General features: G+C 40.1%; 54 protein-coding genes and 1 pseudogene (1 of these 55 cut by a window edge). 35 read left to right on the forward strand and 20 right to left on the reverse strand.

Annotated elements, in window-relative coordinates; translation table 11 throughout:
* Positions 1-296 precede the first annotated feature (296 nt).
* Positions 297-560 (reverse strand): metal/formaldehyde-sensitive transcriptional repressor, encoded by a 264-nt coding sequence (locus JR005_RS08100; RefSeq protein ID WP_218664862.1) that lies wholly within the window; start codon positions 558-560, stop codon positions 297-299.
* Between the two features lie 57 nt (positions 561-617).
* Between JR005_RS08100 and dmeF the strand changes: the two genes are divergently transcribed.
* Positions 618-1,559 carry a CDF family Co(II)/Ni(II) efflux transporter DmeF gene (gene dmeF, locus JR005_RS08105; protein ID WP_218664863.1) on the forward strand — a complete coding sequence of 314 codons (942 nt, stop codon included), beginning with the start codon at positions 618-620 and terminating at the stop codon, positions 1,557-1,559.
* Between the two features lie 303 nt (positions 1,560-1,862).
* Positions 1,863-2,513, forward strand: coding sequence for a hypothetical protein (locus JR005_RS08110; RefSeq protein ID WP_004994738.1), 651 nt, complete (start codon positions 1,863-1,865; stop codon positions 2,511-2,513).
* A gap of 2 nt (positions 2,514-2,515) precedes the next feature.
* Here JR005_RS08110 and JR005_RS08115 read toward each other — a convergent pair whose 3' ends face one another.
* On the reverse strand, positions 2,516-3,709 hold the full coding sequence (locus JR005_RS08115; protein ID WP_218664864.1) for an MFS transporter: 1,194 nt from the start codon (positions 3,707-3,709) through the stop codon (positions 2,516-2,518).
* A gap of 14 nt (positions 3,710-3,723) precedes the next feature.
* Positions 3,724-4,140: a RidA family protein gene (locus tag JR005_RS08120; protein ID WP_218664865.1), complete on the reverse strand. Its 417-nt coding sequence runs from the start codon at positions 4,138-4,140 to the stop codon at positions 3,724-3,726.
* 74 nt (positions 4,141-4,214) lie between these two features.
* On the opposite strand from JR005_RS08120, the gene soxR reads away from it, so the two are divergent.
* Positions 4,215-4,700 carry a redox-sensitive transcriptional activator SoxR gene (gene soxR / locus JR005_RS08125; protein ID WP_218664866.1) on the forward strand — a complete coding sequence of 162 codons (486 nt, stop codon included), beginning with the start codon at positions 4,215-4,217 and terminating at the stop codon, positions 4,698-4,700.
* On the opposite strand, the gene JR005_RS08130 is transcribed toward soxR, so the two are convergent.
* On the reverse strand, positions 4,697-5,623 hold the full coding sequence (locus JR005_RS08130; protein WP_218664867.1) for a DMT family transporter: 927 nt from the start codon (positions 5,621-5,623) through the stop codon (positions 4,697-4,699). The genes soxR and JR005_RS08130 overlap by 4 nt on opposite strands.
* 239 nt (positions 5,624-5,862) lie before the next feature.
* Between JR005_RS08130 and JR005_RS08135 the strand changes: the two genes are divergently transcribed.
* The 5 genes from JR005_RS08135 to JR005_RS08155 all read left to right on the forward strand — a co-directional run bounded on the left by JR005_RS08135 (position 5,863) and on the right by JR005_RS08155 (position 10,829).
* On the forward strand, positions 5,863-6,990 hold the full coding sequence (locus JR005_RS08135) for a Re/Si-specific NAD(P)(+) transhydrogenase subunit alpha (protein ID WP_218664868.1): 1,128 nt from the start codon (positions 5,863-5,865) through the stop codon (positions 6,988-6,990).
* Positions 6,991-7,001: 11 nt separating this feature from the next.
* Positions 7,002-7,316 carry a proton-translocating transhydrogenase family protein gene (locus JR005_RS08140; protein ID WP_004992891.1) on the forward strand — a complete coding sequence of 105 codons (315 nt, stop codon included), beginning with the start codon at positions 7,002-7,004 and terminating at the stop codon, positions 7,314-7,316.
* Between the two features lie 12 nt (positions 7,317-7,328).
* Positions 7,329-8,783, forward strand: coding sequence for an NAD(P)(+) transhydrogenase (Re/Si-specific) subunit beta (locus tag JR005_RS08145; RefSeq protein WP_044434884.1), 1,455 nt, complete (start codon positions 7,329-7,331; stop codon positions 8,781-8,783).
* A gap of 352 nt (positions 8,784-9,135) precedes the next feature.
* On the forward strand, positions 9,136-9,867 hold the full coding sequence (locus JR005_RS08150; protein WP_218664869.1) for a Bax inhibitor-1/YccA family membrane protein: 732 nt from the start codon (positions 9,136-9,138) through the stop codon (positions 9,865-9,867).
* Positions 9,868-10,025: 158 nt separating this feature from the next.
* Complete coding sequence (locus tag JR005_RS08155; protein ID WP_005002413.1) at positions 10,026-10,829, forward strand: enoyl-ACP reductase FabI; 804 nt, start codon at positions 10,026-10,028, stop codon at positions 10,827-10,829.
* Positions 10,830-11,288: 459 nt separating this feature from the next.
* Here JR005_RS08155 and JR005_RS08160 read toward each other — a convergent pair whose 3' ends face one another.
* Positions 11,289-12,860 (reverse strand): sensor domain-containing diguanylate cyclase, encoded by a 1,572-nt coding sequence (locus JR005_RS08160; RefSeq protein WP_228731669.1) that lies wholly within the window; start codon positions 12,858-12,860, stop codon positions 11,289-11,291.
* A 278-nt stretch (positions 12,861-13,138) separates the two neighbouring features.
* Between JR005_RS08160 and JR005_RS08165 the strand changes: the two genes are divergently transcribed.
* From JR005_RS08165 to JR005_RS08205, 9 genes are all read left to right on the forward strand, one after another.
* Positions 13,139-14,407 carry a sensor histidine kinase gene (locus tag JR005_RS08165; protein ID WP_034699438.1) on the forward strand — a complete coding sequence of 423 codons (1,269 nt, stop codon included), beginning with the start codon at positions 13,139-13,141 and terminating at the stop codon, positions 14,405-14,407.
* A gap of 64 nt (positions 14,408-14,471) precedes the next feature.
* Complete coding sequence (gene glnE / locus JR005_RS08170; RefSeq protein ID WP_218664871.1) at positions 14,472-17,219, forward strand: bifunctional [glutamate--ammonia ligase]-adenylyl-L-tyrosine phosphorylase/[glutamate--ammonia-ligase] adenylyltransferase; 2,748 nt, start codon at positions 14,472-14,474, stop codon at positions 17,217-17,219.
* Positions 17,220-17,245: 26 nt separating this feature from the next.
* Positions 17,246-18,172 carry a branched-chain amino acid transaminase gene (locus JR005_RS08175; RefSeq protein WP_004992903.1) on the forward strand — a complete coding sequence of 309 codons (927 nt, stop codon included), beginning with the start codon at positions 17,246-17,248 and terminating at the stop codon, positions 18,170-18,172.
* 71 nt (positions 18,173-18,243) lie between these two features.
* Positions 18,244-19,143, forward strand: a complete 900-nt coding sequence (locus JR005_RS08180; protein WP_104794969.1) for an ELM1/GtrOC1 family putative glycosyltransferase — start codon at positions 18,244-18,246, stop codon at positions 19,141-19,143.
* 34 nt (positions 19,144-19,177) lie between these two features.
* Complete coding sequence (locus tag JR005_RS08185; protein WP_371863738.1) at positions 19,178-19,954, forward strand: polysaccharide deacetylase family protein; 777 nt, start codon at positions 19,178-19,180, stop codon at positions 19,952-19,954.
* Positions 19,955-19,962: 8 nt separating this feature from the next.
* Complete coding sequence (locus JR005_RS08190) at positions 19,963-20,967, forward strand: glycosyltransferase (RefSeq protein ID WP_004992910.1); 1,005 nt, start codon at positions 19,963-19,965, stop codon at positions 20,965-20,967.
* A complete protein-coding gene (locus JR005_RS08195) occupies positions 20,951-21,982 on the forward strand; it encodes an ELM1/GtrOC1 family putative glycosyltransferase (protein ID WP_004992912.1) in 1,032 nt (343 codons plus the stop codon). The genes JR005_RS08190 and JR005_RS08195 overlap by 17 nt, the downstream gene beginning before the upstream one ends.
* On the forward strand, positions 21,979-23,043 hold the full coding sequence (locus JR005_RS08200) for a glycosyltransferase family 4 protein (RefSeq protein ID WP_005002431.1): 1,065 nt from the start codon (positions 21,979-21,981) through the stop codon (positions 23,041-23,043). Before JR005_RS08195 ends, JR005_RS08200 begins: the two co-directional genes overlap by 4 nt.
* A 38-nt stretch (positions 23,044-23,081) precedes the next feature.
* Positions 23,082-24,017: a glycosyltransferase family 2 protein gene (locus JR005_RS08205; protein WP_005002432.1), complete on the forward strand. Its 936-nt coding sequence runs from the start codon at positions 23,082-23,084 to the stop codon at positions 24,015-24,017.
* A 33-nt stretch (positions 24,018-24,050) separates the two neighbouring features.
* Here the strand turns inward: JR005_RS08205 and JR005_RS08210 are convergent, their stop codons facing one another.
* The 5 genes from JR005_RS08210 to JR005_RS08230 form a co-directional block, all read right to left on the reverse strand.
* A complete protein-coding gene (locus JR005_RS08210) occupies positions 24,051-24,980 on the reverse strand; it encodes a glycosyltransferase family 8 protein (RefSeq protein ID WP_005002436.1) in 930 nt (309 codons plus the stop codon).
* A 63-nt stretch (positions 24,981-25,043) separates the two neighbouring features.
* The gene (locus JR005_RS08215) at positions 25,044-26,093 is read right to left on the reverse strand and encodes a glycosyltransferase (RefSeq protein ID WP_005002439.1); all 1,050 of its coding nucleotides are present in this window, start codon (positions 26,091-26,093) and stop codon (positions 25,044-25,046) included.
* Positions 26,094-26,140: 47 nt separating this feature from the next.
* A complete protein-coding gene (locus JR005_RS08220) occupies positions 26,141-26,356 on the reverse strand; it encodes a hypothetical protein (RefSeq protein WP_005002441.1) in 216 nt (71 codons plus the stop codon).
* A gap of 149 nt (positions 26,357-26,505) precedes the next feature.
* Positions 26,506-28,284 (reverse strand): aspartate--tRNA ligase, encoded by a 1,779-nt coding sequence (aspS, locus tag JR005_RS08225; RefSeq protein WP_005002444.1) that lies wholly within the window; start codon positions 28,282-28,284, stop codon positions 26,506-26,508.
* A gap of 142 nt (positions 28,285-28,426) precedes the next feature.
* Positions 28,427-29,200, reverse strand: coding sequence for a DUF4184 family protein (locus JR005_RS08230; RefSeq protein ID WP_004994714.1), 774 nt, complete (start codon positions 29,198-29,200; stop codon positions 28,427-28,429).
* A gap of 146 nt (positions 29,201-29,346) precedes the next feature.
* On the opposite strand from JR005_RS08230, the gene znuD (JR005_RS08235) reads away from it, so the two are divergent.
* The 3 genes from znuD (JR005_RS08235) (at position 29,347) to JR005_RS08245 (ending at position 35,277) form a co-directional block, all read left to right on the forward strand.
* Positions 29,347-31,419: a zinc piracy TonB-dependent receptor ZnuD gene (znuD, locus tag JR005_RS08235; RefSeq protein ID WP_218664872.1), complete on the forward strand. Its 2,073-nt coding sequence runs from the start codon at positions 29,347-29,349 to the stop codon at positions 31,417-31,419.
* A gap of 220 nt (positions 31,420-31,639) precedes the next feature.
* Positions 31,640-33,670 carry a zinc piracy TonB-dependent receptor ZnuD gene (gene znuD, locus JR005_RS08240; protein WP_034699456.1) on the forward strand — a complete coding sequence of 677 codons (2,031 nt, stop codon included), beginning with the start codon at positions 31,640-31,642 and terminating at the stop codon, positions 33,668-33,670.
* A gap of 143 nt (positions 33,671-33,813) precedes the next feature.
* Entirely contained in the window at positions 33,814-35,277 is a 1,464-nt protein-coding gene (locus JR005_RS08245) for a phospholipase D family protein (protein ID WP_104794973.1), read from the forward strand.
* A 78-nt stretch (positions 35,278-35,355) separates the two neighbouring features.
* Here the strand turns inward: JR005_RS08245 and JR005_RS08250 are convergent, their stop codons facing one another.
* The gene (locus tag JR005_RS08250; RefSeq protein WP_004992938.1) at positions 35,356-35,802 is read right to left on the reverse strand and encodes a hypothetical protein; all 447 of its coding nucleotides are present in this window, start codon (positions 35,800-35,802) and stop codon (positions 35,356-35,358) included.
* A gap of 172 nt (positions 35,803-35,974) precedes the next feature.
* Here JR005_RS08250 and JR005_RS08255 point away from each other — a divergent pair, with 172 nt between their 5' ends.
* The 3 genes from JR005_RS08255 (at position 35,975) to JR005_RS08265 (ending at position 37,706) form a co-directional block, all read left to right on the forward strand.
* Entirely contained in the window at positions 35,975-36,427 is a 453-nt protein-coding gene (locus JR005_RS08255; protein ID WP_104794974.1) for an RcnB family protein, read from the forward strand.
* A 147-nt stretch (positions 36,428-36,574) separates the two neighbouring features.
* Positions 36,575-36,925 (forward strand): RcnB family protein, encoded by a 351-nt coding sequence (locus tag JR005_RS08260; RefSeq protein WP_004994696.1) that lies wholly within the window; start codon positions 36,575-36,577, stop codon positions 36,923-36,925.
* Positions 36,926-37,283: 358 nt separating this feature from the next.
* Positions 37,284-37,706, forward strand: a complete 423-nt coding sequence (locus JR005_RS08265; RefSeq protein ID WP_218664873.1) for an RcnB family protein — start codon at positions 37,284-37,286, stop codon at positions 37,704-37,706.
* Between the two features lie 45 nt (positions 37,707-37,751).
* Here the strand turns inward: JR005_RS08265 and JR005_RS08270 are convergent, their stop codons facing one another.
* The 4 genes from JR005_RS08270 to JR005_RS08285 form a co-directional block, all read right to left on the reverse strand.
* The gene (locus tag JR005_RS08270) at positions 37,752-38,246 is read right to left on the reverse strand and encodes a phosphate-starvation-inducible protein PsiE (RefSeq protein ID WP_004992946.1); all 495 of its coding nucleotides are present in this window, start codon (positions 38,244-38,246) and stop codon (positions 37,752-37,754) included.
* A 144-nt stretch (positions 38,247-38,390) separates the two neighbouring features.
* On the reverse strand, positions 38,391-40,172 hold the full coding sequence (locus JR005_RS08275; protein WP_218664874.1) for an acyl-CoA dehydrogenase C-terminal domain-containing protein: 1,782 nt from the start codon (positions 40,170-40,172) through the stop codon (positions 38,391-38,393).
* A 189-nt stretch (positions 40,173-40,361) separates the two neighbouring features.
* The gene (locus JR005_RS08280) at positions 40,362-42,164 is read right to left on the reverse strand and encodes an acyl-CoA dehydrogenase C-terminal domain-containing protein (RefSeq protein ID WP_004992950.1); all 1,803 of its coding nucleotides are present in this window, start codon (positions 42,162-42,164) and stop codon (positions 40,362-40,364) included.
* A gap of 289 nt (positions 42,165-42,453) precedes the next feature.
* Complete coding sequence (locus JR005_RS08285) at positions 42,454-42,834, reverse strand: hypothetical protein (protein ID WP_218664875.1); 381 nt, start codon at positions 42,832-42,834, stop codon at positions 42,454-42,456.
* Positions 42,835-42,963: 129 nt separating this feature from the next.
* Here JR005_RS08285 and baeS point away from each other — a divergent pair, with 129 nt between their 5' ends.
* Both baeS and JR005_RS08295 read left to right on the forward strand, forming a co-directional pair.
* Positions 42,964-44,661, forward strand: a complete 1,698-nt coding sequence (gene baeS / locus JR005_RS08290; protein ID WP_218664876.1) for a sensor histidine kinase efflux regulator BaeS — start codon at positions 42,964-42,966, stop codon at positions 44,659-44,661.
* Between the two features lie 6 nt (positions 44,662-44,667).
* Positions 44,668-45,354 carry a response regulator gene (locus JR005_RS08295; protein WP_004992959.1) on the forward strand — a complete coding sequence of 229 codons (687 nt, stop codon included), beginning with the start codon at positions 44,668-44,670 and terminating at the stop codon, positions 45,352-45,354.
* A 47-nt stretch (positions 45,355-45,401) separates the two neighbouring features.
* Here JR005_RS08295 and JR005_RS08300 read toward each other — a convergent pair whose 3' ends face one another.
* The 4 genes and pseudogenes from JR005_RS08300 to JR005_RS08310 form a co-directional block, all read right to left on the reverse strand.
* Positions 45,402-45,779 (reverse strand): MmcQ/YjbR family DNA-binding protein, encoded by a 378-nt coding sequence (locus tag JR005_RS08300; RefSeq protein WP_151835027.1) that lies wholly within the window; start codon positions 45,777-45,779, stop codon positions 45,402-45,404.
* Positions 45,780-45,828: 49 nt separating this feature from the next.
* Positions 45,829-45,900, reverse strand: a pseudogene (locus tag JR005_RS14760) (L,D-transpeptidase catalytic domain protein); the annotation flags it as partial.
* Positions 45,901-46,037: 137 nt separating this feature from the next.
* The gene (locus tag JR005_RS08305) at positions 46,038-47,480 is read right to left on the reverse strand and encodes a protein adenylyltransferase SelO (RefSeq protein WP_218664877.1); all 1,443 of its coding nucleotides are present in this window, start codon (positions 47,478-47,480) and stop codon (positions 46,038-46,040) included.
* 124 nt (positions 47,481-47,604) lie between these two features.
* Positions 47,605-48,393 (reverse strand): SDR family oxidoreductase, encoded by a 789-nt coding sequence (locus tag JR005_RS08310; protein WP_218664878.1) that lies wholly within the window; start codon positions 48,391-48,393, stop codon positions 47,605-47,607.
* Between the two features lie 141 nt (positions 48,394-48,534).
* On the opposite strand from JR005_RS08310, the gene mazG reads away from it, so the two are divergent.
* From mazG to yjgA, 9 genes are all read left to right on the forward strand, one after another.
* Positions 48,535-49,308: a nucleoside triphosphate pyrophosphohydrolase gene (gene mazG / locus JR005_RS08315; RefSeq protein ID WP_218664879.1), complete on the forward strand. Its 774-nt coding sequence runs from the start codon at positions 48,535-48,537 to the stop codon at positions 49,306-49,308.
* A 15-nt stretch (positions 49,309-49,323) separates the two neighbouring features.
* Positions 49,324-49,785 (forward strand): ComEA family DNA-binding protein, encoded by a 462-nt coding sequence (locus tag JR005_RS08320; protein ID WP_218664880.1) that lies wholly within the window; start codon positions 49,324-49,326, stop codon positions 49,783-49,785.
* A 130-nt stretch (positions 49,786-49,915) separates the two neighbouring features.
* On the forward strand, positions 49,916-51,370 hold the full coding sequence (gene pcnB / locus JR005_RS08325) for a polynucleotide adenylyltransferase PcnB (RefSeq protein WP_218664881.1): 1,455 nt from the start codon (positions 49,916-49,918) through the stop codon (positions 51,368-51,370).
* Complete coding sequence (gene folK, locus JR005_RS08330) at positions 51,367-51,855, forward strand: 2-amino-4-hydroxy-6-hydroxymethyldihydropteridine diphosphokinase (protein ID WP_218664882.1); 489 nt, start codon at positions 51,367-51,369, stop codon at positions 51,853-51,855. Before pcnB ends, folK begins: the two co-directional genes overlap by 4 nt.
* A 36-nt stretch (positions 51,856-51,891) precedes the next feature.
* Positions 51,892-52,701, forward strand: a complete 810-nt coding sequence (panB, locus tag JR005_RS08335) for a 3-methyl-2-oxobutanoate hydroxymethyltransferase (RefSeq protein ID WP_010588722.1) — start codon at positions 51,892-51,894, stop codon at positions 52,699-52,701.
* Between the two features lie 3 nt (positions 52,702-52,704).
* Positions 52,705-53,550, forward strand: coding sequence for a pantoate--beta-alanine ligase (gene panC, locus JR005_RS08340; RefSeq protein ID WP_218664883.1), 846 nt, complete (start codon positions 52,705-52,707; stop codon positions 53,548-53,550).
* 24 nt (positions 53,551-53,574) lie between these two features.
* Positions 53,575-54,426 (forward strand): RNase adapter RapZ, encoded by an 852-nt coding sequence (rapZ, locus tag JR005_RS08345; RefSeq protein WP_004992999.1) that lies wholly within the window; start codon positions 53,575-53,577, stop codon positions 54,424-54,426.
* Positions 54,423-54,692: an HPr family phosphocarrier protein gene (locus JR005_RS08350; protein ID WP_004994657.1), complete on the forward strand. Its 270-nt coding sequence runs from the start codon at positions 54,423-54,425 to the stop codon at positions 54,690-54,692. The genes rapZ and JR005_RS08350 overlap by 4 nt, the downstream gene beginning before the upstream one ends.
* Positions 54,693-54,694: 2 nt before the next feature.
* Positions 54,695-55,231 (forward strand): ribosome biogenesis factor YjgA, encoded by a 537-nt coding sequence (yjgA, locus tag JR005_RS08355; protein ID WP_004994654.1) that lies wholly within the window; start codon positions 54,695-54,697, stop codon positions 55,229-55,231.
* Positions 55,232-55,308: 77 nt separating this feature from the next.
* Here yjgA and JR005_RS08360 read toward each other — a convergent pair whose 3' ends face one another.
* Positions 55,309-56,949 carry an acyl-CoA synthetase gene (locus tag JR005_RS08360; RefSeq protein WP_218664884.1) on the reverse strand — a complete coding sequence of 547 codons (1,641 nt, stop codon included), beginning with the start codon at positions 56,947-56,949 and terminating at the stop codon, positions 55,309-55,311.
* A 437-nt stretch (positions 56,950-57,386) separates the two neighbouring features.
* On the opposite strand from JR005_RS08360, the gene thrS reads away from it, so the two are divergent.
* Positions 57,387-57,671: the 5' portion of a threonine--tRNA ligase gene (gene thrS / locus JR005_RS08365; RefSeq protein ID WP_218664885.1), read on the forward strand. It continues 1,638 nt past the right edge of the window; 285 of the gene's 1,923 nt are visible here — the first part of the coding sequence; the start codon lies at positions 57,387-57,389; its stop codon lies off the right edge, out of view.

The raw sequence follows: 57,671 nt of genomic DNA on the forward strand, positions 1-57,671 counted from the left end.
CTATTTTTAATCTTCAAATAAAAATAAAATTATGTGGAAATTATGAAGAAACACATCAGGAATAAAATATCTGTTTAATCGAATTTTGAGAAGTAGAAAACATATTTAATTTAAATTGGGTAATGGTTTAAGGTATGTGTTGAAGAAATTCAAGTAAAGATCTGATTATATATTTTATAAAGTGATTTTGATTGCAATGTCTTCTAGTCAGAAAGTCAGACAAGTACTTTGAAATTTTCCAAAAACTTAAGTTTTAATTGAAATTAGAAATCCTAACTTTTTGAAGATCAAAATTTCTAGATATACTTTTTCAATACTTCCAAAAATTTTTCGAGTTCCTGTTCATTGTATTGATTTTCCTGTAGTACGTGGTTTTTTAAATGTTGCTCTACCAATTCATTCATCAAACCATTGATCGCGCCACGGATGGCAGCCACTTGTTGTAATACATCAAGACATGAAACATCTTCATTGCTCATGGCGTTATGTACAGCATTCATTTGTCCTTGTACACGCTTAATACGATTTAAGATTTTGCGGTTGTCATGCAGATGGCTCATAGACGGACTCAAATAATTTAAATATACTCTAGGGGAGTATATTGGATTCCTAAAAAAATGACGAATAATATTTTATTAGATCAACATCATCATCAATTTGATAAAGGCAATCCATTAGCACAAAAGAAAATTCTCTGGGCGACCATCCTGACCGGTGTCATGATGATTGCTGAAATTTCTGGCGGTATGATATTTAACTCAATGGCCTTATTGGCAGATGGCTGGCATATGAGTTCCCATATGGTGGCACTTGGTCTGGCTTATCTTGCATATCGCGCGGCACGTTATTATTCAGCCGATTCCAGATTTTGTTTTGGAAGTTGGAAAATCGAAGTTTTGGCAGGTTATAGCAGTGCCATATTATTGATGGTCGTTGCGATCGTGATGGGTTTTAGTTCGATCGAAAGGTTATTCAATCCTGTAATCATTTACTATAACGACGCCATCGGAATTGCCGTGGTGGGTTTAATGGTGAATTTAGTCTGTGCTTGGTTATTACATGACGATCATTCAGAATATCACCATTCACATCATCATTCGGGACATGAACATTCTCATGGACATGATCATCAGGATTTAAACCAAAAAGCCGCTTTTATCCATGTGATGGCCGATGCTGCCACTTCAGTACTTGCCATTATTGCATTATTCGCAGGTAAATATTTTGGATGGAATTTCTTGGATGCTGTATTAGGAATTATCGGAGCAATACTTGTAGCAAAATGGTCGTGGGGTTTGATTCGACAGACTGGAAAAATTCTTCTGGATGCTGAAATGCAAGAACCCGTTGTAGAGGAAATTAAGCAAGTCATTGAACAATTTGATAGCATGATCAAGCTGATGGATTTACATGTTTGGCAAGTGGGTAAAGGGAAGTTTGCCTGTATTTTATCATTACAAACAAGCAATCGGTTTTTAACGCCTCAAGCTATCAAACAGGCTTTATCCATTCATGAAGAAATTGTACATGCCAGTATCGAGATCAATCTTATACATTAAGATGATTTAGAACCGAGTTTTAGCCCCAAAAAGTAGAAATGTTGTCAAACTATTGAATTGATCTATTATTTTATTGATTTTAAATTTAATTTTAAAAATTTAAACTTTTACCTAATTTTAATTTTGTCTAGAAGAGGGGACACAGTCCATATTGAGTGGATGAGCGCAGTAAAAAATGATCTGCAATTCTTATATGACACAAGTTCAATCTAAAATGACTCAACAGACAAAAATATTGAAACGAAACGGAGTTTCAAGTTAAGGTGAAATTACTGACATATAATGACAATAAGCGGGATTGCCATGTTTGTTTTTGAAGAGGTTTTTAAAGAAAAGAGATTATCGCTTTCTCAAGGCTTGGATTTAAGATTGCAGCGTGCATTGAGTTGGGTAAAGCAAGCAGGTCAATTACAGCATGAACTCGAAGCAAAACTACTTTATCACTCGATCGCCCTTAATGCGCTTTATCTAAACGATATCGAATTAACCTATTCACAGCGTTTACAGCAGCTCTCATCTTTCCTGAAACGATTAGTCGATTTAGATCACGAAGCTAAGATTATGCGTAATCTCACTTCAAAATTAGATGCGACTATGCAAATATTTTTGGATAGCCCTTATTTATCGTATCATTTCTGGTTATTTCAGCATCAAAAGCTGAACGAAGCACAATGGCAAGAGCATCGATTGAATGAAAGAACTCAACTGAAAAATGCCATACATGTCGCTAACTATGCAGAAATTTTAAATTTCATTTTTGCACGTATTTCGATGTTACAGATGCAAATGAGTTTAGGTGGTTTGGTCAATCAAAGTCAGGTTTTTCGTCAATTGATCGATGCTGCTTGCCAAATATTGACCACGTTATTGCCTGTTTTTATGCATATTATGTTGGAACATACGCAAGACTTTGATGCTGATAAACAGTTTTTTCCAGTTGTTCAGTTTTCCTAAGTTCAAACAAGTTGCTTTTTTTGATGGAAATACATTCGATCAATCAGTGCAAACAATGCAGCAAGTAATGTGAGTGCTAATCCAGCGCTACAGGTCATGACCCAGCCGCCATGTCGCCATGCAAAGATTCCAATCGCTGAGCCACTGGCTGCACCAGCAAAATATAAGGTCATGTAAATCGCATTTAAGCGTGATTTTGCATCGGGGCGTAGATTAAAAATAATGTTCTGATTACTGGTGTGAATTAGCGCTAATCCCCAGTTAATCAAACCAAAACCGATCACATAAAATATAAGTGAGACTTTGGCAAAGAAAAAAGATGTCCAACTGATGAGCAGTAATCCACAACCCGCCCAAGTCAGAACAAGTGTATAACCACGATCAGCCAGTTTTCCTGCATAAGAAGTAGACAATGCACCAAAAACACCAATTAGACTGACAATACCAATCATAAAGTCTTTTAAGTGAAAGGGTGGTGAGGATAATAAAAGTGCCATAGTCGAAAATAAGGTACTCATTGAAGCAAAGGCGCAAGCACCGACCAACGCACGTAAGATCAAACGCTTTTCTTCAAATAGTAAATGGCGCATAGAATTGAAAATTTGCGCATAATTTAACTGAAAACGCATCACATAAGGCAATCGACCTTTAAGTAAATAGGCGGTGAAAAACATGAATACGGCGCTGAGTAAATAAATGACCTTCCAGTGAAATAAATTGGATAATAAACCTGCCAAACTGGTGGAAAGCAAAATGCCGACCAATAAGCCACTCATTAAAAAGCCGACCACTTCCCCTATTTTTTCAGGTTTCACTGCCATAGTGGCTAACGGAATCAGTACCTGTGCAGCAACCGAAAAAAGCCCGGTCATAACTGTTCCAATCCATAACATCGGCAGGTTGATTGCAAAGCCACATAGCAATAAGCCAATGCCTGCAAGAAACATCAATAAAGGAATAAATTTGGTTTTATTGACCACATCACCTAAAGGAACAATAAACAACAAACCAAGTGCATAAGAAACCTGAGCAAAGGTTACGGTAAGTGCTGCTTGAGCTTCTGGTACGCCAAAGTCAGCCTGTATCGAGTGAATTAAAGGCTGACAATAATAATTTGCTCCTGCACACAGACCACAGGCAATTGCCATCAACCAGAGTAGAGCTTTGTTTTGGCTGATGTCAGATGTATGTTGCATTTTTGCTCTCTTATTTAATCTAAGTAGGCGGTTGCTTCAACTTCAAAAAGCATCTCAGATTTTGCAAGTTGTGAAACTGGAATGAGGGTACAGGCTGGAAATTTTTGCTCAGACCAAAATTGCTGCATAATTTCAATCAGAATATGGTGCTTTATTTCATTATGAGCAACGATCAAGACGCGTAACATGGCAATATCTTGAAGTTTTGCACCCACGCAGTCTAAAGCGATTTGTACATTACCAAAAGCTTGTCTGACTTGTTGGGAAAAATCTGCGGAAAGTTCTCCGTCTGGGTTTTCACCACCTTGACCCGCAATGTGTATGATACGTCGAAACTGCTGTATTTCAACAATATGGCTATATCCGAATGGCTGTGGATTATACAAGGTATCCGGATTGATGATACGAAAATGGTGAGGTGATATGAACATGGCTGATTTTCTCAACTAGATTCACGATGCCATGCTAGTATCAAAGCTCAAGTTAACTTGAGGTCAAGCATATCATGCAAAATAATCATCTCAAGCAATTTATAAGTATTGGCGAACTGGCAAAACGCAGCGGTGTGAGTGTCGCAATCTTACGTTTCTATGAAGAAAAGCAATTGATCTGGAGTGTCCGTACCAATGGAAATCAGCGACGTTATCTCAGAGCAATGCTCAGGCGCGTGGCAATTATTAAAATTGCACAAGTGGTTGGCATCCGTTTAGACGAAGTCAAACAAGCTTTTTCGGTATTGCCTCAGGAGCAAATTGCCTCTAAACAGGATTGGCAAAACATGTCCAAGCTTTCGAAAGAACAACTGGATAACAAGATTTTGACGTTATTACAATTACGGCAACAGCTAGACTGGTGCATCGGTTGTGGTTGCTTGTCGATGGATCAATGTCCATTACGTAATCCAGATGATTATCTTGCTCAAGAATCCTCGGGTGCTCATTTTCAACAGGTATTGCTTGCGTTGGATCGGCTGGATCAAACAGAAACTTAATGTTTAAGTCGATTCTTACTTAAACTAATCATCAGAACCCCAATAATATTAAGAATACATCCTAACCATTGCCATGTATTTAAATGTTCACCTAAAAAAGCAACTGCTAATAGAATGGTTAGAATAGGGCCAATGGATGCAATCATTGCAGATTGAGATGCGCCCAAACGTTGAATACTTTGCATCAATAATACAGTGGGTAAAACTGTGACAAAGAACCCAAGCCCCAGACCGTACCACCACACACTTGGCGGTAATTGTTGTAATAGTTGGATCGGCTGAGCTGTTTCTATAAAAAAATGCAGTAGTGTTCCTGCACAGGCGACGCTCAAAGCGAGACCCGTAAAGTTCCACGAACCAAATTTTTGAATTAAAGAAGGGGTCATAAGCAAATAAGACGCAAAAGCCACAGCACTGGCGAAAACCAGACTAACACCTAGCCAAAAACCGCCCTGAATTGGTGCAATATTGTACTCTTGCAGCATCACCAGAACCGTCCCTCCATAACTCAAAAAAATGGCAAACCAACTTTTTGCATTTATTTTTTGGCGATAGATCAGACTTGAGGCGAGCACAGTGAGCGTAGGATATAAAAATAAAATAATTCGCTCTAAAGAGGCACTGATATACATCAACCCTTTAAAATCCAGCCAACTGGCAAAGTAGTAGCCTAATAGCCCAGCTAAAACTAAAAACAGCCAATCTTTCTTGTTGAGACCCTGATTATGATGCCGATTCAACCAGCAAATGATCAGGAAAAACGGTAACGCGCTTCCCATACGTAAAGCCATCAGTACAGTTGCATCGACCAATGGTGAAATGGCATAGGTTTGTTTAATAAAGATTGCTTTGGTACTAAACAGAAATGCAGCACACAGGGCAAATAAAGAGCCGACCTGTGTTGCAGATAAAAAACGTTTCATTTAAAAGCCATGTTGGAGGGCATCGTTTGCCTCAAACTTAAGGCAAAACCGATGAATTGTATATTGGTAAAAAATAAACGTGAATCATTAGTTCAAAATATGGGTATTTATTAAATAAATAATGGGTAGCATTTTCCAAAAGTTTGCTTAAAATCCAAAAATTCAACAAGAACACACTCTGGGGGAAACATCGTTTATCACGATGTTTACACTTAAGGAAATTAGCTTGAGGAACGCTCATGCAGATCGGAATCCCAACTGAAACAGTCGCGGGTGAACATCGTGTCGCCGCGACACCTGAGACAGTAAAGAAGTTGATTGGCGCTGGCCACAACGTAGTCATTGAACGGGGGGCAGGGGTAAAAGCTGCTTATATCGACAGTGCCTATGAACAAGTGGGTGCGACGATTAAGGACGATGCCTATCAGGGCAGCCAATTGATTTTGAAAGTTCGCGCACCGCAAGGCGACGAAATTCAAAAACTTTCAGCCAATACCACTGTTGTGGCAATGTTTGACCCATATCGTAATCCTGATTTAGATCAGTTCGCGAGTCAAAACGTGTCTGCATTTGCGTTAGAGCTATTACCGCGTACCTTATCTCGTGCCCAAAATATGGACGTTTTATCTTCTCAAGCCAACTTGGCGGGATATAAATCTGTGTTATTGGCTGCGGCTGAATATCAACGTATGTTTCCGATGCTAATGACTGCTGCGGGTACAGTAAAACCTGCGCGTGTGGTGATTATGGGCGTGGGTGTAGCAGGTCTTCAGGCCATTGCAACTGCAAAACGTCTGGGTGCTGTGGTTGAAGCGACTGATTTACGTCCGACTGCCAAAGAACAAGTAGAGTCTTTGGGTGGTAAATGGTTAGACGTACCAATGTCGCCAGAAGAACAAGCCCGTGCAGATGAAGCAGCTAAAAATGGTTACGGCTGGACACCGGGTGAACAGTACATCAAAGACCAAGCAGCAATCGTGGATAAAGCGGTTTCCAATGCCGATATCGTGATTACCACTGCACTGTTGCCGGGTCGTAATGCGCCGCGTCTCATCAAAGCTGAAACCGTGGCTAAAATGAAACCGGGTTCGGTCATTTTGGATATGGCAGTTGAAACTGGTGGAAATGTAGAGGGCTCTAAAGTCGGTGAAACGGTATTTACTGAAAATGGTGTGAAAATTTTGGGTGTTCCGAATATTCCATCGACACTTTCGACCGAAGCTTCTGCACTTTATGCACGTAATGTTTTTAACTTTGTTGAGACATTATTTGATGCCGACAAGAATTTCTCGATTAATCCAGAAGAAGAAATTCAAAAAGCCCTATTGGTCACTCATGGCGGTCAAGTACTGCTGAAACGTGGTTAAGGAGATCTCTCATGGTTGAAACGATTACAATTTTCGTGCTTGCCATCTTCGTAGGTTATTACGTGGTTTGGGGCGTGACACCTGCATTGCATACGCCACTCATGGCAGTGACCAATGCCTTATCTTCGATCATTATCGTGGGTGCGATGATTCAGACAGTGGGTCTGCCAATGATTGGGGTTGAGGGAAATGTGGATTTCCAATCTATTAATGTCGTGAGTGTGCTTGGCGCAATTGCCGTGTTCTTGGCCAGTATTAACATTTTTGGTGGTTTCGCAGTGACTGCGCGCATGCTGGAAATGTTTAAGCCGAAGCAAAAGAAATAAGAGGACTGAAACATGGAATTTATTCGAGACAATGCGGGTTGGTTCTACCTGATTGGTGCAGTTCTTTTTATTTTGACGTTGCGTGGTTTGTCTAGCCCAAAAACAGCGATCTCAGGGAATCGTTACGGTATGGTCGGTATGGCCATTGCTGTATTGACCACGTTTTTTGTGGCTGATCATCCTGTAGTCTGGATGATTGTGGGTGCAATGGTACTGGGTGCAGTGGTTGGTATTAGCCGTGCACGTACCGTTCCTATGACCCAAATGCCTGAAACGGTTGCTTTAATGCACTCTTTAGTCGGTTTGGCTGCGGTTCTAATTGCGATTGCTGCAATTTTACACAACAATCAACTGACTGCATTATTTGCACAAAATGAAGCGGCGTTAACTGCTGCGGGTGTTCAACATGCCCACATGAGTAAAGTACATTTATTCGAATTGTTTGTCGGTTGTTTCGTTGGTGCGATTACCTTTACGGCTTCTGTATTTGCCTATGGTAAATTGGCAGCCAAGAAATGGGCGAAAACCATTTCAGGTGCGTGGGTGAAACCTGTTCAGGCCTTGATTTTTATTGCAATGTTGGCGTGTGGAATTTATTTCTTTACGACAGGTAACATGGCTGCATTCTGGTCAATGACCATTCTTGCACTTGCATTTGGTTGGGTGTGGATTGCCCCTGTCGGTGGCGGTGATATGCCAGTTGTGGTGTCACTGTTAAACTCATTCTCTGGCTGGGCTGCTGCGGGTATTGGTTTCACGCTTGAAAATAATATGTTGATTGTAGCGGGTTCATTGGTGGGTTCATCAGGTGCAATTCTGTCTTACATCATGTGTAAAGCGATGAACCGTAGTATCATCAATGTATTGTTTGGTGGTGCAATGGGTGGCGCTGCGGTTGCAAGTGCTGCTAAAGGCGAACAAGTTCAACGTAACTATCGCTCAGGTTCAGCAGACGATGCAGGCTTCCTGATGTCAAATGCGGATAGCGTGGTGATTGTACCGGGTTATGGTATGGCTCAGGGTCGTGCGCAAAATGCAGTGAAAGAGTTGTGTGAAATCCTGAAAGAACAAGGTGTAAAAGTTCGTTTTGCGATTCACCCTGTTGCAGGTCGTATGCCGGGTCACATGAACGTACTTTTGGCAGAAGCTGACGTTGCTTATGAAGATATTTTGGAAATGGATGAGATTAACTCGGACTTTCCAGCAACTGATGTGGTGTTAGTGATCGGTGCTAATGACGTAGTCAACCCTGCTGCAAAAGATGACCCAAGCTCTCCAATTTATGGTATGCCAATTTTGGAAGCACATAAAGCACGTACCATTATGGTGATCAAGCGTTCTATGGCAACGGGTTATGCGGGTTTAGACAATGACTTGTTCTATAACGAAAAAACCATGATGGTGTTTGGTGATGCCAAGAAAGTGGTAGAAGATATGACTAAAGCTGTGAATGGTGGTGGTCACTAATCTGACTTAATATCAAAGAACCACCTTCGGGTGGTTTTTTTATGCTTTAGGTGATTAATAACAAGGATCTAGTTACGAAGATTGCTTCAATCATTAATATTCATCTTCGGATATCGGTTGATCCGCTTTTTATTTTATTCGACTTCTTTCATCCTTGTTTTAAACTCTCTTTATATTTCTAATTTTCTGTGTTTCACAATCTTGTTTAGACAAAGCCATAAAGATACTAATACTAAATCTGATCTTTTTAGACTAAATGTTGTTACAAAAACAAATTTTTGTGACATTGGTTTTTTATAAAACACCCTTACAATGTTTATATGATTAATTTTATTAAAACAACGAGATAAGCATGCAAAGTAATAACCCTATTCTAACTCGGGTTGAAACCTACAGCGATGTGGGACATTCCATGACGGTTGCTGGTGCAGTACAAAAATCGATTGCTTTAACATTGGTTGCTGCCATTACAGGTTTGGCTGTATTTTTTTATTGTGCTTTTAGCTTGAATTTTGCATTGGCCTCTGCTGCAACGTGGGTAGGGGCAATCGGTGGTTTGATTCTTGCGCTAGTTGCAACCTTTAAACCGAATACTGCCCAGACTTTGGCGATTCCCTATGCTTTATTTGAGGGCGCATTTTTAGGTGGGATTTCGTTTATGTTTCAGGCGAAATTTCCAGGTGCACCTTTACAGGCGTTATTGGCCACTTTTGTGACGACATTGGTGATGTTTGGTTTATATAAATTCCAAATTATTCGCGCTACTGAAAAATTTAAAGCTGTGGTCATGTCTGCAACCATTGCAATTGCGATTGTATTTTTGGTGCAACTGGTGATGAGACTAGCATTTGCATCAAGTGTACCGTATATCTTTGAAAGTAATTGGTTAGGGATAGGTTTTGCGGCATTTATTGCTGTGATTGCCTCGCTTAATCTGATTCTGGATTTTGATTTAATTGAATCTGCGGCTGCGCAGCATGCACCTAAAGCGTTTGAATGGGTGTGTGGGATTGCATTATTGTCAACCTTAGTCTGGATGTATATTTCATTCTTGCGTTTGATTGGCATTTTGTCGAATGACTAAAAAGTTCATTGCTTTACCAGTTCGTAAAAAAATCGCTCCGAAATGGGCGATTTTTTTACGCAGTTTTCTTATGAAAAGATAAAAAAGATGCATTATGCAATTTCACAAATGCCAGAAGCTTGGCATTATGCATATAAATTTTTTCAAGTGAGTTACCCATGGCACAAGGATTATTAACAGGTAAACGTTTTTTGATTGCTGGTATTGCAAGCAAATTATCAATTGCTTTTGGTATTGCACAAGCATTGCATCGTGAAGGCGCTGAACTAGCATTTACCTATCCAAATGAAAAATTAAAAAAACGTGTTGATGAGTTTGCTGCGCAATTTGGTTCATCATTAGTCTTTCCTTGTGATGTCGCTGTGGATGCTGAAATTGACAATGCTTTTGTAGAGTTGGCAAAACACTGGGATGGTCTGGATGGGGTGGTGCATTCAATTGGTTTTGCCCCAGCACATACATTAGATGGTGACTTTACCGACGTAACTGATCGTGATGGTTTTCGTATAGCTCATGACATCAGTGCTTATAGCTTCGTGGCGATGGCACGTGCCGCAAAGCCTTTGTTACAAGTGCGTCAAGGCTGTCTATTGACTTTGACTTATCAAGGTTCTGAGCGTGTGATGCCAAATTATAATGTCATGGGGATGGCAAAGGCTTCACTTGAAGCGGGTGTGCGTTATTTAGCATCAAGTTTGGGTGCGGATGGTATTCGTGTCAATGCGATTTCAGCAGGACCCATTCGTACTTTAGCGGCATCAGGGATTAAATCATTCCGTAAGATGTTAGATGCCAATGAAAAAATTTCGCCACTAAAACGTAATGTGACCATTGAAGAAGTGGGCAATGCTGCATTATTCCTGTGTTCACCATGGGCTTCAGGGATCACAGGTGAAATTATGTATGTAGATGCTGGCTTTAATACGGTTGGTATGAGTGCATCGATGATGGATGATGAGTAAAAACAAAACCCTTATTCGATAAAAAAATGATGCTGCGGCATCATTTTTTATTTATCAAATAAATTTGACTTAAAACTACCCTAGCAACATGCCATCTAGAACAAYGCCATGCCAGCGAATTAATTTTAATACGCCGTAGCATCATAACCGTATTCTGATACAACCCCTTACAATACCGACCTGAAACTCATCCACAGCGAGCAAAAATGGTGGGAACACAGGATTAAGCCATTCATGTGGATACATAGGGGCGAATTAAAGTTCGCTTTTGTTTACTCTAAATTGAAACTCTTATGACATCAGGTAAAATGTACCAAAATGTCAGTACAAGTTTCATTTTTCACGCTTCAATCCTATGTTAATAATTGACTCTATTTTGAATAGACTTCTTTCATAAGTCCCYTTTATTTCTRCCTRTGRGAGAAAAATAAAGAGGGTTTAAACCATSATGAAAGCAGTCTAATATTTAACACGATTACGACCTTCAGCTTTTGCTTCATATAATTTTTCATCTGCCACTCTAAAAACACGTTTAATATCCTTGGAAGAGTTTGGCCAATAGGCAAGACCGATGGAAATAGTCACTTTCCCGACTTCTGGAATCACTGTATTTTCAATTGCCTCTCGAATACGTTCAGCAATAATAAGACCAGTAGAAGAATCTATCGCTGGTGCTAAAATAATGAACTCCTCGCCACCAATACGACAACATGCATCGATATCTCGTGAATTCTCCTTAATTTTTTCTGCGATAATTTTTAAGACGAGATCACCATTTTCATGCCCATAAACATCGTTCACTTTTTTAAAATGATCAATATCAAGTGCAATCACAAAAAAATGTGTTTCAGATTTAATAAACTCATCTAAAAATAATTCCATACCACGACGATTATAAAAACCCGTAAGTGGGTCAGTATTGACGTAAAAATTTAACTCAGAAATCTTTTGTTTGAATTGTTGAGAACTTAATAATAAGGACAATTTAAATTTGAGCACTTCATAATACCAAGGATCAATTTCCTTAATTTTGTGTTCTGTTGTGGTCGCATTTAAATGGCTTGCCATCTTGGCAAGTTGGGCCAATGGTGCTGAGATTAAATAAGAAATTCGCCATACAATAAAAAAGATAAACACATAAAAGAACAGCATACCAGCAATAATTTTTACAATAATTGAAGATGCCTGTGCTAAAAGCTCACGCGTGGGCTGTTGAGAAATAACAATCCACTGAGTAGTTGGAATAGATGCAAATCCAGCCAAATTATCTTCACCTGAACCATCTTTGATCTGAATCTTTCCATTTTTTTCTTTCAGCATGGTACTGAGTTCACTATTTTGTGTGTCTAAAGTGCCAATCCGTTTTTCATCAGGATGGAAAATGATATGCTGATTACTATCAATGACATACATATAACTCTTTTTATAACCATATTTCATGGTTAGCAGTTCATTCAAAATATTGTCTTTTTTGAGATAAATCGCAGCACCAATAAACCCTAGATATTGATGATTCTGATCAAAAATAGGTTGAGATAAAAATACAATTAAATTCTTTGTAATAGATGAATAAGGCGGTGTGACCACCGTTGACTGATTTTTGAGTGACATTTCAAAGCCAAGCGTGTGATTTACCACCTTCTTATTGAGTTTTAATTGTTCAGGGGCAAAACTTCGAATGTTTCCATTACGATCAGATACAATCACACTATTAAAATAATCAGACTGAAATTTCAACCGATCGACTTCAGCTTGCATGACTTGTTCATTGCCAAAGGATTGACCCAAGAGTTTGGCACTATAGTCCAACTCTTTGAGCATCATTTTGAAATGACTATTAGTTCCTTTGGCAATCTTGGATGCATATTCCATATTGACTGAAAGGGAGTTGTTAATGAGTTGATTTTTTTGAATATAGTAACTTACTAATAATGAAATAATAAACAGACTAATCACGCTAAAAATAGCCAGAAGTAGAATTAACTTTCTTAGATTGAGTTGTAATGAGTGAATTAATTGTTTGAAAATCATGGAATAAAAAAATATCTGACTTTGCATTGTATAGTATATTTTTTGAATGATTTAATCGAATTAAATATTAAAAAAATGGGGTATTTATTCTTGGAATAACCCTACAATTAAAAGCAGTGAGTTATCATAAGCTTAAGATTATTTTACTTTTATCATTGATTTTTTGGTAAAAACTTGCTAAATGTAAGTGGTGTAATTTTTTCATTTTTATTTTTTATTGTTTTGTTTTTATTCTCCATATTCTAACCATAATAATCACAATTTCCATGAGGCGGACCATGAGTTTACAGTTGTTAGAGCTTGATCAAGCAGATCAGCTAAGTGCTTGCCGCTTATCGCTACTCCTTGGTCTAAAAAGTGAGCATAATCTGATTCAACAGTTTTTAGAATTTGGTAAAAACTTGATCGGGGCTCAAAAGGCAATTTTATGTTTCCATGAAGAAACTTATTTTTGGCATCATGCTGATCAGAAGATTCATGCGGTACTTAAATTACAAAAACGTAATAATGCGCAATTTTTTAAAGATCGAGTTTTTATTGATCAAAAACATCCGCATTATATGGATTTTTCAGCCTATATGAATGAAGGCGGCGTAGAACATCATCGTATTATTGCCGTTAATATTTTAAAAAATAATGAATCGATAGGAATTGCATTATTTTTTGATAATGATGAACAAAGCTTTGATCCAGTTAAAATTTCATTGCTTGCTGAACATGGAATGAATTTTTCGCGTTATCTTGAGCTGAAATATAATCATGAGATTTTGAATGAATTATATGAACAGCAATGTGCTTTGAATTTTAGTAAAACTAAGTTTTTTTCTATTATTTCACATGATTTGCGTGCGCCGTTTCATGGTTTGCTGGGCTTCTCTGAAGTTTTAGCCAAAGAGCGCGATACTTTAGATGAATCAAGTGTACAAAATATTGCAGACTATCTGTATGAAACGTCACAGTCGACCTACAATCTGTTAGAAAGCCTGTTGGAATGGGCGATGGCAGAAGGTGGTCGCTTTGTCTATCATCCAATTAACTTTAACCTCAAACAAGCAACCTCGATTGTCATTAAGGTCTTAAATACATTGGCGATTAAAAAGAAAATTGCGCTGATTGACGAAATTCCAGAAGATCTCAAAGTATATGCCGACATCAATATGATTACTTCGGTGATCCAAAATCTAGTTTCAAATGCCTTAAAATTTACACGATTAGATGGTTATGGTTTTGTGGCACTTCGTGCCAGTTTTACCAATGATGGTATTGAAATTCAGATCGAAGATAATGGTTTGGGCATGACAGAGTTGCAAATGTCTACCGTTTTCCATCCTCGAATTACGGCAAGTTTAAGAGGAACCGATGGGGAAAAAGGTGCGGGTCTGGGTTTAACGTTATGTAAACGATTTATTGACCTCAATCTTGGAAAAATTTCAGTCAGTTCCAAAGAGGGAGAAGGCACGATATTCAAAGTGGTATTGCCTTGCTCGACGGATGGAACAGGAATGTTGCTTGCTCAAAAAGATAGCGGCGATGTTACTGTTGCATAAATAGATTTCCCTAAATGAACCTGCAACTGTTATAACTATGTTAAATAGAAGTTGCAGGTTTGTTATGAATATTGAGCAGTTGCAAAAAACATTAAGAGCGAGTCAATATGCCGAGCAGGTATTGGGTTTACATCAAACTGCTTTAGAACAAGATTATGCAATCGATCAATTTCATCATGCACTCACTACTAACGATATTTTTCAGCGTGTTGAACAAGAATTAAAAGACATTCAAGACGAAAGTCAGTGGATGCGCACATTGCGTATCTTACGTGCCAAACTCATGTTCCGCTGGATTTGGCAAGATGCCAATCAACTCACTAATGTGATCACACTTACCCGTGAACTTTCAGATTTTGCAGATGCCTGTATCTGTGCAGCCAAGCAGTTTGCGCTTCCTCCTTTACTTGCCAAGCATGGCGAACCGATTGGTTATGATGGTCAGATTCAAGATTTGATCGTGGTAGGCATGGGGAAATTGGGGGCTCAAGAACTCAATTTGTCGAGTGATATTGACCTGATTTTTGCCTTTGATGAGCAAGGTGAAACCAATGGTCGTAAGTCGATTGATGTTCAGCAGTTTTGTATTTTATGGGGGCAAAAACTCATCTATTTGCTCGATCATATCACCGCAGATGGTTTTGTATTTCGGGTTGATATGCGCTTGCGTCCTTGGGGAGATGGTTCAGCTTTAGCAATTAGTCATGTGGCACTAGAAAAATATCTGATTCAGCATGGGCGAGAATGGGAGCGTTATGCGTGGATCAAGGCACGTATTATTAGTGGTGGAAAACGCGGTGATCATTTACTAGAAATGACGCGACCTTTTGTGTTTCGTCGTTATGTTGACTATTCCGCCTTTGAAGCCATGCGTGAAATGAAAGCTATGATTGAGCGAGAAGTGGCTCGTCGTAATATTGCCGATGACATTAAATTAGGAGCGGGCGGGATCCGTGAAATTGAATTTATTGTGCAGGTTTTTCAGCTCATTTATGGGGGTTCCAAACGCGAATTGCAGGATCGCCAATGTCTGGTGAGCTTGCACCATTTGGGGCAAGTCGGTCTGCTAGATTCGCAGGCAGTCATTGAACTTGAAGATGCTTACTTATTCTTAAGACGTGTTGAACATGCGATACAGGCTTTAAATGATCAGCAAACGCAGATGTTGCCTGTAGAGCCTGATTTGCGACAGCGTATGATTGATACGCTTGGTTATGATTCATGGAATGCTTTTTTAGCGGTTTTAAATGAAAAACGTGCACGGGTCAGTGATCAGTTTAAAAATCTGATTCAGGAAGAAGTTGCTTCACCAGCAGAAACCGAAACTCAGCTTGAACTGCGCTTAGATGCAGTGCTAGATGATTCAACCAAAAATCTGATTCATGAATTTTGGCATGGTAATGCCCTGAAAAAACTGCCGTCTAAAGCGGTACAGCGTTTAAAAGATTTTTGGCCGCATTTTATTGAAGCCGTCTTACAGTCGGATAAACCGCAAGTTGCACTGACACGTTTGATGCCTTTAGTTGAGTCGGTGATGCGTCGTACCGTATATCTGGTCATGTTGATGGAAAGCCGTGGGGCTATGCAACGATTGGTCAAAATGGCAACGGTAAGTCCGTGGATTTGTGAAGAATTGACTCAATATCCTGTTCTATTAGATGAATTTTTATCGATGGATTTTGAATTGCCAAAGCGTCAAGATCTCGAAGATTCACTACGTCAACAATTACTACGGATTGAAATTGATCAAGTTGAAGATCAAATGCGGGTACTGCGTTTATTTAAAAAGAGCAATGTACTGACGGTTGCTGCCAGTGATGTTCTAGCTGAAAGTCCACTGATGAAAGTCTCCGATGCATTGACGGATATTGCAGAAGTGAGTGTGATTGCGACATTGAATCTGGCCTATCAGACGGTGGTGAAACGACATGGTTATCCACTGGATGCAGAAGGGCAACGCTGTTCACTGGAACATACTGGCTTTGCCGTGATCGGCTATGGCAAGGTCGGTGGAATTGAACTGGGATATGGTTCTGATCTGGATCTGGTTTTTATTCATTATTTTGATGAGCAAGCTGAAACCGATGGACCAAAAGCCATTACCGGGTTTGAGTTTGCTGTTCGCGTTGCCCAAAAGTTTTTATCACTCATGACCACCCAAACGCTGGATGGTCGCGTGTATGAAATTGATACTCGATTGCGTCCTTCTGGCGAAGCTGGGCTATTGGTCACGAGTCTGAAAGCATTTGAACAGTATCAGTTAAAAAGTGCCTGGTTATGGGAGCATCAGGCATTGGTGCGCGCACGTTCTATCGCAGGTGAAATGGATTTAAGAAATAAATTTGCCCACTTGCGTGCACAAATATTAACCCAGCCACGTGACGAAAAATACGTGCAGGAAGAAGTATTAAAAATGCGTCAGAAAATGAAAGACCATTTAGGTTCTTCCTCAGAACAAAAAAAACATGGGATTTTTCATTTAAAACAGGACGCAGGTGGTATCGTTGACATCGAATTTATGGCACAGTATATGGTGCTTGCATGGAGTGGTGCGAATCCTGATCTCGCCCATTTTTCCGACAATGTAAGAATTCTTGAAGATGCTGCTCAAGCAGGCTGCTTATCCAGTGAAGATGCCACAGCATTGATACACGCTTATCTCAGTGAACGAGCCGAGAGCCACCGCTTAGCCCTTGCAAATCAATCCATGCAAGTCAGTGCTGCGGACTGGCGCGATACCCGCGAGGTCGTTTGCAAGTTATGGCAAAGATTAATAGATCCAGTATCAACGGTGGTGCTGGAGAGTGAATGATTGTGTAAAAATTTGGAGTGTGTGCCATGAATTTGGCTGATCGTGATGGTTTTATTTGGCAAGATGGACAATTGGTTGACTGGCGTGATGCGAAAATCCACGTCTTAACTCATACGCTACACTACAGTATGGGTGTCTTTGAAGGTGTCCGTGCCTATGAAACACCTAAAGGCACAGCAATTTTCCGTCTCCAAGACCACACTAAACGTTTGCTGAACTCTGCAAAAATTTATCAAATGAAAGTTCCATTTGATCAGGCGACTCTTGAGCAAGCGCAAATTGATGTGGTGCGTGAAAACAAATTAGCTTCATGCTATTTGCGTCCACTTATTTGGATTGGTTCTGAAAAACTCGGAATTGCCGCGACTAATAACACGATTCATGCCGCAGTTGCAGCATGGGGCTGGGGTGCGTATCTGGGTGAAGAAGCGATGGCGCAAGGTATTCGTGTTAAAACATCTTCGTTTACCCACCATCATCCAAACGTGACCATGTGTAAAGCTAAGGCTTCTGGTAATTATACCTTATCTATTCTTGCTCATCAGGAAGTAGCGCATTCAGGCTATGATGAAGCGATGTTGATGGATCCACAAGGCTATGTGTGCCAAGGTTCTGGCGAAAACGTATTTTTGGTAAAAGATGGTGTGTTACATACCCCTGATATTGCGGGTGGCGCATTGGATGGTATTACTCGTCAAACGATTATTACCATTGCCAAAGATTTGGGTTATGAAGTGGTTGAGCGTCGTATTACCCGTGACGAGTTTTATATTGCAGATGAAGCGTTCTTTACTGGAACTGCGGCGGAAGTAACGCCGATTCGTGAATATGATGATCGTCAAATTGGTGAAGGTCGTCGTGGCCCTATCACGACGATTATTCAAAAAACATTCTTTGATGCCGTTCAAGGTAAAAATCCAAAATATGAACACTGGTTAACTTACGTTAAATAATTGAATCAGTTAAGATGAAAGGCGAAACTGATGTTTCGCCTTTTTTGTGCTTGTGATATTGGGAAAATAAAATGCATATCGTATATGTGAGTGATGCAAAGGCGGGACATCGATCACAAGCTTTAGGCTTATATCAAGCCATGCATCAGCAAAATCCCAATACCAGTTTTGAAGAAATTCAGCTAGAAAACTTAGCTTTATTGAGTATTTTTAAAGGATTATTTAGCCATCAAGTGAGTGGTATTGCGCAACAGCCTGATTTTATTTTTGGGGTGGGTTCGCATACTCATCTTCGAGTTTGGTTATTGGGAAAAGTTTATCCTCAAGCGAAAACTGTAATCTTGATGAAACCCAGCTTACCTATTCACTGTTTTGACTACGCCGTGATTCCTGAACATGATGGTATTGCTGCATCTGATCGAGTAATTGTCACCAAAGGTGCTTTAAATCCAATTGAAAATGAACATCGCCATCAAGCCAATCGGGTTTTAATTGCGCTTGGGGGAACTTCAAAACGACATCAATGGAACGAAAATAAAGTTTTAACGGCAATAGAACAGATCGTTCAGCACAATTCACATTGTCAGTTGATCTTGACGACCTCCCGACGAACGCCTGAGCATTTCTTGGATCGTTTAAAAAAACAAGATTATGCGTCGCAATTAGACATTTTCCCTGTAGAACACACTCCACAAGGCTGGATTTTTGAACAAATGCAACTGGCGGAAACGGTTTATGTGACAGAAGATAGTGTTTCGATGATTTTTGAAGCATTGACGGCAGGTTGCCGTGTTGGGGTGATTGCAATGGATCGATTGAAACAGGACCGTATTACACATGTGATTGATGCTCTAATCCTAGATCATATTGTTGGGACACAGACTAAAACTGCTCAACTTCCGCAACAACAGACTTTTAAAGAAGCAGAGCGTGTGGCAACATGTTTATTGAAATCCTATTCAGGTCAATGATGTGATTTATCTCGCTTTAGTTCTTGTTTTGGCAATGATTATATTCAGCTATAAATATGCGTGGTGGAAGCCTGCAATTGATTGGAAGCGACCACGTATTCTGATGTATCACATGGTACGAGAACATATTGATGGAGCGAAATTTAATAAATTACGCGTTCAACCTGCTGAATTTGAAAAACAGGTAGCATGGATGAAAGCGCAAGGTTTTCATTTTGTTACTATGCAGGAGTTACAGCAAAACTGGGGTAAACATCCTGAAAAAACCGTTGCAATTACCTTTGATGATGGTTATCTAGATAATCTGGAAAATGCTTTTCCAATCCTTGAGAAATATCAGGCTAAGGCAACTATTTACGTCGTTGTCGATCGTCATGATAGAGATTGGTCAACTTATAAAAAAGCACATCATAATAGCGGTGAGTTGGCACGAGAACCAAAACTCAGTGATGAACAAATTCTTTTTTTAGCGAAAAGGGGTTTAGTTGAAATCGGTTCACACACTTTGACGCATGCCAATCTCGCGAAACTCACAGATCAGCAATGCCTGGATGAACTAGTGGAGTCCAAACACCAACTTGAACAGATCACTGGTCAAGCAGTAAGTAGTTTTGCTTATCCTTTTGGTATTTACTCTGAACGTGATGTGGAACTGGTGAGACAGGCAAATTATACAAATGCTGTAACTACTGTTGAAGGGATTGATAATGATCAACCTGATTTTTTTCAGCTTCAACGCATTAAAATCAGCGGCAAGGATTCACTATTTGCAGTGAAACTAAGATTGAAACTTGGGAAACGTGGGCTGTAGGAGCTATTATGCATATTTGTATGGTGATGGCAGGCGATGAAGAAGGCGGACTTGAGAAACACGTGATTGAGCTTGCTAATGGATTGATAAAACTGAAACATCGTGTCAGTTTGATTGCTCATGAAAAATATCGATCACGTGTTGAAAATGTTCAGTTCTACTCCCTTGATTTATCGAAGAGCCGTAATAACCCGATTCTATTATGGAAGCTTTATCAAACGATTAAATCTATCCAAGCGGATGTCTTACACGTCCAAGCGAACAAAGCAGTCTCGATGATTGCACCAATGTTAAAATGGTTAAATGTCCCGAATGTTGCCACATTACATAATTTAAAAAAGAATATTAAAGCTTTTAATCGTTATGATCGGATTATTGCGGTGAGTCAAAGAGTTGCCAATCAATTTTCATCTCAATCCAAGATTCGCGTGGTATTGAATGGTGTGAAGCCACCTGATTTTATTATAAATAGTAAATCTGCAACTTATCCCCTACAAGCGATTGCCATTGGGCGTTTAGTGAAAGCTAAAGGGTTTGATTTACTTATTGAGGCTTGGAAAGAAGTTGATGCAGGGCTATGGATTGTTGGGGATGGACCTGACCGACAGGTCTTACAGCAACAAATTGAACAAACACAGTTATCTCAGCGTATTAAAATTTGGGGGCATCGTGATGATATTAATGATTTATTGCTGCAATCAGATTTCTTGGTCATTTCTTCTCGGAACGAAGGTGGTCCTTATACGCTTTCTGAAGCACTGTTGTTAAAACGACCAGTGATTTCATCAGATGTTGGTATGGTTTCGCAGGTGTTATTACCCTCTATGATTTGTCCTGCTAATAATACACAGGCACTTCATCAATTATTGCAGCAGCATATTCAACATTTTTCACAGCTACAAAAAGACGCTGAACCAATTTTTCATTTTGCACAGCAACATTTGACCATCAATGCCATGGTTGAACATACGGCAAGGGTATATCAGGAACTTTTAGATGACGGACACGCTTAAACAAACTAAAAAAGTCTGGGTTATCAGTGATGGTGTGCCAGGTCATTTTAATCAATCTAAAGGTGTTTTATTTGCTTTACAGCATTTATTCGAGTTAGACGTTTGTTGGATTGATTTGAAACTTAATCAGGGTTTTTTACGACGTCCATTAAGTTGGTTGCTCAATTCAACTCTTCCTGATTTGAATAAACTTCATTATTTTTATCGGGGTGATGTACTTCCGCAACAATCTCCAGATATTGTTGTTGGTGCAGGCGGAAACACGGCTTATGCAGTCATTTGGATTTCTAAAGCTTTGCATGCCAAAAGTATATTTTGTGGCTCACTTCGGCATTTAAATGCAAAGCTCTTTGATGCTATTTTGGTACTGGAACCTGATCTAGATAAACCTTTTATAAGTCTTGATGTATCGCCTATGGCGATTGATCAACAAGTATTGGCTCAGCAAGCTGAACAATGGCGCAACGAACATGCTGTATTAACGAAACCAGTGTGGACGATGCTTATTGGAGGTAATGGTGCCGGTGCTATTTATCAGGATTCAGACTGGAAAATACTGGCAGAGCAAATGAATCAACTTGCACATCAATTTGATATTCGATGGTTAATCAGCACCTCACGACGTACAGGGGGGCAGGCTGAAAACATACTAAAGCAACATTTGAATGACGATATAATCATTGATGCGGTGTGGTGGAGTGAAGCACCACGTCAGGTTCTACATGCTTTTTTGGGACTTTCTGATCGGGTATATTGTGGGGCTGATTCGATGTCGATGATGATGGAAACGATCAGTGCTATGCGAGCTTTAGTGGTCTATTATCCTTTTGAATTTAATCCTGATCAGCGGTTTGGTGGGGTATTGCAACGAATTGAACGAACTGAATTAGCTACAGTGCAACCCATTTCAGATTTATCCAATATGGATCAGGATAGCGAAAATGTACTAAAACCATTAAAATACGAACCTAGTGAAAAATTAGCACAATTATTGAAAGATAGGCTCTTCTCTTGAAAAAATTTAAAATCATCAATACGGTATATGGGGATGCTACAGGTGGTCGTTGGCAAGCTGTACTGGATATCGCTAATACACTAAAAAGTTATGGCCATGAGATAGTCTTACTACGTGGGGAGGAAAATGCGCATTTGAATAGTGGTGAATGGCCAATTCATGTGATTCCAAATACAGGTTTTTATAGTATTGCGGCCGCGTTAAAAGTACGCAAATTTATTCAGGAACAACAGCCAGATTTAATTGTAGCGCATAGTGGAAAAGCTGTTTGGTTATTTAAAAATGCGATGCTGGGCATGCAAAAGAAAATACCAGTACTTGCGGTCAACCACAGCCATAATGTTAAAAGAACCTTGCGTGCAGACGCATTTTTACATATTACGCCTTATGTGCAAGAGCTTGTTCAAGCGTTACAAAGTAACGAGGAAAAAAAGAAACCGCAACGTGTCATTTCAAATCTTACTTATTTACCAAAGGTTGAAGCAAGTCCTAAGCCACTTAAGCAGTCTGTAAATATTGTCATGCTGACACGAATGGTACCTAATAAAGGTGTTCATGTTTTAATTGATGCTTTAGCTTTATTAAAGCAAAGAGGAATACCATTTAGCGCAGTTTTAGCGGGTCAAGGCGAAATGCTTGAACAATGTAAAGCTCAGGCAAGTCAGTTAGGTTTGGATGATCTTGTGAGTTTCCCTGGCTGGATTGGTGGGGACGATAAAATTAATTTAATACAGCAAGCAGATATAATTGCTTTGCCATCAATCACTGAGATCCAAGGAATTGGAATTTTAGATGCATTTGCATGGGGAAAGACATTGATTACCACAGATGATATTGGTATTCGACAGACAGCAAAGCATCAAGTAAATGCATGGTGTGCTAAAGCTGATGATGCGATTAGTCTAGCAGATGGAATTGAATACTTAATTAGTCATCCTGATGAAGCTTTAAAATATGCTCAGCAAGGTAAAAAAGAGGCTTTAGAGAAATATTGTTTTGAGCAAATTGCGAAAGAGCATAATAGTCTGATCAATGAAGTCATCAGTTTTTATATGAAGTAAAAATTGATAATTTGCTAATTGTATGAATTTAAAGAAAAATGAATAAATTATTAACTATAATTATTCCTGTGTATGGTGTAGAGAAATATATACAGGAGTTTTTGGATAGCTTATTTCCTCAAATAGAAGCATCTATTGAGTTAATCTTTGTTAATGATGGAACTCAAGATCAGTCTATTATGATTTTAAATGATTCTATTGATAAGCATGATATTAATTGTTTGATTTTAAATCAGTCTAATGCAGGTGTAAGCAGTGCTAGAAATAATGCACTAAGAGTCTGTACTGGACAATTCGTCACTTTTCTTGATCCTGATGATGTTGTTAGCCCAAAATATATAGAAAAAATTTTAGATATTATTACTAATCATAATGATATTTCAATTATTCATTATAATGCTTATATGAAAAAGGAAAATAATGAAATTGTTGATATGTGTTTTGTTGATGAGACGTCAACTCACATTATTAATCAAGAGTTTAAAATAAAAAATTTTATTAAGGATAAATGGCAACCTTGGTTGAGAGTATTCAGAAAAGACTTATTGAAAGATTTTGAATTTGTTGAGGGTTATATTTTTGAAGATGTTTTGGCATTTCCGTTTTTATATCGGGATGAATTGAAGATTTATGAATTAGTCGATCATCTTTTGATATATAGATTGAATGAAAGTAGTTTAACAGCTAAAAAAAATCAACTATTTTTTGATAGTATTTATTATGCTATTAGTTTTTATCGATTATATAGAAATATCAAGTGTTTTGAATGTGTATATTTTAAGCTGATTGAGTGTTTATATGGGGTAATGCTAAAAAAGAATTTTTATCATTTTTTAAAATTTTACAATATGTTTAAAGAAGACATTTTTTATATAAAAGATCATAGATGCCTTAATACTTTTAAGTTAAAGTTTAAATATACAAGTCCTTTATTGTTTTACATGTATAAGACTAAATTTTTCCTAAAATTATAAAATAGCAGTAATCATTTTTTAATTTTAGGATATTTAGCTAAATTTTTTTTGTATATATAATATATACCATTGAATACTAGCTAGATATTTTCCTTTTCGCCATAATATTTTAGCAAACTTCTTTGCTTCTTTGGAATTTTTAGGTGCATCAAGTGGTTGGTCTTTCCAAGGCGATTGATAGTAATACTTTAAATACAATTCTCCGTGGGAGGCTGCGATGCTCCAAGGTTTAGGAGAGCTTACAAAATGTATAAGAGCTGGTGAAATATCGTCTCGAGTAAAATAGTTGAATTTTTGATCAATAAAAATCATTTTATTCTTCAGTAAGATATTAAGCACATCTTGATCTGGGAACTTATAATCTCTTTTTGAAATAAGCGTATTAAATTTTGTTAATACATCAAAATTGTTCCATTCTTTTGTATTAATTAAAAGAACGCCTGAATTAAAGTATTTATCATTTGGATTTAAGCCAATGCTTTCAATATAAGTTGGTTTCATGCATTTATCTTGAACTGCTGCAAGAACTTTATTTTCAATATTAATTGAACAAATCTGTTTTAGACTACTAACACATAAAATATCAGCATCTAGATATATAAATTTGTCCAACTTATCTTTAAAAATATTTGCTATCGATAATCGGTAGTAGATTGCAGTTGTGAAATGCCCATTGACTTGTAATTTATCGTAAGGTTCAGTATTTAGAATGTAGACAAAGATTTGTGTATTTTTAAACTGGCTTATAATTTCATCATAGCCAAATGAATCAAAATACGTTGTAAAAATATGGAAATTAATTTTTAAATCTTGATTGTTCTTTGCTATAGAGAATAAAGTAATTCCACAAGGTTTTAAGTAGTTTTTATCAATAGCAAAAGCAATGTCTAAGTCTGGAATAAAAGTCGGCTGTTCACTGAAAAGACGAAAAGACTCTTTGATAAAACTATTAAAATAATTCATTTGGTTTCACAGTTTAAATAATTGGATTTTATTTAATCCAGTATAAAAAGAATAGAGGGTGACTCAGGCTTCTAGTTTGCTGCCATTAGTGTAAATTTCATCTTGCCAAACCGAATCTAAAGATTGATTATAAATTAAATTTAACCATTGTTGCAAAACCGTCTTTGCCTCGAAACGGGTATGCGCAATTTCATAGCCTTTTTTTGCAATTTCAATAGCCTGTAATGGATGCTTTTGATAGTAATCAATTTTTTTGAGTAATTCATTAAAATCTTCAAAATAAATAATACTATCTTCTGGAAATAAAATATCTAACCCTGGTGTCCTAGCCGTAAATACTAAAGTGCCCATACCTGTAAGCTGTGCAATACGATCACTACTATACATATAGATATTATTATACTTGGAATAATTAATGCCCATTAAACTGTTTTGAACGGCAGCTTGATACTCATATCCAAATAAAGAAGGATGTCCTAAACAGGCGCCTAATTTAAACTTCAAATTTGGAAGTTCTTCAACTAAATTTTTAATAAACTGTTCACGTTCAGGATATTTACTATTCGAGCCACAAAATACACAATCGTAGTCGTATTTGTGCCAATCAGATCGAGAGTGTTCAATTGAAGCCAGACTTAGATTCGGTGTAAATGCAAATAGAGGATGTGGACACACTTCTGAAAGTTGTTTTAAGTGTTCACCCGCAGTAGTGATAAAAATATGATCAACTTCATCTTGCATTTCTTTGAAATGATCCAGCCGGTGTGGTTCGTTAATTGGATCTACAAACCACATTGCGATTTTAGAATCATTAATTGTTTTTAGTTGTTTTAATAGTGTTTTAGGTAAATGAATATGACCAATTAAAATAAGATCAAAATGAATATTTTTACATAAATCAATAAGTTGATTATGCACTTTTTTATGAGAAAGAGATGTCGTATTGAAAATATTACTTTTTCTCACCATAAATTTATAATCAAAAGGATATACATAATGACCAAGTTCCATGAGACCATGTTGAACTTTTGCGTCAGTGTTATAAAACATCATTCCATTATTTTCGGGTTTAAAATTGGCTATATGTAATATCTTAAGTGAACGAAGTGGCAAAATTGCTCTCCAATCAGCAGTGTGAAAATCAAAAGATTAGGCCAAAATTATTGATCCGCATTACCTTTAATGACCATATAAAGTAATGAGGCCATAATGAGGAAACCACCACCTAAGCAGCTTACGCAGAATAATAAAATACGTTGATAGGTATCTAAATTAAACAGTTGGTTATTTAAAATATATAAAACAAATCCCCATTGAATGAGTGAAAATGCAACAAGAACAAGGGTACGACGACGTACTTCAGGACGCATAGCCATATTGAATGAATCCAAGGGAGAGCAAAGACCTATTATGCCATTATAGAGAATCAATCTCAATTCATGTCATGATGATTGTTGCGACATGGCTCATGCGAGTACAAAGAAGCCAGCATATTGCTGGCTTCTTTTAAAGATTTTACAGTCAGTTAATCTTCTTTCTTAGGCTGCTCACGCAAACGAATACCCAAATCACGTAACTGATTTGGTTCCACTGGTGCAGGTGCCTGCGTCAATGGACATTCAGCTGTCTTGGTTTTCGGGAATGCAATCACATCACGAATAGACGAAGCACCTGTCATTAGCATGACTAAACGATCCAGACCAAAAGCCAAACCGCCGTGCGGAGGAGCACCATAACGCAATGCATTTAACAAGAAACTGAATTTTTCTTCGGCTTCTTCTTCACCAATACCCAAAGCTTCAAAAATCGCTTTTTGCATGTCTAAAGTATAAATACGTAGTGAACCACCACCGATTTCAGTACCATTAAGCACCATATCGTATGCAACAGAAAGTGCCTCACCAGGATTCGACTTAACTTCTTCAACGCTTGATTTTGGCAAAGTAAATGGATGGTGAACCGATGTCCATTTACCATCGTCAGTTTCTTCAAACATTGGGAAATCAACGACCCAAAGTGGCGCCCATTCGCATGTTGTAAGTTTTAGGTCATGACCGATTTTAACACGTAGCGCGCCCATCGCATCATTCACAACTTTGGCTTTATCCGCACCGAAGAATACGATGTCACCATTTTCTGCACCGACACGTTTAAGCAGATCAAGTACGATCGGTTCAATAAACTTCACGATTGGAGATTGTAAACCTTCAATGCCTTTTTCTAGCTCATTGACTTTAATATAAGCTAAACCTTTCGCACCGTAGATACCGACAAATTTAGTATATTCATCAATCGCACTACGTGGCAATGAACCTGCACCTGGTACACGTAAAGCCACAATACGACCTTTAGGATCTTTGGCTGGACCTGCAAAAACTTTAAATTCAACGTCTTGCATTAAGTCAGCAACGTCAACCAATTTTAGTGGAATACGCATGTCTGGCTTGTCAGATGCGTAATCACGCATGGCATCGTTATAAGTCATACGTTCAAATTTATCGAACTTGACCCCAAGCAAATCGTTAAATAATTTAACGGTCATGCCTTCCATCAAATCCATAATGTCATCATCATTTAAGAATGATGTTTCAATGTCGATTTGGGTAAATTCTGGTTGACGATCCGCACGTAAGTCTTCGTCACGGAAACATTTGGCAATCTGGTAATAACGATCAATACCACCCACCATCAACAATTGTTTAAATAATTGTGGTGATTGCGGTAGGGCGTAGAAGCTTCCATTTTGAACACGGCTTGGGACTAAATAGTCACGCGCACCTTCTGGTGTTGCACGAGTCAAAATTGGTGTTTCAACGTCTAGAAAACCATTGTCATCTAAATAGTTACGAATTAAAGTCGTTGCTTTAGAACGTAAACGTAAGCGCTCTAACATTTCAGGACGACGGATATCAAGGAAACGATATTTTAAACGATGTTCTTCAGAGACATTGATATTGTCATCATTCAATGGGAATGGCGGTGTTTCAGATTGTGCAAGAACTTCAATTTCTTTGCCCAAAACCTCAATTTGACCACTGACCATATTGGCATTTTCAGTGCCTGCATAGCGACGACGAACACGACCTGTAATTTTAAGAACAAATTCAGAACGCGCTTTGTCTGCGGTTGCAAAAGCTTCTGGGGTGTCAGGGTCGATCACGACTTGGACTAAACCATCACGGTCACGCATGTCTAGGAAAATAACCCCACCGTGATCACGGCGACGGTGTACCCATCCGCAAAGCGTTACGGTCTGGTCAATTTGGGCTTCTGTTAAAGAGCCACAGTAATGAGTTCGCATCATATTTTAAAATCCAAACTATATTGGCTGTAGGGGCGTATACGTAAACAGCGTACCGCCAGTGAATCAGCGATTATGCCTTTTTGAAGGAGCACTCACAAGAACTTGAGCGTAAAACAGCAAAAAAACACAGCAAATTGAAAGCTTAATTCTGTTTTTGGGCGCTAAATGCCTTAAACCATTTCACCAGAATAAAAATGAGGCAGCTCAAACTAAAACTGATGAGAAAACCACGTGAAAAATAATTAATCGCTTTGCCTGTAACGGCATAGGTATCTGTATGCCAGAGTTGAGTGTCGAGTTGTTGCCAATAGCTAAAAAGAAAATAGCTGCCTACAGCGAACGAGAGAAATATCGCAACACTTAATGATTGATATGATGCGCGTTGCTTTTGAATACGATATTCAATCATGTAGCGATAACACAACCAGCCTAAAATCGGCAAAGTGATGAGAGAGGTAGACAGTTGTAAAAAACGATGAATAGGATAAGTTCGCCCTAAAAATAAGATGTCTTGACTGAGTAAGCCTTGAAATGCAAAGGTTCTAAAATCGTCATGCGTGAGTCCATCCCAGAGAATATGTGTTGCACAGCCTATGATGACTCCCAATATACAAGCCATACAAAAACTACAGAACCGATTAAAAGTAGCTAGATTTAAATCATCTTGTAGAGAGAGCCAGTAATACAACACAGGGCGATACAGTACATACCACAGTACGCAAAAAATAAGTCCAAGCACTAAATCTGGAATAATTAAGCCTGCCCATTCATGGCTTATCGTGACATTTTCATCTGTAAATAATCGCACTAAATCTGGTGTCATACAGCCTATTGCCAACGCACCAATGGGCAATTTGTATCGAGTGATTTTGGCGATAGGGGGAGCAAGAACCGCATGGGATAAAGTAAAAGGCATAAATATAAAGAAATAAATTTTGGATCAAGATCGGGTCTGAGTGTAAAGCTTTAGAGAATGAATGTTTTTTATTGCAAAACAAATGAAATGTTATATTATAACAAAAATTAAGAAGATTTTAAGATTTTAAGAATTCGAGGCTTTATATGTTCTTTAAAAAGAATGCACTGACTGTATCGTTATTTGCAGCGATCTGTGGCGTAACACACGCAGCAGAGCAACAAACTGGGATACAAAAATTAGAAACTATCGAAGTTAGCGCACATCCTCTGGTGCAAAGTGCTGTGGATTATGCGGCTGCTGACAATATTATTAAGAATGATCAATTGCGGCAGGGTGGCGCAACAATTGGTGAAGCTTTAAGTCAACAAGTTGGGGTTTATTCCAATCAGTTTGGACCAGGTGCAAGTCGTCCCGTTATTCGTGGGCAAGATGGTGCGCGGGTCAAAGTTTTAGACAATGCCTCTGAAACGATGGATGTTTCCACTTTATCTCCCGATCACGCCGTCACAGTCGATCCAATTTTGGCGAAGCAAGTTGAAATTATTCGAGGGCCCTCAACTTTACTGTACGGTGCAGGTACAGTGGGTGGGTTGGTGAATGTTACCGATAGTAAAATTCCAACTCAAATGCCTGAAGGTGGATATGAGGGGCAGATTGGACTGCGCTATAACACAGGCAGCGATGAAAAGTTAGCAGCTGCGGGAGTTACAGTTGGTTTGGGTGATCAGGTCGCGCTACGTGTTGAAGGTTTAAAGCGTGATGCTAACAATTATATTGCACCTGATTATGTTCATGAAGGTGAAAGAGAGCGTCGAGTCGATAATACCTTTGCCAAATCAGAGAACGTCAGTGTAGGTTTGTCATGGATCTATGATCGAGGTTTTACTGGAGTTTCTTATACCAATCGTCAGGATCAATACGGTTTGCCGGGTCATAGCCATGAGTATGAAAGCTGTCATCCGCATGGTACACATCTACATTGTGGTGGGCATGATGGCCATGATGATGATCATGATCACGACGGTCATGATCATGATGAGGATGGACATGATCATGCTGGCCCGTGGGTCGACCTCAAATCTGAACGTTATGATTTTAGAACAGAGCTGGATGATCCATTTGCAGGCTTTAAAAAGTTACTGGCACAGGCCAGTTATACAGACTATAAACATGATGAAATTGAGGAAGGTGAAGCTGCAACGACATTTAAAAGTACAGGTTATGATGCTCGTTTAGAGTTGGTGCATCAGCCGATTGGCATGTGGGAAGGGGTGTTAGGTACACAATTTGGCCGTCAAAAGCTGGATATTACCGGTGAAGAATCCATCTTTGCAGGGCCGAGTACTACGGATAAATGGAGCGTATTTGCTTTAGAACATACGCAGTGGAAAGATGTACATTTTGAAGTGGCAGCACGTTTTGATCAGCAACAAATTGATATTGATTCGTCGCAAAAAGATTACAATGACCATACTTTTTCTTATTCAGGTGCAGCCAATTGGTTATTTGCGCCGAATTATAAATTGTCATTAGTCGCTTCGCATCAGGAGCGTATGCCACTGGCACAAGAGCTTTATGCCAATGGGAAACATCTCGCCACCAATACTTATGAAATTGGCAATGAAAACCTAAACCCAGAAAAATCCAATAATATCGAACTGGGGTTTCATTACGATACGGACAAGCTGAATTATCATGTACATGTATTCCATAACTGGTTTGATGACTATATCTATGCTCGTACACTGGATCGTTATGAGAACTTCCGACTTGTGCAATACACACAAGATGAAGCACGTTTTTATGGGGTAGAAGGTGAAATCTCTTATCAACTTTCTCCACGTTATAAAACGACGTTGTTTGGAGATTATGTTCGCGGAAAAATTGATGCTGAAGGTGATGCACCACGTATGCCTGGAGGACGTTTAGGAACACGTTTTGATGCGGACTTTGGAGACGGTTTTTCTGGAATGGCAGAGTACTCTCACGTGTTTAACCAAGACAAAATCGCAGCTTATGAAACTGAGACAGACGGCTATAACATGGTGAATCTAGGGGTTGCCTATGCAGCACGAGTCAGTAATAAAACGGATTATCGGGTTTATTTAAAAGCCAATAACCTGCTGGATGAAACAGTGTATAACCATGCATCGTTTTTATCCAACATCCCTCAAGTTGGACGAAACTTTACGTTGGGGATCGATTTTAGTTTCTAAAGCAGTGGTTTTTAAATATTCACATGGAGCCTATGATATAGGCTTCATGTTTTTGAAATGTTATATTGTTCTATTCATCTTTTGCTTAAATTAGACTTAATTTATTGTCGAAACCATAAAAGTCATATTGCTAATGGAAATAATGATACCGCACTGAATTTTCTTGAAAAATATATAATATATTATAACGTAACATGTGATTAGCATCTGGATGATCATCATGTTTAAAAAAACACATATATTTGCACTTTCTATTCTTTCATTGTCTATACAACATGCTTTTGCGCAAAATTCTCAACAGGAAGTCGATGTCAATGATTTACCTACAATTGAATTGCAAGCTCAGTCTACGCCAAAAGATCATCTCAATCATGCAGCAGGTGACACGGTCATCGGGAAAGACCAATTGGTTCAGGGTGCAACTACAATTGGCAATGCCTTAAATGGTCAGGCAGGTATCTACTCAGCTCAATACACGGGGGGCGTAAGCCGCCCTGTGATTCGAGGTCAGGATGGGGCACGTGTCAAGATTACTCAAAATGGGGGCGATCCATTAGATGTTTCTTCGGTTTCACCTGATCATGCAGTCACGGTCGATCCCAATTCGGCAGATCAGATCGAAGTCTTAAGAGGCCCGGAAACATTAATGTATGGTGCGGGTTCTGTTGGTGGTTTGGTCAATGTGATCGATCATAAAATTCCTGAAACAATGCCAGAAAATGGCTATGAAGGGCGTATAGGTGCGCGTTATAACACGGGTGATGATGGTTTGGTTTATTCGGGTGATACCACAATCGGTTTGGGGCGTCAGGTTGCTTTAAATTTGGGTGCTGTAAAACGCGATGCCAATAACTATATTTTACCGAATGATCTACAAAGCGATTCACGCCGTGAAGATAGCACCTTTGCTAAATCCCATGATTATCATGCAGGCTTGTCATGGATTTATGATCGTGGTTATACCGGAGTTTCCTATAGTGAACGTCATGATAAATATGGTATTCCTGGAGATGTCGATTCAGACTGGGAACCTGACCACAACATGATGTTGACCATTCCTGCGGAACATGAGGACGACGGTGAAAATGGAAGTTCATCGTGGATTAATTTAAAACAAAAACGTTATGACGTTAAAACCCAATTGAATGATCCATTTGTGGGATTTAGCCGCTTAACTGCTCAGGCCAACCACACGACGTATCAACATGCCGAAATGGATGGCGATACGCCAGCTACACTGTTTCATAGTACAGGTACAGATATGCGTATTGTTTTAGACAATCATCCGTGGGCAGGTTGGAATGGTCAAATGGGCGCACAATTTACTCGCCAAAAACTGACCATCGATGGCGAAGAAGCTTTGATGGCACCCACAGACACCGAACGTTACAGTTTATTTGCCTTACAGACGAAACAGTTTGGTCCAGTCACGACGAAACTCTTTACACGTATTGATCATCAAGATACAAGTGTGGACTCAGATCAGAAAAACTTTAATGGTACGGCCTATTCTGTTGCAGGTGAAAGCGCTTGGGAATTTACACCGAATCATAAAATTTCACTTGATGCATCCCATCAAGAACGTTCTCCAATGGCTCAGGAATTATATTCGAATGGAGGATTACATGGACCCACAAAAAGTTTCGAATTTGGTAATGACGAATTAACACAAGAAAAATCCAATAATATCAATTTGGGTTTCCATGGCGACCAAGACGCGCTTCAGTACAACTTAACTGTTTACCATAATTGGTTTGATAACTTTATCTATGCAAATACCATCGACCGTAAGGGAGATTTTCGTTCTATACATTATGACCAAACAGATGCACGTTTTTATGGCGTTGATGGTGATATTAGCTACCAGATGAGTGCGCGCTATAATGCAGGCTTATTTGGTGATTATGTGCGTGCCAAGCTCTATGATAATGGTAATGCACCACGTATTCCGGGTGGGCGAATGGGAACACGTATCAAGGCAGATTTTGGTGAAGGATACTCTGGTACAGCCGAGTACTATCATGTCTTTCATCAGGATGATATTGCCAACTACGAAACCGAAGGCAAGAGTTATAATATGGTAAATCTAGGCTTGGCTTATCAGGGGCAGTTGAACCCAAAAACAGGCTACCAGTTATATGCCAAAGCCAATAATCTGCTCGATAGTAAAGTCTATTTACACGAGTCTTTCCTCTCTGATGTGCCACAAATAGGTCGAAACTTTAGTGTGGGCATCGATTTTAATTTTTAAATCTCTAATATTTTTACCTGAAGGAAGATGTGAGATCTTCCTTTTGTGTTTTTGCAGCTTGAGATAAGCCAATTTAACCAAATGTGTCTTGAAAAATAAGGAAATAAACTCTAGCCTGAACCTAATTGTTTAGGTTGTTTGTTATGCGTATTTTTCAACGAATTCACAAAAAGCTGAATTGGTCGGGGCGTCGTTACGTTGCACTGATCGCAGGTGTATTAGCCCTGAGTTATATTGCTTCCGCGATTTATCATGTCTATAAACCCTTACCCGATGGTTTAAATTTTACGGGTAAATTACGTCATGCAGAGGTTAAATTTCTTTCTGATCAAACTTATGTGAATGCTCAAGGTCAACAACAGCAGGATCATCAAATTTTTGATGAAATTTTGAATCTGATCCATCAGGCGAAAACCACCATTGTTCTGGATATGTTCTTATTTAATTCAGAAACAGGTGAATCCAAACTGACACAGCGACCATTAACACAGCAACTTACCCAAGCCTTGATTCAAAAACGGCACGAATCTCCGAATGTTGAAATTACGCTGATTACTGATCCGATTAATTCGGTTTACGGCGGTATCTTGCCTGAACATTATCGACAATTACGTCAGGCAGGCATTGATATCATCGAAACTAACCTCACTCCATTACGTGCCTCGAATCCAACTTGGTCTGGACTCTGGTATCTCTGTTGTCAGGATCTAGGTAATAATCCTGAAAAGGGCTGGTTACCAAATCCATTTGGCAAGGAAAAAATTACTTTACGCAGTTATTTGCAACTGGCTAATTTTAAGGCAAATCATCGTAAGACCTTGGTGGTGAATACCGATGACGGCTGGAAATCTTTGGTGACTTCAGCCAATCCTCATGATGGCAGTTCACGCCATTCCAACGTCGCTTTATTGGTGTCAGGCCCAACAGCCATGGATCTGTTGAAAACTGAACAAAGTGTGGCGCAAATGTCTTCGGGTTCATCACCTATGATGGTGATGGGTGAAATAAACGCCAGTCATCAGGCGCCCCAAGTTCAGGTTTTGACTGAAGCGGCAATATATCATGCGGTAGTGGATTTAATTCAGTCCGCAAAAGCCAACGATCAAATTGATCTGGCGATGTTTTATTTGTCCGAACGTCAAATTGTGAATGATTTAAAAGCAGCGCAAAAACGTGGCGTGAAATTAAGGGTTTTACTTGATCCGAATAAAGATGCTTTTGGACGTCAAAAAAATGGCATTCCCAATCGTCAAGTGGCTTCAGAGTTACATGCTGCAGGCGTTCCTGTGCGTTGGTGCGACACTCATGGTGAACAATGCCACAGTAAAATGATCATTAAATCTAACCCGACTCAGGCTGAGATGATTTTAGGCTCGGCTAATTTTACTGCACGTAATTTGAAAAATTATAATCTGGAAACGGATATGTTGGTGCAAGGACAAACTCAGGATGCCGTTTTTCAAGATGCGGAGCGTTACTTTAATACTGCATGGTCGAATCTGAATGGTCGTCAAATGAGTGTCGATTATTCCAAATATGCAGATGAGTCCAAGCTCAAATATTGGACTTATCGTTTTATGGAATGGTCGGGACTTTCTACTTTTTAATGATTTTGCTTAAAAGCGAATCCAATGCTGATCAAAAAGAGAGATTATTGCTCTCTTTTTGATTTTTTATATCGGCTGTTAATGCGTTGGAGGAATTAGTTCATCCAATTCTTGAGCTGATAATTCATCCAGTCCTGCCAAATCGGTTGAAATTTTCCATTGGCTTTCATCTTCTACCGGATTGGGTAAACGTGCTTCGAGCCAGTCACACACAACATCTGGCGTAAAATCTGGATGATTACATTGAATGACCCACGCCAAAAATTCTTTTGGTTCACCATTCATATAGGGTGGAGGAGAAACTGGAAAAAACTGGGTGGGTAACCGTTCATTGGTCGATAAATAATTCAACACATGTCCCAGCTCTTGCACCGTTTGCCAAGCCAGCGGGTGTTCAACATCAATCTGAAATTTAAACCACCATGCATCTTTACCATCCGCGCCATGTGCATCGATTCGGCTTTCCTGAATGCTTGGTATTTTACTAAAAAATTGATAAAGGCGTTCAAAACTTAATTCAGCCACAAGCTCTCAATCCAGTCATACAAGGAACCTCTAGTATAGCGGCTTTTTCAATAAAGAAATGTGAAGCATGCCACGCAGTACAACTTTAAATGGAACCTACATTTATTATGCAGAAATTGTTTGTTTTTAAGCTAATATAATAGGGTATTTAAAGAATAAGAAGGGCGATACGATGCGTATTTATGGTGTATATGCCTGTATGGTTGCAATCTTACTCAGTCTCTCCACTGTAAGTATGGCTGAAAATCAATGGGGAAATTATCGTGGTGTAGAACGTCCTAAACCACCGTCACGACCACCGCAATGGAATCGACCTCCACCGCCTTATTATGGGCATCGTCCTCCATCAAATGGACATTATCCTCATTATCCGCAGCGACCTCATCAGGGGAGTTATATTGAATATCACTACCAGCCTCATACTCAGTATGAGTATCGAACTGAGCGCTATGTATTTGTTCGTGGTAATACTTTACCTATCGAATATCGTAATGAACAATATTATCTCAATGACTGGTCTGGACATCAGCTTGACGAGCCAACATGGGGAACACGCTGGTATTCAGTAGGCGGGCATTATTTACTGATTTCAGATGATAACTTTCGTATTGAGCTTGTACGTTAATCGACGATATTGAGGAATCATGGTGTGTTACATATTCTTCATCTTTAAGGAAGCAAGCTTACAATCTTTAGCAAAATCAGGCTTTTCATCCATGCTTTCTCCTTGACTGTCGCCTAATCTGGAGACAGATCAAAAGAGGATGAACTCATGAAAATATCATTGAAGATGACACTGGCTGCACTGGCTTTGGGTATTTCGGCCACCACGATGGCAGCACCCAATGACTGGAATCAATATCGTGGCGTCGATCGTCATTATCATCACGCTCCGCCTAAAGCACCACCAAAATGGTCAAACTCACATCATGAACGTGATCGTTATGTGAGTTTTAGAAAAGGCGATCGCTTACCTTATCAATATCGTGACAACCGTTATCACGTGTCAAATTGGCGTAATTCGCGCTTATCTGCACCGCCACGTGGCTATCATTGGGTAAGAGCAGATGGTCGCTATTTATTGGTATCAAATAGTAACCATCGTATTTATGCAGTTCGATAAATTGTTTGAGTCATCATAAAATCCAGCATCGCAATGATCTGACCCCCAAAATTTGGATGGTTTGATTAAGCGGTTTCTAAGGACTGAGTTCTGTACAGGACTCAGCCTTTTTAATTTTACGCAGAAAGCCGATTTCATCACTGAAGTGAGACTTAACGATGAAGCCTGTGCCAAAGCTTGAAGTGTCCTCTTTACTTGGATTTATGGAGGTTTTTTAAGTTAATTTACAATGAAATATGAAGCGTATTACAACCCACTAAAATCATAACAATTGATTGCAGATATGGGTCTTTTATTCATGATTTCTCCCAGAGCATTTTCTACACTTTAGACTTGGTGTTATTGCGGACAACTGGATATGAAAAGGATCATTTCCGTTTCACTTTGTGTGTGTATGCTTGGTGTATCCACACTTTCACTGGCTGATCCACCGCCTCCAGATTGGGGTGGACGTGGTTGGGGGCATTATCATGGCGGGCCAGATCGACATGCAGATTGGCATCGTCACGATTGGCGAGCTTATGGACCACCGCCACCTAGGGTGATCGAAAATCGTTACTATTATGCACCACCGCCACGATATGACCGAGTACATGATTTCAGACCCGGTTATCGTTTGCCACCGCAATATTTAGCGGAACGCTATTATGTGAATAACTGGTATGACTATCAACTGCCACCGCCTCCACCGCAACACCGCTGGGCATATATCGATGGACGCTATGTGTTAGTCGCTGTTGCTACAGGAATTATTGCCCAGATTCTTTTTGGCGGGCATTAAGACGATTCTTCTCAAACACCATTATCTGAGCAGGGTAGTGGTTTTTTATGCCAATTCATCATCTTCTGGTCGCGGGGTTTCTCCTTTGGCCAATGGACGTTCCTGATGTTTATCCCGAATGACAGATGGATAATGCCATGATGCATAGCGGACGATTAAAATCGCGATAGCCAAAATCAAGATCGAGCCTGTGACGATCAGCAGATCAACATCGGCTTGATGGTTATGTTGAATATCTGAGATCAATAAGCGAGTCAGTGCAGTTATCGCCACATAAATGAGAAATCGCACTGGCATGTGGTTGGTTTTAAAATAAATTCCAACCATTGCTCCAAGTTCTAAATAGATGAATAACAATAAAATATCGTCAATCGTGGCATATTTTTTAACGGTAAAAATATCGATGGTGGTATGAATTGCTGACCATGCCACCATACAGCCAATAATAAACAACGCCAGATAATGAAAAGCTTCGACGGCGCGATTACCGAGTTTATCCAGAAAAGCCTCTAGATTTTTGGGGGACTTGGGAGTGGGCATGACTAAGCTTCTTATAATGACAGATGATGGTTATTAAATATCAAGCAAATTTCATGCACATGACGCTTTGATTGACGTAATTTGAAGATCTAAGAGTATAAAAAAACGCCCGATGAATCAGGCGTTTTGATTTGCAAGAATCAATTAGGATTGAGTGGTAAAGTATTCTTCACTAAAGCCCATGACTAACTCAGAGCCTGCTTCAATTTTTTTGATGCGAGTTTCAAGTTCTGGCAGGATACGCGTAACAAAGTACTGAGCAAGAGAAAGTTTATTTTGATAGAAATCGCCTGATTTTTCCTGTGCAGCGGCTGCAATCTTGGCAAACATATAGGCAAAGCTGAGTAAGCCAACAGCATGCAAATAATCAACGGCTGCTGCATTTGGGAAATCAACATTTTCTGCTGCTTGTTGCAAAATAAATTGAGTTACCGCTTCAACTTCAGTGGCTGCATCCAGTGTTGCATCTTTAATGAAGTTCAGGTCAGCACTGAGCGTATTGGCAAAATCGCGGATTTCGGCAATATATTCAGCAATAAATGCACCGCCAGATTTAATGGTTTTACGACCAATTAAATCCTGTGACTGAACGCCATTAGTACCTTCATAAATTTGTGAAATACGCAGGTCACGAATACATTGTTCCATGCCCCATTCACGAATATAACCATGCCCACCAAAACACATTTGTGCATCTAAGGTTGCTTGGAATGCGGTATCTGTTAGATATGCTTTCGCGATAGGTGTCAGCAGGGCAACTCGGTTATTGGCTTTTTTAACGGCTTCTGCATCAGTTGAAAATTTGGTGATGTCGAGTTGTTGCCCCACATACACTGCAAAAGCACGTGATGCTTCATTATTGGCACGTGCATTAAGCAACATGCGACGGACATCGCCATGGACTAAGATACTATCTGCTGGTTTATTTGGAGATTGTACACCTGCCGCACTACGACCCTGTAAACGATCTGTCGCATATTGAGCCGCATTTTGGTAGGCAAATTCAGATGCGCCAAGACCCTGAATCCCCATCGATAAACGCTCATAGTTCATCATGACGAACATAGCAGCAAGACCTTCATTTTCCTTACCGACAAGGAAACCTTTGGCACCGTCAAAATTCATGACACAAGTAGCAGAGGCTTTTATCCCCATTTTATGTTCAATCGAACCTGGACCAACAGCATTGCGCTCACCCACTGAACCATCTTCATTGACCATAAATTTCGGTACGATAAAGAGCGAAATACCACGCGAACCTGCGGGTGCATCAGGTGTTTTAGCCAATACCAAATGAATGATATTTTCAGCAAGATCGTGATCACCACCTGTGATGAAGATTTTAGTACCTGTGATGTTATAGGTACCATCTGCATTCGGTTCAGCTTTGGTTTTAATAATCCCTAAGTCTGTACCTGCATGTGGCTCAGTTAAGCACATAGTACCTGACCATTCACCTGAATAAATTTTAGGTAAATAAGTCTCTTTTTGCTCTTGCGATGCATAACTGTTGAGTGCCATACCTGCACCGACAGAAAGAAGCGGGTAGAGCATAAACGATGGATTAGTAGCAAATAGCATTTCGTCGGCAAGAACAGTCAGCATTTTTGGCATGCCTTGACCGCCCCATTCTTCATCTGCACCTAAACCGATCCAACCGCCTTGCGCATACTGTTGAAATGCATCTTTAAAGCCAGCAGGGGTAAAGACATTGCCGTTTTCATAACGTGCGCCTTCTTCGTCACCTGTACGGTTTAAGGGCAAAGTTACGTTTTGTGCAAATTTAGCCATTTCTTCCAAAATAGCTTCAGCAGTTGCAGCATCAATGTGAGCCAGATTTTCATTGGCTTGCCAGAATTGTTCTGCCTTGAATACGTCATTTAAGATAAAGCGCATATCTGCAAGAGGGGCGTTGTAAATTGGCATCGTTGTTCACCTTTGTTCTTTTTACATTTATGTGTCTAATATTGCACAGAAAATGTAAGTCATCAGTATGTTTTGATTGGCATTAATTTAACATTGATTTGATAAAAAAAGGACTGTCAAAACTGATCAGTCCTTTTTTATTAGTATGCAATTGTTTTCACTCATGCACACATGTTAGGCAGGTTCAGATTAGAACGCAAAGTGTTCTGCATCTAATGCCATAAGGGGTTCTAAGCCTGTTGAAAGTACATCGACATGCGAACGAACACGTGGCAAGATTTTCTTGAAGTAGAAACGTGCAGTGGTGACTTTAGCGTTGTAGAAGTCAACATCTGTTGTACCTGCCGCTAATGTTTCCTGAGCAACCAATGCCATACGTGCCCATAAATAAGCCAGTGTGACATAACCAGAGAAGTATAGGTAATCAACTGCTGCTGCACCGACTTCATCAGGGTTTTGCATCGCACGCATACCAATTTGCATGGTGAGATCGCCCCATTCTTTGTTCAGGGCAGCCAAAGGTTCAACAAACTCTTTCAAGGCTGCATTGTCTTTGTTCGCCTCAACAAATTTATGAATGATTTTGGTGAAATCACGTAGCATCGCACCTTGAGTTTGTAGAACTTTACGACCTAACAAATCAAGTGCCTGAATTTCAGTGGTTCCTTCGTATAGGCAAGAGATACGTGTATCACGAACAATTTGTTCCATGCCATGCTCAGAAATAAAGCCATGACCACCGAATACCTGTACGCCGTGTTTGGCAGACTCTGAACCTGTTTCAGTCAGGAATGCTTTCGCAATTGGAGTCAATAACGAAAGAATATTGTCCGCAAATTTGCGTTCTTCTTCAGTTGTACCTTGCTCAACTACGTCTGCGTATTGAGACAAGAAATAAACAAGAGCACGACCACCTTCTGCAAATGCTTTTTGAGTCAATAACATGTTACGTACAGCAGGATGTACAATAATCGGATCTGCTTCTTTTTCAGGTGCTTTAGGACCAGAAAGAGCACGCATCGCCAAACGATCTTTGGCATAAGCTAATGCACCTTGGAACGATGCTTCAGATGCAGATAAACCTTGAACCGCTGTACCAATACGCGCAGTATTCATGAAGGTAAACATGGCATGTAAACCGCGATTTTCAGGTCCGATTAAGAAACCTTTTGCATTGTCAAAGTTAATGACACAAGTCGCGTTACCATGAATACCCATTTTATGTTCAATAGAACCACAACGAACTGCATTGCGGTCACCTAAAGAACCATCAGCATTTACATTGAATTTTGGTACGATAAATAATGAAATACCTTTGGTACCTTTAGGGGCACCAGGTAAGCGCGCAAGCACGATATGAATGATGTTTTCAGCCATGTCGTGTTCGCCAGCAGAGATAAAGATTTTCTCGCCAGAGATTGCAAAACTACCATCTTCATTTGGTTCAGCTTTAGAGCGGATGATACCAAGGTCTGAACCCGCATGAGATTCAGTTAAACACATGGTTCCTGTCCATTCACCAGAAACAAGTTTTGGCAAATAAGTTGATTTTTGCTCATCAGAACCATGATGCTCAATAGTACGTACCGCACCATGAGATAGACCTGGGTACATGCCCCATGCCCAGTTTGCTGCACCGACCATTTCAGAAATGGCCGTCCCTAGTGAACCCGGTAAACCTTGACCGCCATGTTCTTCAGGCACTGCAAGAGAAGGGAAACCGAGTTCGATATATTTTTGATAGGCTTCTTTAAAACCTGTAGGTGTGGTGACAACGCCGTCATTCCATGTACAACCTTCACGGTCACCGATTTGGTTCAGTGGAGAAAGTTCGTTTTCACAAAAATCCGCAGCGGCTTCTAAATATTGATCCACCAATTCACGGCTGACGTTTTCCTGAAATGCAGGAAGTTTTGCATAGTGTTCTTCGGCATTTAATAATTCATGCAAAACAAATTGCATATCACGTAGCGGCGCTTTGTATTGTGGCATATCGGGTTCCTCAATACTGGTTAAACCAGAGTTATAATCCTAATCAACGATAATGGTGTCTGATGACACATCTTTTACTTTTACATCGTGCAACAACTTATTTATATGTACAAGCATTTGCGCGTGAACATCCATGACTGTAAAGTCAAAGAAAATGCTGTTGAAATACCTAAGTACATTGAGTCTAAACACTTTTATCTAATTTTTTATGAAAGGAATAGTCAAAAAACGTAAAAAGTTGTGTCCACAAAAAAAGACGCTTGCGCGTCTTTTAACGATTAGATTTTGCTTATGAGGCTTTAACTGGTGCTGTTGGAGCAGGTGGAGCCATGCGATCGTCCATTTTGTTCGGTTTAAAACGTATTTGACAGGTTCCATCAATGGTTTTATCACCCACTTTGACTTGAATAGCTTGACCTACTGTTTTACCCACACAGGCTTGTTGAATTTGTTCAAACTGAGCTTGACGTTCAGCACGACGTTGTTGCATTTCAGCGCGTTGTTCAGGGGTTAATTTATGACGTTTCATAAAATGTTTGCCTTGAGGGCCATCATCCATCATATGACGCGCGGGTGGTTCTTGTGGAGCTGTTGTAGATTGACAGGCAGCTAGACTTCCCATCGTGACCACTGTTGCAGCAAGCATGACAACTTTAGATAACTTATTCATTTTGATCCCCACATTTATGTTGATTTCATGCATTAAAGATTAAGTAATAAACATGAAGAAACAATGGAGAGTTTTTTGAGTGAGTGTTCGCTACAATAGTGAATATAGAAGAAAAATGAGAGTTTACTTTTGAAGATTCGTCGTGTGCCCATCGCCTTGCGTCTGTTTCTGACTGTATTATTGACTACATTGGTCATTACTACACTGAGTCTGGGCGTTTTGCATTGGACCATGCAGAAAAACTTTGCCCGCTATGTGGCAGATGTTGAGATGCAAAAGCTGGATCATCTTATTACCAATTTGGGCAATGTATATAGCGTTTATCATGATTGGGGCAATGCGATTCAGGCGCAGATTTTACAAATTGAAGGGGATGCTGCTCCAGACGATTATGATCGTTTGTCTCGTTGGTGGTTGCGCCGTCAGTATGACATTGCGCTACAACAGCGGATGTTTAAAGAACAAACCTTGTTGAGTCTTTCTCCAGAACTTTCACATAATATCGAGTTTCAAAATCGTCCAATTTTGGATGAGCAAGAACGCAAATTTATTGAGGATAATTTACCTTCTGAATATCAGCCATTTGAAGGGCTTAAATTTCCACTCAGTTCCAATCAAAATTTATTTCGTCCCAACGACAAAAATAAAGATCCCCATCGACCACCCCGTCTTTCTGAAATGGCGGGCATGATGCCGCAAGACGGCAAAAAGCGTTTTATTTCCATGCCTGACCGATTGGGGCTAAGTTCACGCCTCTCGCTGTATGATGTTCATCATCAGTTTGTCGTTGGTGAGCCATCGAATGAACAACTGTCTTTTCGACCGATTATGGTTGGTAATCAGGTTGTCGGTTATTTGGGCTTAAAACCTGTACTGGATCAGGATGATGCCTTAAGTATCAACTTCTTTAGTAATCAAAAACGCTTTTTACTGTTAATTTATACTTTCTCTGTACTGGCAAGTTTAGTGGCGGCATTATTACTCGCGACCTATTTTAAAAAACCAATTCAGCGCTTATTGGACGCCACTCGTGAATTGACACAGGGGAATTATCAACATCAGGTCACGATTAAACGGAATGATGAGCTCGGCGATCTGGCCGCACAATTAAACCAGTTAGCGATAATTTTGGATCAACATGAACAGTCACGTCGACAATGGGTGGCGGATACTTCGCATGAATTAAAAACTCCGTTGAGTGTGTTACAGGCGCAGATTGAAGCCATGCAAGATGGGATTCGCAAAGCCAGCCCTGAACATTTAGATGCCATGATGCGTCAGGTGACGAGCCTGAAGAAACTCACACAGGATTTGGGTGATTTGGCACAGGCAGATGCACAGCAACTAAAATGTTATTTTACCGAGGTCAATCCATGGGAGGCGATGGTACAAGAAGTGGATAACTTTAGGCCGAAGTTTGAACAAGCAGGGCTTAACGTTTCTATAGACGGTCAAGGTACACTTTTACAATTGGATATAGACCGTTTTAAACAAATTATGGTCAACTTGCTGAGTAATAGCGTTCGCTATACTGAACAAGGCGGCCAGATTCATATTCATACGCAGGAAACCAGTCAGCATTGGAGTGTCATTGTGGATGATAGTCCATTGGGTGTTGATGATGAACAGCTTCAACGTTTAGGCGAACGCTTCTATCGTGTAGATGATTCCCGTACCCGCAGTACAGGGGGGACAGGTTTGGGGCTGGCACTTTCATGTAAGCTTGCGCAGGCTTTGGGTGGCCGTTTAAGCTTTGCACATTCACCGCTGGGTGGTCTACGCTGTATTTTGACCTTTCCAAAAACACAGTCTATACATAAGGAATAATTGACGATGAAACATGTAATGTTGGTTGAAGATGAAGTTGAATTGGCTCATCTGGTGCGTGACTATCTGCAAGCCGCAGGTTTTGAAGTCAGTATGTTTCATGATGGTCAGGAAGCGTATGATAGCTTTTTACAACGTAAACCTAGCTTAATGGTATTGGACTTGATGGTGCCACGAATGGATGGACTGACCATTTGCCGTAAAGTTCGGGAACAGTCCGATTTACCGATTATTATGGTGACGGCGCGTACCGAAGAAATTGACCGTGTGCTTGGTTTAAATATGGGCGCAGATGATTATGTGTGTAAGCCATTTAGTCCTAAAGAACTGGTTGCGCGGGTACAGGCAGTATTGCGCCGTTTAGACCGTAAGGCAGAACCGGAGCAAAATGATTTATTCCGAATTGATAAAGCGCAGCAACGAATCTGGTATCAGCAAAAATCGTTAAGTTTAACGCCTACCGAGTTTCGTCTTTTGGAATTGTTTTTGGAACATGTCGGACAGGTTTATTCGCGTGCACAGTTATTAGATCATATTAATCCAGATAGTTTTGATGTGGCCGATCGTGTCATTGATAGTCATATTAAAAACTTACGCCGAAAGGTGACTGAGGCTGCGGATACAGGCAATCGTCATGAATGGATTCAGGCCGTTTATGGGGTTGGCTATCGTTTTGAATATCCAGAAGATTAAAAAATAATCTGAGCAGCATGATGGATTGCTGCTCATCCAAAATTTACTTATTTACTCGACAGAAGCTTGATACGCATTTTTTGGGTTTTATTCAATTTACTGACCACGAGCGCGTATGAAGATTTAACCATATCTTCAATAAAATCTGCGTCAATATTCTGCCCCTCAAATATCGAAATCCAGTGTTTTTTGTTCATGTGATAGCCTGATGTAATTGAGGGATATAACTCTTTTAATTCATCTGCTTGTTCTGGTTTAATTTTAAGATTGATAAACTTCTGTTGCTTCAGTTCGCCTGTTAATAAGAACATTTTGTCAAAGACCTTGATCACATTACACTGAGGGCCAAAGGGATGAGATAACACAGTTTCAGGTTGTTCCAGCGCAATCTGGATAGCCAATTTTTGTATTTTTTCGGCATTCATTGATGTCCCTCATTCAAGGATAGATCTCGATTGTTGTGTTATTTTTGACTCATTGCCAAATTTCATCCATGTCACGATTTGACACCGCAACACAACCCCATGTCCAGTCATCTTTTGGCAGTCAAAATAAGTTGGTTGTTTATTCTACATATTATGTTCAATGACTTATATTTGATTCGTCATGAGAAATTATCCTGTGGATAATCACAATGTTATCCACAGAAAATGGGGATAACTGTGATTATTCTTCAACCCTGATTAGGACGAACAGCTCACCATAATTTCAGGGATGTCGCTAGGAAGGGGTGCTAAATCTTCAGGTTGTTCCAGCTCAGGTTGTGGGGTGAAGGGGTGACGCAATAACGTAAATAATCGTTCGACTTCACTCAAATCACTACGCTCAGCCTGTTCGATGGCTTTTTGCGCCATATGATTTCTTAAAATATAAACTGGATTGGCCTGTTGCATCTGAGCATTCAGTTGTTCGATATCCTGCTGTTCACGAATAGCATGGTAACTTTGTAAAAACTCATCGAACTGACGAATATCGAGACAATCATCACGAAGCGCTTTGTATTGCTGGTTTTGCAGGCGCAGAAAACTTTGCGTGTAATCCAGTTGTTCAGTTTGCAAAATACGCAGAAAAGCCATACCACAATCAAAGCTGTCTTTATGAAAATCAGGAAGCCCCATTTTTTTGCATAGACCTGCGCTATAGGTGGCTAAAAAAGTCGGTTCAAAATCTTCGAGACAATCGGCTAATTGCGTTTTAAACTTTTCTTTATCTTCAGGCTTGGCTAGAGGAATGAGATTGTTGAGCCACATCCATAAATTCCAATGTGCAATGCTCGGCTGGTTTTGATAGGCATAACGACCCTGATGATCTGAGTGGTTATTGATCCAATTGGGACGAAAGCGTTCCATAAAGCCATAAGGGCCAAAATCTAAGGTAGAGCCTGTGATGTTTAAATTATCGGTATTCATGACCCCATGAGCAAATCCTACCAGTTGCCATTGGGCGATCATTTTGGCCGTGTTTTTAATCACGCCTTGGGCAAAAGCCAGAATCGGTTGTTCCGTTTGTAATGCCTCTGGATAATGCCATTCGATACATTTTTGAGTAAATTCTGCGAGTAATTCAGGCGCATATTGATTGATCCATTCAAAATGCCCCAAACGAATATGACAATCGGAACTGCGCAATAACATTGCGCCTTGTTCTAGTGTTTCACGTTGTACACCCTGACTTGATGTCGTAAAACCCACCGCATTACTTGACGCAATACCTAAACTGTTTAAAGCATGTCCTGCCAGATATTCACGAATCACTGAGCGTAACACCGCACGACCATCACCCATCCGCGAATAAGGCGTCAGTCCTGCACCTTTTAAATGTAAGTCGATAGTTTGACCTGAACGATTCAAAATCTGAGCGATCAATAAGCCTCGACCATCACCGAGTTGACCCGCCCACTGTCCAAATTGGTGTCCCGCATAGACCATAGCCAGTGGCGGAAATTCTGCAAAGGTTTTTTGTCCACTACAGATTTCAACCCATTGCTGTTTATCCTGTTCAGACCATTGTAAATCATCCGCCAGTTCAGCATTAAAATGCCCTGCTTGAGCCCCTTTCAGTGGTACAGGCATTTGTTGATGATAAAGCTTTGGACTTAAGTCTGGATAACGTGAATTGAAATACATGGCAAAGGAGGGATCAGGGGCTGTAAAAGCACTATAGCAAATAATTCCGCCTCTGCCTAAGCCACAAACTTTCTAGTCGAGTCGGATTATTTTATCTGGATCGTCTTTAGCGAGAGGTTTGTTATTATCTAGAAGATTTCTTTCTTCGACTGATCATTAAATTACTCAAACGATTTAAAAACTGCGGGCTGATGCTGGATAATTGATATAAAACTTTGGCTTTTACACCGATCGGTGTATGCGTTGCCCGAAAAACATGATCTTTTTGTTGCGCGAGTTTTAATACTTCAGCGGCAACATCAGAGGGACTCAAGTTTACGCCCATATTTTGAATGCTGCCTGCATCCATATTTTTAACCATCGCGGTTTGTACAAAGAGCGGCATGACATCCAAAACCCGAATGCCATATTTTTGCCATTCCACATCCAACGCTTCAGTCAGTCCACGGACTGCGAATTTACTGGCTGAATAAGAACTCAAATCCGCCTGTCCATAAATGGCAGAAGCCGATGACAGATTAATGATGCGAGCCGAACGAGCTTGTTTGAGATAAGGCAAAGCTGCATGGCAGCCATTGAGTACGCCTTTGACATTAATATCAAGGGTTCGCTGATGGGCTTGGATATTGGTATGTTCAAATGCACCCGAGTAGAGGATGCCTGCATTATTGACCAGAATATTAAGTTCACCGGCCCATTGTACAAACTGTTGCAAACTACGCTGCCAGTTGTCGTAATCACTGACATCCAGATAGCCGGCGAAGGCACGAGAACCTAATTCTTTAGCAAGTTTTTGACTCTGGATCTCATTAATATCAAAAATACCGACCAGATAGCCGTGTTGATAAAAAGTGCGTGCAATTTCAGCTCCAATCCCTTGAGCTGCACCTGTAATCAGGATACTTTGAGCCATATTTTTCTCATTTGTTTTGGGTAAACGGTTTTAATAGGTTTTTGTTAAAAGAGCATGCGCATTTCCAACACGCTGAGTCCACATCATAACAAATCTGTTTTTGAAATGAATGCGCTTCGATGACTTATAAAGGAGTTAAACATGCAACAACTACTCAATATTATGCGTGAATTACGTGAAAAGTGTCCGTGGGATCGTGAGCAAACGCCTTTAAGTCTAACTCCATATGCGATTGAAGAAGCTTATGAAGTTGAAGCTGCGGTTCGCGAAGGCCATCTGGATGAGATTCGAGATGAGCTAGGCGACTTACTGTTACAAGTGGTGTTTCAGGCACAAATGTATAGTGAACAGGGGGCTTTTGATTTTCAGGACGTGGTCGATGCGATTTGTGAAAAACTGATTCGTCGTCATCCACACGTATTTCAAGCGGAACAGTTTTCAGCACTTGATCCTGATCAGGTGAGCGAGTTATGGCAACAGATTAAGCAGCAGGAAAAACAGGGTAAACCCAAGTCACGTTTAGATGAGATCAAACATGGTCCTGCACTCAATCAGGCACAAGAACTCCAAAAGAAAGCGGCAAAGCTGGGATTTGACTTTGAGACGATTGAAGATGCTTATGGCAAAGTAAAAGAGGAGCTTGGCGAGTTTGAACAGGCACTTCAGGCGCAACAATCCGATGAAATACATGAAGAATTTGGAGATTGCCTATTTTCTCTGATCAACGTTGGACGTAAACTTGGGCTGTCCAGCGAATCCGCACTTCTGGCCACCATTTTTAAGTTTAGACAACGTTTTGCGTATATTGAGCAGCAAGCGACTTTACAACAAAAAATTTTAGAAGAGATGAGTCTACAAGAAATGGATGCGCTCTGGGATCAGGCGAAACAACAATTAAAACTTGGGTCTTTATAATCAGGTCTTTATAAAATGGCAATGTTACACAAGATGATTACGTTACGACAACTTTCACTCTATTGGATTCAGATCAGTATTTTATGTTTATTCTCAAGCATATTACATGCTCAACAATTTGATCAATCTTATCAGTCATGGAAAACTCAGCAACAAGCACATGATCAGCGTTTAAAAGCATCTTCTTCTACAGCGGACTATTATTTGGGTAAGCCAAGCTTACAAAATACTTCGGCAACATCAAAACAATCATCATCTAAAAATAATTCTTCAAAGAATTTGGGAGGCAAGATTAATCTCAATACAGCTTCTACACAGGAACTGCAACAGCTCAATGGCATTGGAGAGAAAAAAGCACAAGCGATCGTTGATTATCGTAACCAGAATGGTCAATTTAGATCAGTCAATGATTTGCTCAATATTAAAGGGATCGGGCCAAAATTTATTGAAAAAAATAAATCAAATCTTGGTTTCTAATACGCAGGATTTAACAAGATTTTTGAGCTAAGTGCCTAATCATTGAGAGAATCAAATTGCCCTTTAGGCGGGTTAGAGATATGATTAGCGCATCTTATCATTTACGTTCAGACGTAGGAGACAGCGTCTTTTGCAAACTTTGCGCGCGTCAAAATGTGGTTTATCTACAACGCAACTTCCTTCTTCTATCTTAGATGTGATCGATAGTCTGACCAAAGCAGGCTATGAAGCCTATATCGTTGGTGGTGGGGTTAGGGATCTCATGTTAGGTCTTAATCCTAAAGATTTTGATGCTGTCACCAATGCTACACCTGCTCAGGTAAAAGAAGTTTTTGGACGACGTTGTCGTATTATTGGACGACGTTTTGAGCTGGCACATGTGTATTCTGGTCGTGAACTGATTGAAGTGGCGACTTTCCGTGCGCCGCCTAAAAAGGCAGTCACCAGTACATCAGGTATGATCTTGCGTGATAATAACTGGGGCACCATCGAACAAGACTTTGCTCGACGTGATTTTTCAATTAATGCGCTGTATTATCAACCACGCAAAGGTATTGTGCTGGATTTTTGCGATGCTATTTCTGATGTAAAAAATAAAACTTTACGCTTATTGGGTGATCCAAAACAGCGTTTTGAAGAAGATCCAGTCAGAATGCTTCGTACACTGCGTTTTGCAGCCAAATTAAATTTTGATATTGGTCCTGACATCTTAAAAATCTTTGATGTCGAAATGACGCAACTGTTACGGGACGTATCTCCGCATCGTCTATACGATGAGTCGCAAAAATTATTCACGATGGGGCATTTGGCTCGGGTTTTACCTATGCTCATCGAATTTGATATCTGGAAGCAATTATTTGCAGATATTAAGCCTGATATCAGCAAATTTATTGAACTTGCCGCGAAAAATACCGATCAGCGTATTCAAATTGGTAAAACCATTAACCCTGCATTTTTCTATGCGGTGTTGTTATGGAAGCCTTTTTTAGAGCGTTGTGATTTTTATCTGGCGAAAGGCATTGTTCCTGCTGAAGCCCGTGCGCAGGCAGGTTTAGACGTACTTAAGCGCCAAGCCACCCGTACTGTTATTCCTCGTTTTGCAGAAACTTTTATTCGTGAAGTTTGGGAAATGCAGGTACGTTTACTTAATCCTAAACCTCAACAAATTGAAGCACTTGCAAGTCATGCGCGTTTCCGTGCAGGTTTTGACTTTTTGTTGTTGCGTGAAAAATCGGGTGATGATTCAACGCAGGGCATGGGACAATGGTGGGATCATTATCAGTCCCTGTCGAGTGATGAAAAAGAAACTGCGATTAGCCAATATAATCGACAACGTGCTAAGACGCGCCGTAAACAAAATATTGAAGCAAATGAATCTAAAGACACTACGGCTGAAATTGAACCTTTAGTCAACGTACCAGAAGCACGTAGTCGTCGTGCGCGCCGTGAACAACCGCGTAGTAAAGACCATGTGGCTCGTAGTCCCGAATCTTCGACGGCAAACCTCAATACTGATCACCCAATTATGAAGCGTAAACGGGTACAGCGTGATTTGAGTCAGGTTGTTTTTGGACCTACTCAATGAGTGTTGTCACCTATATTGGGATGGGCAGTAATTTAGGTGATTCCCGTCAGATTCTTCAATATGCAGTTCAGCGTTTAAAAGATTTGGGTCAGGTTCAGGTTTCCCGACTTTATCAAAGTCCTCCGATGGGACCGCAGGATCAACCGTATTATTATAATGCAGCGGCACAGTTAATCACTTCGCTTGAACCTTTGGATTTGCTGGATCAATTACAACGTATTGAACAAGAAGCGGGTAGAGTACGTCTGCGCCGTTGGGGTGAGCGTACATTGGATCTGGATTTACTTATTTATGCTGAGCAAAATATTCAAAATCAGCGTTTGACTGTGCCACATCTTGGGTTACTTGAGCGTGATTTTGTGATTGTACCTTTGTTGGATATTGATCCTGATCTCATTGTAAAAGGTCAAACGCTAAAAGATTTAGAACTGGTAAAACATCCGTCTTTAACTGTTGTGGCGGATCGCAACTGGGTTGAAAAATAACTTGCCTGTTCGGGTTGGTTGATAGAGGACATCATGATGATTAGTCTAAGTGACTTAAGAAAATTTAAAAGCGAAGGACGCAAGTTTTCCTGCCTGACCTGCTACGATGCGAGCATGGCCAAAGCGATGGAGCTTGCTGAGGTTGATTCAATTTTGATTGGTGATTCTCTGGGAATGGCAATTCAGGGTCATGACTCTACGTTGCCTGTGACTGTTGATGATATGGCTTACCACACTGCTGCGGTACGCCGTGGAAACAGCCATGCATTTATCATGACTGATCTACCCTTTATGAGCTATGCCACCTTAAATGATGCTTTGCAAAGTGCCAAAAAAGTCATGCAGGCAGGCGCGCAAATGATCAAAATCGAAGGCGGTGCGTGGCTCAGTGAATCTGTCCGTGTATTGACACAAAACGGTATTCCTGTTTGTGTACACTTGGGTTTAACCCCACAATCTGTGCATGTGTTTGGTGGTTATAAATTACAAGCCAGAACTCGTGAAGCCGCAGATCAGTTAATCGCAGACTGTACTGCGGTGGTGGACGCAGGTGCTGCGATTTTATTACTGGAATGTGTTCCTGCACAATTGGGTCAGGAAATCGCTGAATTATTTCCAAACATTCCTGTTATTGGGATTGGAGCTGGTCATCAAACCGATGGTCAGGTCTTGGTGGTACAAGATATGCTGGGTTTGACATTCGGGCGTGTGGCACGATTTGTACGTAACTTTATGAAAGAGCAATCAGGTGAAACTGCGATTGTGGATGCGTTTAAAGCTTACCATGCAGCTGTGCAAGATCAATCTTTCCCAGCACCAGAACATACTTTTCAGGTCGAGTTATAACTCATGAAAACAGAAACAACCATTCATGGATTGGCGGCATCTTTACAAGCTGCTCGTGCGGCGCGTAAAAGTATTGGCTTTGTACCAACCATGGGGAATTTGCACCAAGGACATTTGAATCTGGTGCGTGAAGCAAAAAAACTCTGTGATGTCGTTGTGGTTAGTATCTTTGTGAATCCAATCCAGTTTGGTGAAGGCGAAGATTTCGAAAGCTATCCGCGTACTTTAGAGCAAGACAGTCATTTATTGGCAGATGTCGGTTGTGACATTATTTTTGCGCCTACTGTCGATCAAATGTATGGCAAGCAACCACGTTTGACCAATATCACGGTCGGTGGTATTACCAATGACCTCTGTGGTCAATCACGTCCGGGTCATTTTGACGGTGTTGCAGTTGTTGTCACGAAACTGTTCAATATTGTGCAACCAAACTTTGCATTCTTTGGACAAAAAGATTATCAACAATTGGCAGTGATTCGCCAGTTTGTAAAAGATCTAAACATTCCTGTTGAAGTGATTGGAGTGCCGATTGCGCGTGCAGAAGACGGTTTGGCATTGAGTTCACGCAATGGTTATCTGACCGAAGATCAACGTAAAATTGCACCGACTATTTACCAATCTCTGAAACAGGCTGAAAAAGAGTTGCATACAGGTCATTCACTATCTGATGTGTTACAAAGTATCAAAACGCAATTGACAGTTGCGGGCTTTGTTGTGGACTATGTCGAAGCACGTCAGCCAAACTTGCAGCCAATTGAGATATTTAATCAGGACATCGTATTGTTTGTGGCGGCAAAATTAGGCTCAACACGTCTGATTGATAATTTGCAGGTTCAATTTAAGGCATAATACTCATAAAAGGACAGCCATGCCATGAAGCGTATTCTTATCGTCACGGGACAATCTGGATCGGGTAAATCCTCAGCATTGCAGGTTTTAGAAGATCTGGGTTATTACTGTATTGATAACCTACCTTTGGCATTGCTGCCAGAAATTGTGTCTAAACTAGATCATGAAAATAATCTGGAACAGTTAGCACTTGGGGTGGATGTTCGAAGTACACGGGCAGACTTGCAGGAATTTGATCAGGTGTTTGAACAATTACAGCGACACGGTTCAGTCGATGTGATTTATTTAACCACGCAGGATCAAGAGTTAATTGCACGCTTTAGTTCCTCGCGTCGTCCGCATCCATTGGCGAGTCGTTTTAAAAGCCTGAATGAATGTATTCAGGAAGAAAAACAGCTGTTGATGCCGATTCAATTTCGCTCAACGGTACATATCGATACCACTGATAAAAGTGTGCATGATCTTAAGCATACTTTACTTTCGAAACTGGGGCAGTCAGACAAATTAATTCTGATTTTACAGTCATTTGGTTATAAACATGGTATTCCCCTAGATGCCGACTATGTGTTTGATGTACGGCATTTGCCTAATCCGCATTGGGATTTGGAGTTACGTAAATTTTCAGGATTAGATCAACCTGTTCAGGAATTTTTGGAAGCCAGTGAACAAACCAATGATATGTTTAATGATGTCTATCATTTTTTAGATAAATGGTTGCCTGTTTTTGCAGAAGGGCATCGACATTACATGACGATTTCGATTGGTTGTACAGGCGGTCAACATCGCTCAGTCTATATTGTAGATAGACTAAAAAAGGCACTTGAGGCAAAATGGTCTATTCAGGTTTTACATAGAGAAATGAAGCACTGGTCATGATTGATACCACTGTTGATGTAATTAATAAACTTGGCCTACATGCACGTGCGTCGGGGAAACTGATCGAAGTGACAACGAAATTTCGATCTTCTATTCAGATTGGTAAAGGCGAAAAGCTCGTCGATGCCAAAAATATTATGTCCTTGCTGATGCTTGGTGCTGGTAAGGGCACGACTTTGCGTTTGGTGATTGACGGCGCTGATGCTGAAAAAGCAGAAGAGGAAATCAAGGCATTATTCGCAGCAAAATTTTATGAGGCAGATTAACCGTGGCACGTCGTCCCAATAAGCGTTACAGTGAAGAAGATTTTGATTCTTTAGAAGGGCGTGCAAGTAAAACCGAACAGAAGAAAGCTGTGCAGCGTATGGCAGCACTGGGTGAACAGTTGGCAGAGCTTTCTGCGAAACAAATCCAGAAGTTGCCTGTAGATGAACGTTTAATTGATGCTTTGCTCGATGCTCAAACGATTACTTCATTTGAAGCACGCCGTCGTCAATTCCAGCGTGTGGGTAAGTTGTTACGCAATGAAGATGAAACGGTTATTTTGTCCTATTTGACCCCACAACAAGGACTCAAAAAACAGGCACAATTACAGCGCTGGGTCGATCGTATGATTGAACAAGGTGACCCTGCGATTAATGAATTTAGTAAACTGCATAATGCTTCTGAACGTCATACCTTACGTCAGCATGTATTGCGTATTCAACGTGACATCACTCAAGCGGTAAGCGAAGAAGAACTTGCAGCCTCCAAGTTAAAGCTTTTTAACTATGTACAGCAAGTAGCATTACTATCGGATAATTGATTTTACTGACAGTTTCAAACGATGAACTTATAGTGAATGCCAGTCAAATCAAGTGTTGACTGGCATTTTTATTGACGTTAATTAAACTCACCTGTGGCACGTTGTTTGGCCCAGTCACGTAAAATAAACTTCTGTAATTTACCTGTTGAGGTTTTTGGAATCTCGGTAATCACAATATCTTTAGGGACTTTAAAACGCGCCAATTGTTGCTGACAATGTGCAATTAATTCATCGGTACTGACACTGATGCCTTGTTTTAATTCAATAAAAGCGCACGGAACTTCCTGCCAGCGTGGGTCAGGTTTGGCAACGACTGCGGCGGTCATGACCGCTGGATGCTGATATAACACTTCTTCCACTTCAAGCGATGAAATATTTTCACCCCCTGAGATAATTACATCTTTGGCACGGTCAGTAATTTTGGCATAACCATCGGCCTGACAAACGGCTAAGTCGCCGCTATGAAACCATCCGCCTGCAAACGCTTCTTCAGTTGCTTTCGGATTTTTCAGATATCCCTTCATCACAATATTGCCACGGAACATAATTTCCCCCAGTGTTTGTCCATCGGCAGGCACAGGTTGCATAGTTTCAGGATCGAGTACCCGCATACTGTCTTGCAATGGATAAGGCACACCCTGACGAGAATGTAACTGTGCCTGTTCCTGAATCGATAAATCATTCCAGCCGGCCTGAGAGGCACAAAGCGCAGAAGGGCCATAAGTTTCAGTGAGTCCATAAACATGGGTCACATTGATACCAATATGGCGCATCCCTTCAATAATCGCAGCAGGTGGAGCTGCTCCAGCAACCATGACTTCAACGCGATGATCAAAATGAACCTGTTTGTCTTTAGGGGTATTGATCAACATGGATAATACGATGGGTGCGCCACAGAAATAATCCACTTTATGTTTGGCAATCAGCTCAAATACAAGCTCTGGATCTACTTTACGCAAACAGACATTGGTGCCGCCATTGGCGGCAATCGTCCATGCGAAACACCAACCATTACAGTGAAATAATGGCAGCGTCCATAAATAACTGGCACGAGGCGTCATACCACAAGCAATAATATTACTTGCTGCATTGAGATAAGCCCCGCGATGATGATAAACCACACCTTTTGGATTACCTGTGGTGCCAGAGGTGTAATTCAGACTAATCGCATCCCATTCATCATTGGGAAGTGACCATTCAAAATTGGCATCGCCTTGACTCAGCCACGTTTCATATTCAATTTGACCAATCGGATTGGAAAGTTCAGATTCATATTCGAGATCAGCAACATCAATGACATAAATTTGTTGTGAGATCAGCGCTAGAGCTTCCCGAGCAACATGAGCAAATTCTGGATCGACTAAAAGTACTTTGCTTTCTGCATGTTCCAACATAAACGCAATGGTTTTGGCATCAAGTCGGGTATTCAAGGTATTTAGTACAGCGCCTGCCATAGGAACAGCAAAATGTGCTTCGATCATGGCAGGGATATTCGGAAGTAAGACCGAAACTGTATCGTTTTTTTGAATCCCCAATTGTTTTAACTGATGTGCAAATTGACAACAACGTTGATAGGTTTGTTTCCATGAGAGCTGACGTGCACCATGAATAATGGCTGCCTGATCTGGATAAATATAAGCGGCGCGCTCTAGATACCGTAAGGGTGAAAGTGCTACAAAATTGGCAGCCGTTTTAGGTAGCTCATCATAAGCATTCATGGCAATAGACTCCGTGTCATTGTTTTAATGATTGTTAACTAAAAGATAGGGGTTTAATTTCATCAAATCATTTAGGCTTTAGTCTTAGAATATGGGTTGCAACCTATGAGCTTTAAATGCTGGATGAAAAAACCTTGTGGTTATTTTTATCATAAACGCCTCATAAACTAATCCGAGCAATAATTTTGCGTCTATTTGTTTTTATATGATTGAGCTTGTAAATGCTCCAATTGTCCTCATTAACTAAGACATGAATGCAAAAAATTGAGAAACTTATCTTTTTTTAAGTGTAGCTGTTTTCTCAAACTCTTAACCCGTGTAAAATTCTGCCATAATTTTATATTATCCACCGTTTTTATCTTTTGAGGTCTTCCTCGATCATAATCTCGCGGTGATATGCTCCATTGTGCGGGGCATCACTCCTTAAGGATTTTCTTATGCCAATTATCACATTGCCAAATGGCGATCAAAAATCATTTGATCAAGCTGTCTCTGTTATGCAAGTCGCTCAGAGTATTGGACCAGGTCTTGCTAAAAATACCGTTGCGGGTCGTGTCAACGATCGCCTTGTAGATGCATGTGATTTAATCACCGAAGATGCAAGCTTACAAATTATTACGCCGAAAGACCCAGAAGGTGTCGAGATTATTCGTCACTCTTGTGCGCATTTGGTTGGACATGCAGTCAAGCAATTGTTCCCTGACGTGCAAATGGTGATTGGG

The sequence above is a fragment of the Acinetobacter sp. Colony158 genome (assembly GCF_019264745.1).
Lineage (GTDB): Bacteria > Pseudomonadota > Gammaproteobacteria > Pseudomonadales > Moraxellaceae > Acinetobacter > Acinetobacter ursingii.

Coding starts and splice junctions, on each gene's coding strand:
- JR005_RS08100 (WP_218664862.1), bottom strand. CDS start 560: ATGAGCCATCTGCATGACAACCGCAAAATCTTAAATCGTATTAAGCGT.
- dmeF (WP_218664863.1), top strand. CDS start 618: ATGACGAATAATATTTTATTAGATCAACATCATCATCAATTTGATAAA.
- JR005_RS08110 (WP_004994738.1), top strand. CDS start 1,863: ATGTTTGTTTTTGAAGAGGTTTTTAAAGAAAAGAGATTATCGCTTTCT.
- JR005_RS08115 (WP_218664864.1), bottom strand. CDS start 3,709: ATGCAACATACATCTGACATCAGCCAAAACAAAGCTCTACTCTGGTTG.
- JR005_RS08120 (WP_218664865.1), bottom strand. CDS start 4,140: ATGTTCATATCACCTCACCATTTTCGTATCATCAATCCGGATACCTTG.
- soxR (WP_218664866.1), top strand. CDS start 4,215: ATGCAAAATAATCATCTCAAGCAATTTATAAGTATTGGCGAACTGGCA.
- JR005_RS08130 (WP_218664867.1), bottom strand. CDS start 5,623: ATGAAACGTTTTTTATCTGCAACACAGGTCGGCTCTTTATTTGCCCTG.
- JR005_RS08135 (WP_218664868.1), top strand. CDS start 5,863: ATGCAGATCGGAATCCCAACTGAAACAGTCGCGGGTGAACATCGTGTC.
- JR005_RS08140 (WP_004992891.1), top strand. CDS start 7,002: ATGGTTGAAACGATTACAATTTTCGTGCTTGCCATCTTCGTAGGTTAT.
- JR005_RS08145 (WP_044434884.1), top strand. CDS start 7,329: ATGGAATTTATTCGAGACAATGCGGGTTGGTTCTACCTGATTGGTGCA.
- JR005_RS08150 (WP_218664869.1), top strand. CDS start 9,136: ATGCAAAGTAATAACCCTATTCTAACTCGGGTTGAAACCTACAGCGAT.
- JR005_RS08155 (WP_005002413.1), top strand. CDS start 10,026: ATGGCACAAGGATTATTAACAGGTAAACGTTTTTTGATTGCTGGTATT.
- JR005_RS08160 (WP_228731669.1), bottom strand. CDS start 12,860: ATGATTTTCAAACAATTAATTCACTCATTACAACTCAATCTAAGAAAG.
- JR005_RS08165 (WP_034699438.1), top strand. CDS start 13,139: ATGAGTTTACAGTTGTTAGAGCTTGATCAAGCAGATCAGCTAAGTGCT.
- glnE (WP_218664871.1), top strand. CDS start 14,472: ATGAATATTGAGCAGTTGCAAAAAACATTAAGAGCGAGTCAATATGCC.
- JR005_RS08175 (WP_004992903.1), top strand. CDS start 17,246: ATGAATTTGGCTGATCGTGATGGTTTTATTTGGCAAGATGGACAATTG.
- JR005_RS08180 (WP_104794969.1), top strand. CDS start 18,244: ATGCATATCGTATATGTGAGTGATGCAAAGGCGGGACATCGATCACAA.
- JR005_RS08185 (WP_371863738.1), top strand. CDS start 19,178: ATGATTATATTCAGCTATAAATATGCGTGGTGGAAGCCTGCAATTGAT.
- JR005_RS08190 (WP_004992910.1), top strand. CDS start 19,963: ATGCATATTTGTATGGTGATGGCAGGCGATGAAGAAGGCGGACTTGAG.
- JR005_RS08195 (WP_004992912.1), top strand. CDS start 20,951: ATGACGGACACGCTTAAACAAACTAAAAAAGTCTGGGTTATCAGTGAT.
- JR005_RS08205 (WP_005002432.1), top strand. CDS start 23,082: ATGAATAAATTATTAACTATAATTATTCCTGTGTATGGTGTAGAGAAA.
- JR005_RS08210 (WP_005002436.1), bottom strand. CDS start 24,980: ATGAATTATTTTAATAGTTTTATCAAAGAGTCTTTTCGTCTTTTCAGT.
- JR005_RS08220 (WP_005002441.1), bottom strand. CDS start 26,356: ATGGCTATGCGTCCTGAAGTACGTCGTCGTACCCTTGTTCTTGTTGCA.
- aspS (WP_005002444.1), bottom strand. CDS start 28,284: ATGATGCGAACTCATTACTGTGGCTCTTTAACAGAAGCCCAAATTGAC.
- JR005_RS08230 (WP_004994714.1), bottom strand. CDS start 29,200: ATGCCTTTTACTTTATCCCATGCGGTTCTTGCTCCCCCTATCGCCAAA.
- znuD (WP_218664872.1), top strand. CDS start 29,347: ATGTTCTTTAAAAAGAATGCACTGACTGTATCGTTATTTGCAGCGATC.
- znuD (WP_034699456.1), top strand. CDS start 31,640: ATGTTTAAAAAAACACATATATTTGCACTTTCTATTCTTTCATTGTCT.
- JR005_RS08245 (WP_104794973.1), top strand. CDS start 33,814: ATGCGTATTTTTCAACGAATTCACAAAAAGCTGAATTGGTCGGGGCGT.
- JR005_RS08255 (WP_104794974.1), top strand. CDS start 35,975: ATGCGTATTTATGGTGTATATGCCTGTATGGTTGCAATCTTACTCAGT.
- JR005_RS08260 (WP_004994696.1), top strand. CDS start 36,575: ATGAAAATATCATTGAAGATGACACTGGCTGCACTGGCTTTGGGTATT.
- JR005_RS08265 (WP_218664873.1), top strand. CDS start 37,284: ATGAAAAGGATCATTTCCGTTTCACTTTGTGTGTGTATGCTTGGTGTA.
- JR005_RS08270 (WP_004992946.1), bottom strand. CDS start 38,246: ATGCCCACTCCCAAGTCCCCCAAAAATCTAGAGGCTTTTCTGGATAAA.
- JR005_RS08275 (WP_218664874.1), bottom strand. CDS start 40,172: ATGCCAATTTACAACGCCCCTCTTGCAGATATGCGCTTTATCTTAAAT.
- JR005_RS08280 (WP_004992950.1), bottom strand. CDS start 42,164: ATGCCACAATACAAAGCGCCGCTACGTGATATGCAATTTGTTTTGCAT.
- JR005_RS08285 (WP_218664875.1), bottom strand. CDS start 42,834: ATGAATAAGTTATCTAAAGTTGTCATGCTTGCTGCAACAGTGGTCACG.
- JR005_RS08295 (WP_004992959.1), top strand. CDS start 44,668: ATGAAACATGTAATGTTGGTTGAAGATGAAGTTGAATTGGCTCATCTG.
- JR005_RS08300 (WP_151835027.1), bottom strand. CDS start 45,779: ATGAATGCCGAAAAAATACAAAAATTGGCTATCCAGATTGCGCTGGAA.
- JR005_RS08305 (WP_218664877.1), bottom strand. CDS start 47,480: ATGTATTTCAATTCACGTTATCCAGACTTAAGTCCAAAGCTTTATCAT.
- JR005_RS08310 (WP_218664878.1), bottom strand. CDS start 48,393: ATGGCTCAAAGTATCCTGATTACAGGTGCAGCTCAAGGGATTGGAGCT.
- mazG (WP_218664879.1), top strand. CDS start 48,535: ATGCAACAACTACTCAATATTATGCGTGAATTACGTGAAAAGTGTCCG.
- JR005_RS08320 (WP_218664880.1), top strand. CDS start 49,324: ATGGCAATGTTACACAAGATGATTACGTTACGACAACTTTCACTCTAT.
- folK (WP_218664882.1), top strand. CDS start 51,367: ATGAGTGTTGTCACCTATATTGGGATGGGCAGTAATTTAGGTGATTCC.
- panB (WP_010588722.1), top strand. CDS start 51,892: ATGATTAGTCTAAGTGACTTAAGAAAATTTAAAAGCGAAGGACGCAAG.
- panC (WP_218664883.1), top strand. CDS start 52,705: ATGAAAACAGAAACAACCATTCATGGATTGGCGGCATCTTTACAAGCT.
- rapZ (WP_004992999.1), top strand. CDS start 53,575: ATGAAGCGTATTCTTATCGTCACGGGACAATCTGGATCGGGTAAATCC.
- JR005_RS08350 (WP_004994657.1), top strand. CDS start 54,423: ATGATTGATACCACTGTTGATGTAATTAATAAACTTGGCCTACATGCA.
- JR005_RS08360 (WP_218664884.1), bottom strand. CDS start 56,949: ATGAATGCTTATGATGAGCTACCTAAAACGGCTGCCAATTTTGTAGCA.